The organism is Levilactobacillus parabrevis ATCC 53295, assembly GCF_001434055.1.
Classification (GTDB): domain Bacteria; phylum Bacillota; class Bacilli; order Lactobacillales; family Lactobacillaceae; genus Levilactobacillus; species Levilactobacillus parabrevis.
Genome location: NZ_AZCZ01000010.1, coordinates 1 through 57,671, shown reverse-complemented (window position 1 = coordinate 57,671; position 57,671 = coordinate 1). Strand labels below are relative to the sequence as shown.

Annotated in this window: 49 protein-coding genes; 9 read left to right on the top strand and 40 right to left on the bottom strand. The window is 50.5% G+C overall.

Translation table 11 applies throughout. From position 1 onward, the window contains the following. Nucleotides 1-76: 76 nt before the first annotated feature. The 5 genes from FD07_RS04085 to FD07_RS04065 all read left to right on the top strand — a co-directional run bounded on the left by FD07_RS04085 (nucleotide 77) and on the right by FD07_RS04065 (nucleotide 6,348). Complete coding sequence (locus FD07_RS04085) at nucleotides 77-658, top strand: DUF5067 domain-containing protein (RefSeq protein ID WP_020088270.1); 582 nt, start codon at nucleotides 77-79, stop codon at nucleotides 656-658. A 63-nt stretch (nucleotides 659-721) separates the two neighbouring features. Next, nucleotides 722-1,543, top strand: a complete 822-nt coding sequence (locus tag FD07_RS04080; RefSeq protein ID WP_020088269.1) for a LicD family protein — start codon at nucleotides 722-724, stop codon at nucleotides 1,541-1,543. Between the two features lie 178 nt (nucleotides 1,544-1,721). Next, nucleotides 1,722-3,251, top strand: coding sequence for a Ppx/GppA phosphatase family protein (locus tag FD07_RS04075; protein WP_027825872.1), 1,530 nt, complete (start codon nucleotides 1,722-1,724; stop codon nucleotides 3,249-3,251). A gap of 2 nt (nucleotides 3,252-3,253) precedes the next feature. Next, the gene (locus FD07_RS04070) at nucleotides 3,254-5,413 is read left to right on the top strand and encodes an RNA degradosome polyphosphate kinase (RefSeq protein WP_027825871.1); all 2,160 of its coding nucleotides are present in this window, start codon (nucleotides 3,254-3,256) and stop codon (nucleotides 5,411-5,413) included. Continuing rightward, nucleotides 5,413-6,348 carry a Ppx/GppA family phosphatase gene (locus FD07_RS04065; RefSeq protein ID WP_020088266.1) on the top strand — a complete coding sequence of 312 codons (936 nt, stop codon included), beginning with the start codon at nucleotides 5,413-5,415 and terminating at the stop codon, nucleotides 6,346-6,348. Before FD07_RS04070 ends, FD07_RS04065 begins: the two co-directional genes overlap by 1 nt. Nucleotides 6,349-6,601: 253 nt before the next feature. On the opposite strand, the gene FD07_RS04060 is transcribed toward FD07_RS04065, so the two are convergent. From FD07_RS04060 to cdaA, 20 genes are all read right to left on the bottom strand, one after another. Beyond that, complete coding sequence (locus FD07_RS04060; RefSeq protein WP_162254217.1) at nucleotides 6,602-7,075, bottom strand: flavodoxin; 474 nt, start codon at nucleotides 7,073-7,075, stop codon at nucleotides 6,602-6,604. Nucleotides 7,076-7,298: 223 nt separating this feature from the next. Further along, a complete protein-coding gene (locus tag FD07_RS04055; protein WP_020088264.1) occupies nucleotides 7,299-8,063 on the bottom strand; it encodes an ABC transporter ATP-binding protein in 765 nt (254 codons plus the stop codon). Beyond that, complete coding sequence (locus tag FD07_RS04050) at nucleotides 8,044-9,015, bottom strand: iron ABC transporter permease (protein ID WP_020088263.1); 972 nt, start codon at nucleotides 9,013-9,015, stop codon at nucleotides 8,044-8,046. Before FD07_RS04050 ends, FD07_RS04055 begins: the two co-directional genes overlap by 20 nt. Continuing rightward, entirely contained in the window at nucleotides 9,012-9,908 is an 897-nt protein-coding gene (gene isdE, locus FD07_RS04045) for a heme ABC transporter substrate-binding protein IsdE (protein ID WP_020088262.1), read from the bottom strand. Before isdE ends, FD07_RS04050 begins: the two co-directional genes overlap by 4 nt. A 12-nt stretch (nucleotides 9,909-9,920) precedes the next feature. Next, nucleotides 9,921-10,709, bottom strand: a complete 789-nt coding sequence (locus tag FD07_RS04040) for an NEAT domain-containing protein (RefSeq protein ID WP_020088261.1) — start codon at nucleotides 10,707-10,709, stop codon at nucleotides 9,921-9,923. Continuing rightward, nucleotides 10,696-11,898 (bottom strand): NEAT domain-containing protein, encoded by a 1,203-nt coding sequence (locus FD07_RS04035; protein WP_027825870.1) that lies wholly within the window; start codon nucleotides 11,896-11,898, stop codon nucleotides 10,696-10,698. Before FD07_RS04035 ends, FD07_RS04040 begins: the two co-directional genes overlap by 14 nt. Before the next feature lie 178 nt (nucleotides 11,899-12,076). Further along, a complete protein-coding gene (locus FD07_RS04030; RefSeq protein ID WP_020088259.1) occupies nucleotides 12,077-12,799 on the bottom strand; it encodes an NEAT domain-containing protein in 723 nt (240 codons plus the stop codon). A 640-nt stretch (nucleotides 12,800-13,439) separates the two neighbouring features. After that, on the bottom strand, nucleotides 13,440-13,748 hold the full coding sequence (locus FD07_RS04025; RefSeq protein ID WP_020088258.1) for a hypothetical protein: 309 nt from the start codon (nucleotides 13,746-13,748) through the stop codon (nucleotides 13,440-13,442). Nucleotides 13,749-14,144: 396 nt separating this feature from the next. After that, complete coding sequence (locus FD07_RS04020; RefSeq protein ID WP_020088257.1) at nucleotides 14,145-14,999, bottom strand: AraC family transcriptional regulator; 855 nt, start codon at nucleotides 14,997-14,999, stop codon at nucleotides 14,145-14,147. A 21-nt stretch (nucleotides 15,000-15,020) separates the two neighbouring features. Further along, a complete protein-coding gene (locus FD07_RS04015; protein ID WP_020088256.1) occupies nucleotides 15,021-15,482 on the bottom strand; it encodes a heme-degrading domain-containing protein in 462 nt (153 codons plus the stop codon). Beyond that, complete coding sequence (locus FD07_RS04010) at nucleotides 15,482-15,904, bottom strand: VOC family protein (RefSeq protein WP_020088255.1); 423 nt, start codon at nucleotides 15,902-15,904, stop codon at nucleotides 15,482-15,484. The genes FD07_RS04015 and FD07_RS04010 overlap by 1 nt, the downstream gene beginning before the upstream one ends. A gap of 16 nt (nucleotides 15,905-15,920) precedes the next feature. Continuing rightward, on the bottom strand, nucleotides 15,921-17,057 hold the full coding sequence (locus FD07_RS04005) for a Gfo/Idh/MocA family protein (protein WP_020088254.1): 1,137 nt from the start codon (nucleotides 17,055-17,057) through the stop codon (nucleotides 15,921-15,923). A gap of 960 nt (nucleotides 17,058-18,017) precedes the next feature. After that, nucleotides 18,018-19,100, bottom strand: a complete 1,083-nt coding sequence (locus FD07_RS04000; protein ID WP_020088253.1) for an ABC transporter ATP-binding protein — start codon at nucleotides 19,098-19,100, stop codon at nucleotides 18,018-18,020. 201 nt (nucleotides 19,101-19,301) lie between these two features. After that, nucleotides 19,302-20,723 carry a glycoside hydrolase family 73 protein gene (locus FD07_RS03995; protein WP_020088252.1) on the bottom strand — a complete coding sequence of 474 codons (1,422 nt, stop codon included), beginning with the start codon at nucleotides 20,721-20,723 and terminating at the stop codon, nucleotides 19,302-19,304. 103 nt (nucleotides 20,724-20,826) lie between these two features. Then, complete coding sequence (locus FD07_RS03990; RefSeq protein ID WP_027825869.1) at nucleotides 20,827-21,531, bottom strand: glucosamine-6-phosphate deaminase; 705 nt, start codon at nucleotides 21,529-21,531, stop codon at nucleotides 20,827-20,829. A gap of 249 nt (nucleotides 21,532-21,780) precedes the next feature. After that, nucleotides 21,781-21,903, bottom strand: a complete 123-nt coding sequence (locus FD07_RS12725; RefSeq protein WP_020088250.1) for a hypothetical protein — start codon at nucleotides 21,901-21,903, stop codon at nucleotides 21,781-21,783. 176 nt (nucleotides 21,904-22,079) lie between these two features. Beyond that, nucleotides 22,080-23,897, bottom strand: a complete 1,818-nt coding sequence (gene glmS, locus FD07_RS03985; protein ID WP_020088249.1) for a glutamine--fructose-6-phosphate transaminase (isomerizing) — start codon at nucleotides 23,895-23,897, stop codon at nucleotides 22,080-22,082. 484 nt (nucleotides 23,898-24,381) lie between these two features. Continuing rightward, the gene (gene glmM, locus FD07_RS03980; RefSeq protein WP_020088248.1) at nucleotides 24,382-25,737 is read right to left on the bottom strand and encodes a phosphoglucosamine mutase; all 1,356 of its coding nucleotides are present in this window, start codon (nucleotides 25,735-25,737) and stop codon (nucleotides 24,382-24,384) included. 30 nt (nucleotides 25,738-25,767) lie between these two features. Next, a complete protein-coding gene (locus FD07_RS03975; RefSeq protein WP_020088247.1) occupies nucleotides 25,768-26,736 on the bottom strand; it encodes a CdaR family protein in 969 nt (322 codons plus the stop codon). Continuing rightward, a complete protein-coding gene (gene cdaA, locus FD07_RS03970) occupies nucleotides 26,736-27,584 on the bottom strand; it encodes a diadenylate cyclase CdaA (protein WP_020088246.1) in 849 nt (282 codons plus the stop codon). Before cdaA ends, FD07_RS03975 begins: the two co-directional genes overlap by 1 nt. A 250-nt stretch (nucleotides 27,585-27,834) precedes the next feature. Here cdaA and FD07_RS03965 point away from each other — a divergent pair, with 250 nt between their 5' ends. Further along, entirely contained in the window at nucleotides 27,835-28,506 is a 672-nt protein-coding gene (locus tag FD07_RS03965; RefSeq protein ID WP_020088245.1) for a DUF1361 domain-containing protein, read from the top strand. A gap of 722 nt (nucleotides 28,507-29,228) precedes the next feature. Here FD07_RS03965 and FD07_RS03960 read toward each other — a convergent pair. Together FD07_RS03960 and murB are read right to left on the bottom strand one after the other, a co-directional pair. Beyond that, a complete protein-coding gene (locus tag FD07_RS03960; protein ID WP_020088244.1) occupies nucleotides 29,229-31,367 on the bottom strand; it encodes a cation:proton antiporter in 2,139 nt (712 codons plus the stop codon). Nucleotides 31,368-31,394: 27 nt separating this feature from the next. Then, the gene (murB, locus tag FD07_RS03955) at nucleotides 31,395-32,300 is read right to left on the bottom strand and encodes a UDP-N-acetylmuramate dehydrogenase (protein WP_020088243.1); all 906 of its coding nucleotides are present in this window, start codon (nucleotides 32,298-32,300) and stop codon (nucleotides 31,395-31,397) included. Nucleotides 32,301-33,001: 701 nt separating this feature from the next. Here murB and FD07_RS03950 point away from each other — a divergent pair. Both FD07_RS03950 and FD07_RS03945 read left to right on the top strand, forming a co-directional pair. Continuing rightward, complete coding sequence (locus FD07_RS03950) at nucleotides 33,002-33,766, top strand: exodeoxyribonuclease III (protein WP_020088242.1); 765 nt, start codon at nucleotides 33,002-33,004, stop codon at nucleotides 33,764-33,766. Between the two features lie 26 nt (nucleotides 33,767-33,792). Continuing rightward, nucleotides 33,793-34,329 (top strand): 3'-5' exonuclease, encoded by a 537-nt coding sequence (locus FD07_RS03945; protein WP_020088241.1) that lies wholly within the window; start codon nucleotides 33,793-33,795, stop codon nucleotides 34,327-34,329. Nucleotides 34,330-34,559: 230 nt separating this feature from the next. On the opposite strand, the gene FD07_RS03940 is transcribed toward FD07_RS03945, so the two are convergent. From FD07_RS03940 to FD07_RS03925, 4 genes are all read right to left on the bottom strand, one after another. Then, complete coding sequence (locus FD07_RS03940) at nucleotides 34,560-35,069, bottom strand: GNAT family N-acetyltransferase (RefSeq protein ID WP_020088240.1); 510 nt, start codon at nucleotides 35,067-35,069, stop codon at nucleotides 34,560-34,562. Then, nucleotides 35,062-35,538, bottom strand: coding sequence for a tRNA (adenosine(37)-N6)-threonylcarbamoyltransferase complex ATPase subunit type 1 TsaE (gene tsaE / locus FD07_RS03935; protein WP_020088239.1), 477 nt, complete (start codon nucleotides 35,536-35,538; stop codon nucleotides 35,062-35,064). The genes FD07_RS03940 and tsaE overlap by 8 nt, the downstream gene beginning before the upstream one ends. 149 nt (nucleotides 35,539-35,687) lie before the next feature. After that, entirely contained in the window at nucleotides 35,688-36,665 is a 978-nt protein-coding gene (gene pta / locus FD07_RS03930; protein WP_020088238.1) for a phosphate acetyltransferase, read from the bottom strand. 43 nt (nucleotides 36,666-36,708) lie between these two features. Continuing rightward, nucleotides 36,709-37,431 carry a uracil-DNA glycosylase gene (locus FD07_RS03925; protein WP_020088237.1) on the bottom strand — a complete coding sequence of 241 codons (723 nt, stop codon included), beginning with the start codon at nucleotides 37,429-37,431 and terminating at the stop codon, nucleotides 36,709-36,711. 273 nt (nucleotides 37,432-37,704) lie between these two features. On the opposite strand from FD07_RS03925, the gene FD07_RS03920 reads away from it, so the two are divergent. Next, a complete protein-coding gene (locus tag FD07_RS03920; protein ID WP_020088236.1) occupies nucleotides 37,705-38,292 on the top strand; it encodes an LURP-one-related/scramblase family protein in 588 nt (195 codons plus the stop codon). A gap of 111 nt (nucleotides 38,293-38,403) precedes the next feature. Here the strand turns inward: FD07_RS03920 and FD07_RS03915 are convergent, their stop codons facing one another. The 14 genes from FD07_RS03915 to FD07_RS03850 all read right to left on the bottom strand — a co-directional run bounded on the left by FD07_RS03915 (nucleotide 38,404) and on the right by FD07_RS03850 (nucleotide 57,395). Then, nucleotides 38,404-40,146: a MucBP domain-containing protein gene (locus FD07_RS03915; RefSeq protein ID WP_020088235.1), complete on the bottom strand. Its 1,743-nt coding sequence runs from the start codon at nucleotides 40,144-40,146 to the stop codon at nucleotides 38,404-38,406. Between the two features lie 270 nt (nucleotides 40,147-40,416). Next, nucleotides 40,417-42,222 carry a DUF5776 domain-containing protein gene (locus FD07_RS03910; protein WP_020088234.1) on the bottom strand — a complete coding sequence of 602 codons (1,806 nt, stop codon included), beginning with the start codon at nucleotides 42,220-42,222 and terminating at the stop codon, nucleotides 40,417-40,419. A 166-nt stretch (nucleotides 42,223-42,388) separates the two neighbouring features. Continuing rightward, a complete protein-coding gene (locus FD07_RS03905) occupies nucleotides 42,389-44,179 on the bottom strand; it encodes a MucBP domain-containing protein (protein WP_020088233.1) in 1,791 nt (596 codons plus the stop codon). 345 nt (nucleotides 44,180-44,524) lie between these two features. Continuing rightward, on the bottom strand, nucleotides 44,525-44,998 hold the full coding sequence (smpB, locus tag FD07_RS03900; RefSeq protein WP_020088232.1) for an SsrA-binding protein SmpB: 474 nt from the start codon (nucleotides 44,996-44,998) through the stop codon (nucleotides 44,525-44,527). A 15-nt stretch (nucleotides 44,999-45,013) separates the two neighbouring features. Then, on the bottom strand, nucleotides 45,014-47,422 hold the full coding sequence (gene rnr, locus FD07_RS03895; RefSeq protein ID WP_020088231.1) for a ribonuclease R: 2,409 nt from the start codon (nucleotides 47,420-47,422) through the stop codon (nucleotides 45,014-45,016). Nucleotides 47,423-47,441: 19 nt separating this feature from the next. Then, nucleotides 47,442-48,185, bottom strand: coding sequence for an alpha/beta hydrolase (locus FD07_RS03890; RefSeq protein ID WP_020088230.1), 744 nt, complete (start codon nucleotides 48,183-48,185; stop codon nucleotides 47,442-47,444). Nucleotides 48,186-48,343: 158 nt separating this feature from the next. Next, a complete protein-coding gene (secG, locus tag FD07_RS03885; RefSeq protein WP_020088229.1) occupies nucleotides 48,344-48,580 on the bottom strand; it encodes a preprotein translocase subunit SecG in 237 nt (78 codons plus the stop codon). A gap of 96 nt (nucleotides 48,581-48,676) precedes the next feature. Continuing rightward, a complete protein-coding gene (locus tag FD07_RS03880; RefSeq protein ID WP_020088228.1) occupies nucleotides 48,677-50,233 on the bottom strand; it encodes a ClC family H(+)/Cl(-) exchange transporter in 1,557 nt (518 codons plus the stop codon). 59 nt (nucleotides 50,234-50,292) lie between these two features. Beyond that, nucleotides 50,293-51,447 (bottom strand): LPXTG cell wall anchor domain-containing protein, encoded by a 1,155-nt coding sequence (locus tag FD07_RS03875; protein WP_020088227.1) that lies wholly within the window; start codon nucleotides 51,445-51,447, stop codon nucleotides 50,293-50,295. Nucleotides 51,448-51,566: 119 nt separating this feature from the next. Continuing rightward, nucleotides 51,567-52,886 carry a phosphopyruvate hydratase gene (eno, locus tag FD07_RS03870; protein WP_020088226.1) on the bottom strand — a complete coding sequence of 440 codons (1,320 nt, stop codon included), beginning with the start codon at nucleotides 52,884-52,886 and terminating at the stop codon, nucleotides 51,567-51,569. Nucleotides 52,887-52,994: 108 nt separating this feature from the next. Continuing rightward, nucleotides 52,995-53,753: a triose-phosphate isomerase gene (gene tpiA / locus FD07_RS03865; protein WP_027825864.1), complete on the bottom strand. Its 759-nt coding sequence runs from the start codon at nucleotides 53,751-53,753 to the stop codon at nucleotides 52,995-52,997. Nucleotides 53,754-53,896: 143 nt separating this feature from the next. Next, nucleotides 53,897-55,099 (bottom strand): phosphoglycerate kinase, encoded by a 1,203-nt coding sequence (locus tag FD07_RS03860; RefSeq protein ID WP_020088224.1) that lies wholly within the window; start codon nucleotides 55,097-55,099, stop codon nucleotides 53,897-53,899. 187 nt (nucleotides 55,100-55,286) lie between these two features. After that, nucleotides 55,287-56,297 (bottom strand): type I glyceraldehyde-3-phosphate dehydrogenase, encoded by a 1,011-nt coding sequence (gene gap, locus FD07_RS03855; RefSeq protein ID WP_020088223.1) that lies wholly within the window; start codon nucleotides 56,295-56,297, stop codon nucleotides 55,287-55,289. A gap of 69 nt (nucleotides 56,298-56,366) precedes the next feature. Then, nucleotides 56,367-57,395 carry a sugar-binding transcriptional regulator gene (locus FD07_RS03850; RefSeq protein WP_020088222.1) on the bottom strand — a complete coding sequence of 343 codons (1,029 nt, stop codon included), beginning with the start codon at nucleotides 57,393-57,395 and terminating at the stop codon, nucleotides 56,367-56,369. Between the last annotated feature and the right edge of the window lie 276 nt (nucleotides 57,396-57,671).

Genomic DNA, 57,671 nt, shown 5'->3' with positions numbered 1-57,671 from the left:
CTTTTTTCACCCAAATTAGCAGGTGGTCTGGACCAACCTATGCTAAAATAAAGGGGTAGCATTTGGAGGGGAAAACATGTATCGATCATTAAAAATTGGAACCGCTTTAAGCCTGTTGCTGTTACTTGCTGGTTGCGGGGCTACTGGGACCAAAAACGCCCAGTCAAGCAGCAGTCATCGGACTAGTCAAACGGCTCAGTCCAGTCACAGTCAACACACGCACAGTTCCAGCAGTACCAGTCAGTCGTCGCAAGCCAAGACCGCCACGTTCGCCAACTCACAGTTCACCATTGACCACGTGACCTACAATCTGACGGGAACTGACGTCACAGCCAGTGCCACGGCGAACCGGAATTTATTCGTTATCTATTATACCGTAACTAACCAACAAAGTAAGGCCATCGTGCCTAGCGACCTGTGGGAAAGTTCGGTCACTGCCAAACAGGATGGTAAGAAGTTAGGAACTGGTAACCTGGCATTCACCACCAGCCAGACCAAGGACAACGACCTGTTAAACAACACCGTCATGCCGGTTAAACCCGGAAAAACGGCGAAGGGGCTGGCAATGTTTGAACCCAAGAACACGGACCCCGTTAGTGTCACCTTCAGCGACACCCACGGTCAAGTTGTTCATACGAGTCAGTATAACTTAAACTAGTGGAAACTAAGCGATTAGATTCCTAAATATTTCTAAAATTTGTGTAATTGGAAAGGACCTTTTATGACGCGATTAATCGACCGAATTCACCAAGTTGAGCTTGGCAATCTGGCACAACTGATCAGCTTGTGTGACCAGCTCCAACTGCCCTACTTTATGATGGGCGGCTCGCTACTAGGTACGATTCGCCACCAGGGCTTCATCCCCTGGGACGATGACATGGACGTTGGCCTCCTCAGAGCGGATTACGACCGGCTGCTAGCCGCGGCACCTGCACTGCTGGCTGACACCCACTACTTCTTGCAGACCCCTGCTAGTGATGAAAATTACGGTCTGAGCTATGCCAAACTACTCGATCGGAACACCTACATCGAGGAGAAGAACAATGTCAATGCCGCACGTAAGGGCATCTTCATCGACATTTTCCCCTTGGACCGGATTCCTCTGGATACCGGGCTACAGCGTGAACAACTCACGAAGTTTCAGGTGTTGAACACCCGAATTCTCTTCCAGTTACGCTACCACTTGGTGGACAATCCCCTGCGCAAACTGCAGAGTCCCCTGTCAGCAGAACAACTAGCAGATGTCAGAGCATTGAAGGCCGAACGCCAGGCCCTCATGACGCAGTACCAGGGCGACGAAGCACTCTTACAAGTCAAGAATCTCGCGTCACAATACAGTTACAACAAGGAAGTCTTCACCGTTGCGGAAGTAACCGACCTAACGGCGATGCCATTCGAGCATCTCACGGTCCAGGTGCCTAAAATGTATGCTAGCATTTTAACGAGGATGTATGGCGATTACATGGCACTGCCACCGGAAAGTCAGCGAACTGAGAAGCATCTGGAGAAAGTCATCATGGATAACCAGGTCTTCACGGAATAACCGCTCTCGTGAGCATCCCATTCGCCTGCGGATGCCAAGATTGTTCACACACCAACATTATTTCTAAAGTTATGAGTTACAACACTTTACCCATTATTCGCAGATCTTAAGACTAAGAAAAGTCAGTGCATCCTGTTCCACCCATATGTTGAATAGAAATAGAAAGTAGATGAAGTTTATGGCTGATAATTATTTTGGCGCAATGCTCGTAAATGTTTCCAGTATGGAACTGTCAATCGTGAACCTGAAAACCGGTGCCCAGACCGAGCGGGTCAAGTCGACCGTCGCCATTGGGGAAAATATTTACAACCATGAAGAAATTGATTTTGAAACGGTTGCCGAGGCAGCCGAGGCGTTGCGGGGATTTCTCCAAGTCATTAAGGACTATGGTGTCACCAACTACCAACTCTGGGGCTCACAAGCCCTCTCCACTGCGCCCAACGCCGAGTTCATTCGCGATCAGATCTTCGTGCGGACCGGTCTCAGTATCAAGTGGCTCTCCTTGGGGGAAGAGTCGTTCGTCCGTAACGAAGCCATCGCTTTGAAGTTCGATGGCTATCACCACCTAGTCAAGAAGCACGCGGCCATCATCGGTCTGAACTCCGGAAGTGCGACCCTGTCCTTCTTCGCTCACGATAATCTGGTGGCCTCGCACAACATGAAGCTTGGCCCCGTTCGTATCAAGGAAGTGCTGCAAAGCTTGCGAGCCACCGCTCCCAACCCGGTCGACGTCCTTGACGACTACATTAACAGTAAGGTCGATGACTTTTACCGTTTCTTGCCAGAGCGCCTACAGACGGCGAACAACCAGGTTATTTTGATTGGGGCGGCACCACTGAATAACTACTTCATTCCTAAAGATGAAGTCAGTTTCACCCTACCCCTCAAGCAATTCAACGAGTTTAGCCGCGAGGTCATCGGTGCGTCCGATCAATACCTGATGGAACGCCTACATCTCACGGAAGAAAACGTCGAGCTCGTCTTACCCGAAGTTCTCCTGATTCAGAAGTTGCTCGCCGTGGTTCACGCTGACAAGCTTCATTTGGTCAACCTCAACGTCTTGGACGGATTAACCACTAACCAAGAGATCCTAGCCGGCAATCAGAAGTATCACTTTGAAAATCAGATTCTAGCGGCCGCCAATGATCTCGCGCAACGGTATCGTGTAGAACCACATCACATGGAGTTGGTCCGGCACTTTGCCCTCCACCTCTTCGATCAGCTCAAGACGCTTCACCACCTGACCGCCCGCGACCGTTTACTCCTGCAGGTTGCCGCCATCGTTCACGATATCGGCGGCTTCATCGACACCCACGAACACTATCTGCACTCAGATTACGTACTCAAACAATCCGAGATGCTGGGACTGTCGGCGGAAGAAATTCAGATTATTGCGGCCGTCTCGCGCTATCACAGCACCCGAACCCCCGCGGAAGACATCACCCATTTCCGCCAACTCACGCCCAACAAACGCTTAACTGTGGCCAAGCTGGCGGCGATTCTCCGCTTGGCTGATGCCCTCGATGATGCGCACCAACAGACCATTCAACGCATCTCAGTCTCCGTTCGGACCAACAAGGTCATCATCACCGCATTCAGCGACGACGACCTCTCCCTGATCCGCTGGGCGTTCAACTACAAGGCCCAGTTCTTCACCGACGTATTCGGCCTGCAACCCGTGTTTAAACAAAGGAGATTACACAAATGACAATGGATTATAAAGACGTCAAGTACTATACCAACCGGGAACTCAGCTGGCTAGACTTCAACGACCGCGTCCTGGAAGAAGCCCGCGACAAGGCCAATCCTTTGTTGGAACGTGTGCGGTTTCTCGGCATCACCCAGAGTAACGTGGACGAATTCTTCATGGTCCGGGTGGCTTCGCTCTCGAAACTGGCAGCGGTCAACTATGCCAAGCCCGACGCGTCAGGGATGACGGCCGAAGCTCAACTGCTGGCAGTCAACGCCAAGGCCCACGACCAAGTGGTCAAGCAGTACTCCACGCTGAATCGGATGCTGTTGCCCCTTCTGGCTAACTTAAATATTCACCTTAAGATCGTTAAGGAACTCTCCTCGCAGCAGTTTCGTTTCATTCAGAAATACTTCAACGATGAGATTTCTCCGGCCCTAACGCCCATGGCTGTCGACAGCTCACGGCCTTTCCCATTCATTGGGAATAACACGCTGAATATTGCCCTGCGACTCTTCAAGGACGGTAATAAGAAGGATAAACGTTTTGCCACCGTTCAAGTCCCCGACATTTTCCCTCGAACTGTACGCCTACCGGGTGCCGACAATGATTTCATTCTGCTAGAAGACATCATCAAAGCCTTCATTGGCAACCTGTTCATCGGCTACGAGGTCAAAGAAGCTGCGAACTACCGGGTCATCCGGGATATGGACTTGGATGTGGCTGAAGAAGACACCTCCGATTTACTGAAGGAGGTCGAACAACAGCTGAAGCGCCGGGAACACGGGAGTGCCGTGCGGATGGAAGTGGAAGCCGGCATTTCTGACTCTCTGGAGAAACGCTTGGCAACCGCCATTAAAGTTGCCGATTACGCCGTCTACAGCATTGGTGGGCCGATTGACCTAACCTTCCTGAGCAAATGGACCAAGCAGATCAGCAATCACGACGACCAGCTCTATCCGGCCTTTACCGCCGCTCAGACGCCGGGGGTCACCGCCGACGATGACATCTTCAAGACGATTCGCCACCGTGACGTCCTGGTGCACCACCCCTTTGACTCCTTCTCCGCCGTCACCGAGTTCATTCGCCAGGCAGCCTACGATGACGAGGTGCTGGCTATCAAGATGACCCTGTACCGGGTATCCGCTAACTCGCCAATCATCAAGTACCTGGGCTCCGCCGCACAGAATGGCAAGCAGGTCACCGTGCTGGTCGAAGTTAAGGCCCGTTTCGATGAAGAAAACAACGTCCACTGGGCCCAACAACTGGAAAAGATGGGCTGTCACGTGATCTATGGTTTGATTGGCCTGAAGACCCACTGTAAGTTGGCTCTCGTCGTCCGGCGAGAACCCGATGGGATTCGCCGCTACATGCACATGGGGACCGGGAACTACAACGATGTCACCGCCCACTTCTACACCGACCTCGGACTGATGACGACCAACACCGACATGGGGATTGACGCCTCCAACATCTTTAACATGTTGTCTGGCTACTCCGAACCACCTTACTTCCACCAACTCCACATGTCTCCCGATGGCATCCGGGAATTCATCGTCTCCAAGATTGACCAGGAAATCAGTAATGCCAAGGCTGGGCAACCCGCTTGGATTGAAATGAAGATGAATTCACTGTCCGATTCCGACATGATTGCCAAGCTTTACGAAGCTTCTCACGCCGGCGTCCACATCAAGCTAATTGTCCGAGGGATCTGCTGCTTAAACGTTGGCATCCCCGGAATCAGTGAGAATATCGAGGTTCATTCGATTGTCGGCCGCTTCTTGGAACACAGTCGAATCTACGGTTTCGCCAACAACGGTGACCCCCTGATTTACCTGTCCAGTGCCGACCTGATGACGCGGAACCTGAACCGCCGGGTAGAGCTACTCTTCCCTATTTTGCAATCCAATCTGCGGCAACGGGTCTTCGATATCTTTGCCACCCTCTGGCACGATAACGTTCAGACACGGGTACTCCTCGCCGACCGGACCTTCACCCGAGTCGACCGGCGCGGCCTCGATCCCCTGGATGCGCAAGCGACTTTCATGCAAGAAGCCACGAATAAGCGTAAAATCGGTGACGACCATTCCCCGGAGGCTGTCAACGCTCCGCGGCAATTCAAACCAATGCTTAGTCCCAAGAATCAACCAAAATCCCCCATTGATCGGAGTCCTCAGTAATGGAAAACTTAGTCGTTATCGACTTAGGTTCAAACTCAGTCCGTATGACCATCAGCGAAATTGATGGTGCTGGTAACCATAAGACCATCGAACAGGTCAAGCGCTACGTCCGTCTATCGGAAAACATGGGCGAGGAACGGGTCCTACAGCCCGAATCAATCGCGCGGACCCTCACCGCACTGGGCGAATTTAAAAAGATTTACAGTCAACTCGACAAGCCGGACATTCAAGCCGTGGCAACCGCGGCCGTCCGTCAAGCCAGCAATCAGAAACAATTTCTCAAGTTAGTCAAAGATAAGATTGGTTTATCCTTCAACGTCATCTCTGGCGCCACGGAAGCCCGCTACGATTACCTGGGAGTCGTCAATACCCTCCCCGTGGTCAATGGCTTACTGGTCGATACCGGTGGGGCCTCTTCCGAATTGATTCTGGTTCAGAACCAACAGATGAAGCAGGTCGTCTCGATTCCCCTGGGTTCCGTGACCCTGTCACAGAGCTACTTGGAGAGTGACGTGATTAAAGCCGACTCCCTCTTCGCAGCGATGACCTTCGTCAACAGCGTCTTCAACGACGTCTGGTGGCTCCGCGAAGCAACGAACCTGCCCATCATTGGGTTAGGCGGTGCCAACCGGACACTGGCCAAGATCAACCGACGCAAGAAGAATTTCTTAAATTTCGAAGACGTCCACGGCTACAAGCTATCGGCTGAAGACGTCTACGCCACCCTAATTCAACTGTTGGGTCTAGACCTAGCAGGCCGTAAGAAGGTCCCCGGCTTATCCAAGGACCGGGCAGACATCATCATCGGCGGTCTGATTCCAGTAACCCTACTCATGCGGTTACTGGATTCCCAGCAGATCACGTTCTCCAACGCCGGATTACGGGATGGTATCCTGTTCAACCGGATTAATGAGATTAAGAACGGGGTAGAGTAAAAGAGTGCAGAAAGGAGCGGTTAGCCAGTGAGCATTAACGTCATAAGGAGAAAAATCCCGGGTTTGGATTGTTCTCCTTATGACGTTAAGCGCAGCTGGCTGCTCCTTGGCGCACGTTTCGGCTAGAGATAATTAGAGGAAGCCCTAAGCAAATCTAAATTAGCCCCAAAAAGAGTTCCATCAAAGCTATTTTATTGATAGCTTTGATGGAACTCTTTTAGATTTCAATTAACCTTATCAAGTCACAAACTACTTAACGCTGCGACCAAGCCCGCACATCGTCCCCCGTCATCTGGGTCGTAAACCGCCGGCCAGCATGCCACGCAACCGCCGGATAATCCCGACGCAGTTGTGCCGTTGCCTCATCAATTGGCGATGACCCCGACGTACAGAATGGCCAAATGGCCTTGCCCGTGAAGTTCAGACTATCCAGCAACGTATCAACTGGCCGCGGTGCCGTGGCCCACCACAGTGGGAATCCCAGATAAATCGTCGTGGCCTGTGCAACCACGGCTGCATCGACTGGCTGAATTGCCGGTCGCACCCGCCCAGCGTGCATTTCACGATAACTGCGACTCGTGTGGTCATTCCAGTCTAAATCAGCCGCCGTGTAGGCTTGCTGAGGCGTAATCGCTACGAGTTGGGCCCCCGTTGCAGTCGCAATTTTTTGGGCAACCGCTTTCGTATGCCCCGTATTGGAAAGAAAAAGTACAACTGATTGTCCCATCATTGATTCCACCCTTCATGCTTAATCGTTAGCTAAATGATAACACCTTTCGCCCACTGACGGAGCAAGCGCTTTCAAATAATAGGCAATCGACTTGTATTGTAAAGAACTGTATAGCGGTCCACGCTATCGTCTTAATTTTTTATTAAGTCCAGTTAAAACTTGCGACAAATTCGCCGTTTTTTACATTGGTATAAGTATAGGCGGCTTGCAACAACCAGCACTATGTCGCTTCTGGCACCTGCACAATATACGGTCCCAGCCGCGGCACATTCACAATCTCAATCGGCGTCTGGAAAGTCTCAGCCAACAACGGGGCTCGCCGCAAATCATGAGGCGTCCCCGTGGCCACCAGTCGGCCATCCTGCAAAAGCCACAGCCAGTCGCTGACCGTGAACGCCTGATTGATGTCATGTAGGACCTGAATCACTGTCATCCCCGCTGCGGCGAGTTGCCGCAACTGCGCCATCAACGCTTGCTGGTAGTGCACATCCAGATAAGTTGTGGGTTCATCCAGCAATAAGACTTGTGGTTCCTGGGCCAAGGCCATCGCCAGCCAGACGCGTTGTTGCTGCCCACCCGACAGATCATCCAGATGAGCAGCCGCTAGTGACGTGAGGGCCGTCTGTGCGAGAAAATCGGCCACCTCTTCGTCCGGCACCGTTGCCAGCAGACCATGATAGGGTAACCGCCCCATCTTGACCACGGCGGCAACCGTCATGTCGTCATATAGCTCATGGCGTTGACTAACGACCGCAATCTTCTGCGCCAACGCCTTGGCCGCGTACGCCGTCAGTGGTCGCTCCGCCAGCGTCACGGTTCCTGTACGCGGTGTGACTTGTCGTGACAAAATCTTGAGGAGTGTCGACTTGCCAGCACCATTTGGCCCAATAATCGTAGTGATTTTCCCCGCCGGAAACGTTCCCGATAGGTCGATGACCCCATTCTCCTGCCCAAGGTACTGGTAACTAACGTGTTGTAATTCCATGGAAACCTCGCCCCCGTTGTAAGAGAATAATCACAAATGGCCCACCGATCACAGCCATCATGGTCGCTGCGGAGATCTCACTGGGTACGATAATCGTTCGGCCCAGCGTATCCGCCGCCAGCATCAACCAGGCGCCCGCCAACATGGAGAACGGTATCAGCGTCTGATAGTCGTGTCCCACGAAACGACGGGCTAAGTTGGGGATCACAATGCCGACAAAGGGAATCGTTCCCACAATGGCCGTCACGCTGACAGCCAGGTACATCCCCAGTAGGAGTAAGCTCCACCGGATCACCCTGACAGGCACGCCAATCGTCTGTAACGCCGTATCCGCTAATTTTAAGTAATTGGCCCAGGGGGCTAACAGTAAGGCCACCACGAGCCCTAAAAGGCCCAGAATCAGTAAAGCCACAGTATCACGCCAAGTCACGGCGTTAAAGGTACTCTGCATGACCTGAGCAGCCTGACCGCTGCTAACGAGTCGGGCTAGGCCAACAAACGTAGCATCGAGGGCCACCCCCACAATAATTAAGCGGTACGGGTCTCGCAAGGCTTTACCACTGGTCAAAATCGTCAGGGCCACTAAGCCCCCAATCAGGGCCAGTACCCAGTTACGACCGGGCAACCAGGGCAACAGTAGCGCCCCGCCGAGCTTGAAAAAGTCTGCCGCCGAGCTGATCCCTAAGATGCTGGGATCAGCAATGGGATTTCGAAAAACCGCCTGGAAGAGCGCGCCGGCAACCGCCAGACTTCCCCCGCAAATCAAGCTGCTCACGATTCGGGGCAGCCGGAGGTTAAAGACCGTCACAAAGTCGCGACTGGCTGGTTGACTCGCAATCGTCCACAGCCGTCCCGGGCCGATCCAAGTCGTCCCAGCCATGAGGGCCACCGCGATCGTACCGACGAGGAGTCCCAATACGCCGCCATACCACCAGCCTGCGCGTTTAGTCATGCCCCAGCCCCCTTTGTGGGATAGAGCCAGTGACTGACTTGCTCGAGCGCGGCCGCTGCCTGCATGTTAGCCGTCGCATCAAAGGTCGGTTCCTGAAGGTCGTAAACCCGGTGGTGCTTCACAGCAGACGTTGTCGCCCACATCTTGTTATCCTTAAATTCCTGATTGAACTGACTCGTCACCATTTTAGGCATCGTGTGTTCCAAACGAAGAATCACCTGCGGATTAGCCTTCTGAATGGCCTCATCGTTGGGCTGAATGTACTCCTGATCTTTACTGGTAAAGACATTCTCACCGCCCGCTAAGCGTGTCAAATCACCCACGTAGGCGCAATTGGTGGCAACCATGTAATTTGCGCCAGGTAAGCCCATGATGACCAGTACGCGCGGTGCCGGTTGGTTCTGGGCCCGCTGCTTGGCTGTTCGTTTGGCCGCCTGAATCTTAGCGACCTGCTTAGCCGCCGCGCTCTGCCGCTGATAGCGTTTGCCGAGTTGGGTCAACGTCGTCTCAAGGTGGGCCACACTCGTGAGGTCAAGAAAATGGGGTGCCACGTGCTGCGCCTTAAAAGCCTTGCCAAACTGATCACTGAGCGTGGTCACCGAATAGACTGCCGTGGGCTTCAGTGCCGTAATCTTTTCCACGCTGGGATTCATCGGGCTTCCCACCTTGGTCACGTGTTGATAACGTTTGGGAATTTGGTTCGCCGTCGTGGGAATCCCCACCAATGGCAGATCGAGCTTATCAGCAATCTGAACCACCGCGTAAGTCGTGGCGACAATGCGTGGTTGCCGCTGCTTCTGCTGCTGATGTTGCCACGCAAAGCCACCGCCAATGATGCCCAACACGAGTAGGACCGTCAGTGACCATAGCCCAATTTTCCTTGGATTTTGCATCTGCCAGACCTCCTAGTGCTTACCGAAATACCACCAACTGCCGCCACCAACTAACAGCACGATGGCTGCGACACCGCCGATCAAGCCACCCCAGTGGGTCTTTTGTTGGGGAACCTGATCACTGGCGCTGGCTTGCTGCGAATCACGACTCGTCTTAGACGATTGACTCGCCGGCTGGCTGGACGTGCTGCTCGTCGCAGCTGCGGCCGACTTAGCCTTGGCCTTGCTGCTGGCCTGACTGGAACTAGCCGCCTCCTGACTGGCGGTCGTGGCGGCCGGCTTCACCGACGAGGCACTTGCCGCTTTCCCCTGAGTCGTCCGTTGGGTCCGCGTGGTCTGCGTCGTTGCCTTGCTCCCTAGCGCTGGTAAACTGTTAGTTTTAAAGCGAAAAGTAATGTTGTGCTTAGCCTTGTAGACGTCTGGCACGTTGATCGCCAGTTTGGCGTTGATGTTGCGTTTCAAATTAGTCGTTGTAAAGCTGTAGTAAACGTGAGAATTGCCAGCGCCATCCTTGACCTTCCGGACGTTCTCCGGAGCATGGCCGTCGACCGAGAGCACGCGGACCGGCCAACTCGTCAGCTTCTTCGCCGTCTTCAGGTCCATCGTCACCACGTAAGCGTGATTCTTCACAGCTATCGTCGCGGGATGGACGAAATAGCCACTGGCCATCGAATTTTCCTTCGTGCCGTATTTGAGTGCGCTGTAGTCGATCGTCTGGGCGTGCACCGCAAGCGGTGTCAGCAGAGCCAACCCTCCCAGCACCGCGGCGATAGTTAATACTAATTGTCTAATCCTGCGCATGCCGCTTCGCCTCCCAAACCAGCAGACCGCCACTGACGCTCAACCCAATCAAGCCCAAAATTGCCCATGAACTGGGCTCCTCACCAGTAGCCGGCAACGTTGCCTTGGCAACATGGTGGGTCGTTGGTGTTACGGTCGAATCGTCATTCTGACCACTCGTTTGCTTATTCTTGGTCGTTGGCAAGGCAGCCACTGCAGCGGCCGTTGCTTGATCCGCTGACCCGCTTGTCGCAAACCGGAAACGAATCGGGAAGGTTTCGCTGATGTTCATCGCTGGTACCGTCACGTGAATTTTTCCTGGAATCAGCTTGGCCGTCAGCTCACTGGTATGCTGGATATCGAACCAATACGTCATCGTGTAGTTCTGACCACTCTGACCGTACGTAACCCGGCCGGCGGGTACCGCCACACCATCCACCGTCTTAGGAACGACCGCCTTGGGTCCCAACTTCAGGGACTTTGCATAGCTGACGGTCAGTGTCACCCGGTAGCCATGCTGAGTCGGCGTTACCTTGGCCGTGTGCGTGTAGTATTGATTGGCGTCCGAAGGTGACATGGTATCGGCCTTCAACACTTGATACTTCCAATACTGTGTCGTCGGTGTCGTTGCGGTCGTCTTGGCCGAAGATGGTGCCGTTTTGGCTGCAGTCGTCGACTTCGGGACACTAACAGTGCTGCTTGAACTAGTAGCGGTCGCCGTTAATGCCGTGGCTTGCTTAAGCAAGTCGGCCGTGTTGGTACTCGTATTATCCTTTTCAGCCTTGGCCCAGGTCAGGACCAGTCGTGCGGACTCCTTCATACTGCCGACCGGTGTCGTCAGACTAAACGTTGCCGGCAACGGACTAGCTTGCTTCGTCAGATTAACCTGATAGATTGCCTGACCGTTGACCGTCTTGACCACCGTCGCTTTCTGCCCAGCAATCGTCATGGACTTGATATACTGCGCCCCGTTACTGGTCATCAGCACTGTCGTCTGATCACCCTTGATGCGCACGGCCGCATCGTTCCCGAAGAACTGATTGGCCGTCGAGGTCGCTGTACTATTTGCCTTAATGATCTTTGTTGGCACCACGTAGATACCATCATCTAACGTGGCAGCCTGAGCCTGCTGCCCACCGAAGGCAACCATGGCGAGTAGCCCCACCACGATTAACCCTATAATATGTAAACTCTGTCGCAACTTTCGCATTGCACACTCACCCCAATTCAATTCTTCCCGTGACTGAATCCACGAGAGTTGTACCCGCTTTCATTCTACCAAACCGGTTCGCTGCTACCAAACTTATTGCCCTAAATCCCTTAACTGTTGAATTATCGAATGATAAACAAAAGACCACCGCCCCATTGACGGTGATCTCGGTATCTGCTTACTTAGCGACGGTAATGGTCTTCGTCACTGTCTTGTAGCCGGCTTTAGTAGCCGTCACTTTCAGTTTCCAGTTCTTCTTAACGGCCTTCTTTAACTTGACCTTGTAAGTAGCCTTCTTGGTGGTCGTCTTGCCTAACGTGGTCTTGTTATGCTTAACGGTAACCTTGGCCCCCTTGGTCGTGGTCCCAGCAACCTTCTTAGCCTTGGCCTTGACCTTTTTGGTACTCAACTTGACCTTGGTCGTTGCGGCTAGCGTGCTGGTCTTAAATTTCAGGGTCGCCGCTTCGTTCATCGTAACTTCCTTACCGTTCATAGGCACAGTCAACGCAAAGCCCAACGTGTGACTCTTCTTGAGGTTAACGTTGCGGAAGGTGTAGGTATTGCCGTTGGCTTTCTTCGTTACGGTCCCTGTCTTACCATCCAACGTCATCTGCTTGATAAACTGGTTCCCAGCCTTAGTAACGGTCAACGTTACCGCAGCTTTCTTGCTCTTTACGGAAACAGCTGCCTTGGCATTAAAGTAACTAGCCGCATCAGAAGCGGTAGTCGTCCCCGTCTTATAAATCGCATACTTCACACTATACTTCCCATTAGCCAACTTCGTCGCGTTCAACGCAGCCGCTTGAGCTGTGGGCGCACTCCCCAATTGAACTGCTGGGATACCCGCACCGACACTCGTTAACATCAGTAATGCACTAAACACTGTCAAAGACTTTTTCACAATGTGTCCCTCCCAAAATATGTAAAATCATTTAATTAATGAATCCGATTACATAGTAGCATGATTCACCTGTGAGCTCCACAATAAAGACTCCGCAAACGCCGTCAGAATAGGCTTATCGGGTGATTAGTGACTGTAAAAGTCTGTTATCTTTCGTCAAAAAATCTAACCGACTGCATTTCGTAATCCCAAGTCACCCAAGCCGGATTGCCGGTATCACGCGCAATTAACTTGACCTAAACAAACATTGCTAAAATAATCGATGACGTAAGGTTCTTACTTATCATATGATAACAAAGGCTTTATTAAGCGTAAAAAAATAGTTTGACCGGCAACTTAACTTTCCGGTCAAACTAGATGACTTATAGATTATTGAAGGCCATTAAATTATTGCTCATTTGACTAGCCATCACTTGGCTAATGCATGAAAAACCTTCGCTTAGCTGGAGCCAGCCAGGGGTGGTAACGGCGTTAGACCGGGCGCTTGATTCTTCCCGGCCTTACACCGTGGGACGAGTTTGGAAACTCACCTGAACTTGGTGAGGTTTCAAACCGAGCCGGAAGCCCGTCCTTTGGCTGCAGACGGTCCCCACAGCGGCAGAACCCCTGGCTGGCGCAAGCGGCAAGCGCTGTTTATTCGTTAGCCAATATGGTTTTCGTGGAGGATGGCATCGACTTCCTTTTGCATCTCAGCCGGCTTCTCCCACTCCTGAAAGGTCTTGAAATCTTCGGCGGGCATCTCATAATTCTCGTTTACGTAATCCTCATAGGCCTGAACGTGCGGCGTATGCGCGATGTTGAGCTGGAGGATGCGGACTTGTTTGATCAATCCCCGTTCCACGGCCAACTCGGCACGGCCGTTCTGAACCATGTCACTGATCTCCATGTATTTACTCCCGTCCAAACGGGTAATTTCTTCGATTAAGGTAAACGTTTCATGACTTTTCATCAATTCTCACCTTTCATTGTGAACACTCTTGGTTGCCACCGGCAATTTAACGCACATCGCAGCAACGCTACCGGCCTCAATTATACAGGGTTTTAGACAAAAACAAAACCACTACCAGGGAATGGTAGTGGTCGGCATAAGAGAGAAAGAGAATTGATTAGAAGGTAATTATTAATACCTTACGAGTTATAATATACCGTTCTTTGTAAGCGCTGTCAATGTTTTTCGTGAAATAATTGTTGGGTTTGATGATTATCCTGGCTCACTGCTACGCCCCATCATCGTCATAAGCTTGATATGGCGGGATTTACACGATGTTTACAGAAGGTGGAAATTATTTAACAATTATTTTTAACTTTTGGAAAGTGTTTTCCGTTTAACGCATTTTTGGCCACTTTAGCGGTGCTCTTGCGCATATTCTCGTGGCGACAATCCAAAATGTTTTTTGAATTCTCGACCAAAGTGGCTGGCATCGGCGTAGGCCAACCGCTCCGCGACCTGTTTGACCTGCATCTTGGGTTGGCACAGGAGTTTCTTCCCCACCTCTAGCTTCAGGGTGATCAGATAACTTTGCGGCGACTCCCCGTAATATTTCTTGAACAACTCCAAGGCATAACTTTGGCTAATGTTGTACCGTCTCGCGACCGCAGCAATGGAAATATGAGTCGGATGCTCGCCATAATAAATCTGGTTATCTACCTGCTGTTTCAGGTCACTAGCCAACTTGGTGCACAACAGAAATTGGTCAGGGTTCGTCTCGTCAAAACTGAACTGAGCCTGGGTTTGGACGGCTTCCAAGAGAATCATGATCAAGTTGATCGTGCTCATCTCAATATTCAATTTGTCCGTCAGGCCGTATTTGTTTGAAAATAACGTCATCAGCTGCGTCGTACAAGCCTTCAAGTCATCGTAAACTGCCCAATCCGACCGCACGATTTGATTGGCATACTCCCGCGTCAGCATGTATTTAAAGGACGGATCGTCCAGATTAAAGTGAATGGCAAAGTAGTCCAGCGGCTGGTCCCCCACCACATAGTTGTTGTGCCGAATGCCCGGTGGAATGATGATGAACTCGCCAGCACGGGTGATCAGCTCGCCAATCTCGGAAGTGGTCCGCTGCGTTCCGGAAACGATGTACATCAGCTCAAATGCCAAGTGGGCTTCCGGCTTCCAGTGCCAGCCCGGCGGTACCGTCTCCATGTGCCCGCCAAACAGGGTAAATTGTGTATTGATCAGTGGCAATCTTTTCATGCCGGTTCCCCTCTAACTTTTTTACCGCAAGAACACGCGTAACTCATCGACGATCAGCTGGTGATCTTCCTCTGAGGCCAGTCCCGAGACGGCGATACTGCCCACGAGACCAGTCCCTTTGATGACAACGGGGAAGCCCCCACCCGCGGCCGCGTAGTGTCGCGCATCGAGCGCGGCGGCTTCTTCTAGTGTTTGACCCCGCGCAGTCATTTCCAACTGTTTGTGCAAGCTACTGGTCCCGTACTCATAAACCGTATTGATTTTGCGCTGCAACCACTTATCGTTATCGATTGCCGTCCCCGGCATGGCCGCGTGGAACAGCTGCTGGCGGTTACGCGTGATGTCAATGGTCACGGCGGCCTGGCGTTTCTGAGCCAAGGCCACTAATTGCTGGCCGAGTTGCAAGGCCGTCTCGTTGCTAAAACTCGTAAATTGTAAGTCCGCTTCTTCGGCTTGAACTTCGGCCATCGTCGGCATTTTCATTAATTTCGCCCCACTAACTGGAAGGAATCTGGTGAGTACTGCATGAACTCAATCTGATTGCCATCGGGATCGGCTGACCAAAGTTGATAAGACTTATCCGGCCCGAATTTGATTTCACTATTGACTGGTAACCCCTTTGCTAGCAGTTCACGCTTGGTTGCCTCAATATCAGGGACCTCCAGGCTTAGATGAAGATACCCACACAGGTCATATCCGTGCGTGGCCTTGGGAAGCTGATCGTTATCGTAGAACAACTCAAAAAATTGGCCCGGTTGAATTTCCAAGTATTTAATCCATGGCCGCCCCTGCTCGTCTGGTAGCTCAAACTTGTCGGTGAATCCCAGCCCGTTACAGTAAAAATCAACTGCGGCGGCCATATCTGTGACTTTGAATGAAGCGTGTGCGATACGACTAATTTCCATGATGCTAACTTCCTTTCTAGAATGCTAAGGCACTTTCCTCGGTCGGTCCCCAGAAACCATTATCCAGGTACCCCGTTGGCAAGGGCTGTGGCCGGTCAAACGTGGACTGCATGTGGTAAACCGTCTCCGTCTCGGCGCTCTGATACATGCCGTGAATGAGTTCAAAGACGTGATAAGCCATCTCCATGCTGGCACGGTGCGGCCGATTCTGTTGAATGGCCCAAGCCATGTCGGCAACTCCTAATCCCCGTGAGTTTTCCAAAAAGCCGTGGGTAAACGGGAACTTAACCGGTTCGTTCAACTGTTTAGTCAGATAGTTGGGAGAATCAAAGTTATTGGGATCCCCCATCTTCAGGATGCCATCGGACCCGAACAACGTCATCTGCGGCTGTTCATTTAAAATGTTTTCAGAATTAAAGTGAACCGTTGTCAGCACCCCATCCTGATAGGCCACGGTCGCCGTCAGGATGTTATCGGCCTCGACCGTTGATTTTTCACCAAACCACGGCTTATCGGTCCGTTGACCGATGCGTTCTGGCTGATACCGTCGACCAAAGGCACTCACGCTCTTGGCTGGGCCCAGAATACTGGCCAGCGCGGTGAGGTAGTAGCAACCCGTGTCAAACGGTAACGTACCGCCTCGCTGATTCATGTGGGGAAAAATATCAGCGTAAACGCGGAAGTTCCGATTCAACGAGACCACGACTGACAAGGGATCGCCGATCAATCCGTGGTCCACCATGTACCTAGCCGTTTGAATTCCGCCACCCAGGAAGGTATCTGGCGCCACACCAAGCCGTAAATTCTTCGACTGCGCTAATTCACAAAGTTCCTGACCATCCGACAACTCGACGGCAATCATTTTCTCCGAAAAGACGTGTTTACCGTGTTCCAGGGCTTGTTTGATAATACTGTAGTGGGCCTTAGGCGTCGTTAGATTCACAATCAGTTGAATCGTTGGGTCCGCCAAGATATCTGCGTAATTCATCGCCTTGATGTGGTACTTTTCCGCCTTGGCCTGCATCTTCTCCGGATTCAGGTCGGAGCAAGCAACGACATTGGTCACAGCAAACTTGTCCTGAAGCGACTGCAAGTAAATATCACTGATGACACCACACCCGACGACGGCAACGTTAATTTGCGCAATAGCCATTTAATCCCGCCTCTCATTTTTCTAGTTTCTCATATGTAACCGATTACATTTAAATCATACCAAGTTTTTCGGAATTAAACAGGGGGTAATTCTGATAAAAGTAGCCTAAATTCGCACTGGGGCCGGTTGGGGAGATTATTGCGGGATTTTTTTGACAATTGGGATAGCGAGGTAAGGGCCCTTTGATTGGGGTGATTTCTAGTTTTTATATTGACTTACAGATTTGGACTTGTTTTCGCCCCCATATCAGGAAACTTGCAGCCTCTGAAACGCGTTCCCTCGGGCAGTCCCCTCCGCTTAGAAAAATAAGAGACTCCTGCCCGGCATAGCAGTTGCCGACTACCTTGATTTAGAGCGTTAAACTCACTCTCGCCAGAATACTTGGGAAATATGCAGCCTCTGAAACGAGTTCCGCAAGGCAGGTTCTTCCGCTTAGAAAGCTAAGGCCTCCCGACGCTTCTAATTGTTGTGTTGGCTTAGTGCGTTAGATTTGCTCTCGCCCTGATATTCGGAAACTTGCGGCTTCTGAAACGCGTTCGCCAAGGCAGTCCCCTCCGCTTAGAAAAATAAGAGACTCCTGCCCGGCATAGCAGTTGCCGACTACCTTGATTTAGAGCGTTAAACTCACTCTCGCCAGAATACTTGGGAAATATGCAGCCTCTGAAACGAGTTCCGCAAGGCAGGTTCTTCCGCTTAGAAAGCTAAGGCCTCCTGTCCGGCGAAGCCGAACAGAAGGCCTTACCTCCCTAATGCTCAGAACCTTAGCGCCTTGCTTCACTCTCTTATACAAAAAGAGCACCGTCGCTATCGACCGTGCTCCGCCATTTAGTCTTCACCAAATGAGAGATAAACCTCTATTCAATTCATTGGGAAATTAAATAAAGGGGTAAATAAATGGTAAGTTAAAGATACCATGAAAAATGAAAAAAATCTATCTGTTTTATCATAGTTTTCTAATTTTTATCTGGGGTTACCGGCATCAGTATCGTGGAGGACCGTTTCTGGGTGAATCAGATTGCCTGGATGCTGGACAACATCCCCCACCGAATGGCCGGAAATGTTGACGAGACACGTCAGGACAAAGACGATTGCTACCGCAAAGGCCAGAATTCGTGTGCCCCAGCCCATCTTTTCGCTGATCACAGAACCGTAAAAGTCCTTTTTGACCTTAGCCGCAACGTTGGTGGCGTTGGGGTCTGCCGCCTGTAGCTCGTCTGTGACCTGCTGCTGGTAAGCATCAATATCAAATGACTTTTGGTTTTCCTTCATTTGACGCTGGAAGTGCTTCTTTTCTTTCTTCGTTTGACCCTTGAACCACTTAGTGAATGCGCGGTAGTGCTTAACCACATCCGCCGTAGCACCGATTTCCTTCAATGTACCGTAGTGAATCCAAGCAACTCGGTCACAAAGAATCTCGACCTGCTTCAAAGAGTGACTGACAAAGACGATGGTCTTGCCTTCATCTTTGAACTCAGCAATCTTGTCCACACACTTTTGATAGAAGGTATCATCCCCAACGGACAACGCTTCATCAATGATCAGGATATCTGGGTTAACGTGCACGGCGATGGAGAAGCCCAGCCGTGATTTCATCCCGGAGGAGTAGCTCTTAACGGGTTGGTATAAGAAATCACCAATATCGGCAAAACCAACGATATCATCCATCAAAGCATCGATTTCGGGGTTCGTTAACCCCTGCATCAGCGCCTTCAACCGAATGTTTTCCAATCCCGTCAGGTTTCCCCGCAGTCCGGCACCAATCGCAATGATTGAGGTATCACCACGGACATCCACAACCCCAGTCGTTTGTGGAATGATTCCGGAAATAATATTGGACAACGTGGACTTCCCAGACCCGTTGACCCCAATCAATCCCAGAGTTTCACCTGATTTGACCTCCAGTGAAATGCCCATCAGTGACCAGAAGTGTGGCACCTTTGCCCCTCTCAGGGAAAAGAATGACCGCAATTTTTCAGCCTGACTCTTGTAGAGGTCATATTCCTTCGTGACATTTTGGACCTTAATTTTGTAAGAATTATCCATGAATTAAACTTCCTAACTCAGTTATTAACGTTTTCTAGTAAGGCTCGCTATTAACCGGCGAGCTCAGTCTTGTGTATTATACCAAAAAACGAGCGTCTGTGGGTAATTTCTCGTTGGCCTTACACTTTTCTTATAGCCCACGCTGCCCGCTGCCGTCCAAACGAAAAGAGCCGCGCATGAACCACGACTCTCTCATACCTGTTATTGTAAGGCTCTCGCATCGACCCAGTACTTGGTCTTATTGCCGCTGAACTGAATCCGATACCAGGTCGTCTTGTAGGCTGTCTTGACACCCTTCGAATCGAATGTGACCTTGGCGCCCTTCTTACTGCCACTCGGCCACTTCGATGTCTTTTGGTCAAAATGGGTCTTCTTAATGTGATTGTAAAGGTTATATTTGCTGTACTTATTGCTGAGTTTCTTGGTTCCACTCGTCTTGGTATAAACAACGTAATCATACTGAGGACTTGCCGCAGCTTCCGTCGAGGCGATCCAGTATTTCTTAGAACCAACCTTGATACGGTACCAGATCGTCTTGTAACCGTCCTGCGTCCGCACCGCTTGGTTATCCGCCGTGTATGACTTCGCCGTTAACTTTTTGAGGGGCCCCATCGCCTTAGCGAGGTAGGGCGAATTGAACACGTGATTATAGTAACTACCACTCATCCCACTATTTACCTTGACCGTGGCCAAACCTTTGGTGTATTTCACGGTCGGCAATGTTAAGCCCTCTGTATAAAGCCAATACTTCTTGGCAGTACTCTTGCTGGAGAAGCGAACCCGGTACCACGTCGTCTTCTTGCCCGACTTCGGATCGGTCTTCACCGCACGCATGTCCAAATAGGTCTGTTGGCCCGTGTAATCATTTAACTTACCCCACGATGTCTTGGTAATATTAGCGCGCGTCCCCTTCACGTGATTGTACAACACATAGTGCGTATGCTTGCTGCTCAATCGCGCCGTCTGATTCCCGGCAGCGCCGTAGTACTTTGCCTTGGCATACGTTACCGTGGGTTTCGTCGGCTTCGTTGTGTTGGACCCAGAATCACCAGAACTACCCGTATTCCCGTCCAACAGCGTATTCAAGCCGTACTGATCGATAACCTTGATCAAGCTCGTCCCATAATTGGGTGACGTCGCGTAAACACCTGTCAGTGCATTAGCCGCAGCTGAATAGGATGCGGCGTTTTCCCGCCAAGCACCACTATAGATTGTTGGGTTATAACTCGTCCCGTTGCGTAAGAGCTGCGCATTATCAGTCATCGAGGCCTTAGCGCTCGGATATTTTCGAAAGTTAGCTGTCGTATAGTACAGTTTACCGTTAGCGTCATACTCCGCCGTCTTCATACTGACAGACTGACCATTGTAACTGCCCTTCACACCAAAGTAGTTATTGGCCTGGGTTGTTAGGTCACTGGTTCCCCAGGCGCTTTCTAAGGCCGCCTGAGCCATCATAACGGACGGGTAGAGTTTGTATTGGTTAGCTACAGACACTACCGGACTCTTCAGCTGGTTAATAAACCCTTGAGGATCAGTGGTCGCCGCATGACCCGTGCCCCCAATGCTACTCAGGCCCACACCCACCATGAGTGCGGCCAATAGCCATTTCTTAGTTCGCTTCATCTTACCAATTTCCCCCTTAAAATCGCTTCCAAGTTAAGAATAACATAACTTGCGGAGGTGCTTAAAGAAAAATTGATAAGATTTAGGTGTAATCCCAAGTTGGTTAGTCCAGTTGACTCGCAGCTGCTTCATCCAAGATCACGTGGACGTTTGGATGCGTCTGCAAGTAACTGGCTGGAACGTCGGGCGTTACTGGGCCTTGGATCATGGCGGCAACTGCGGCAGCCTTGGCTTCGCCGTAAGCCACAATCAAGATTTGCTTTGCTTGTAAGATCGACCCGATCCCCATGGAATAGGCGTAACGGGGAACCTCGTCGGCGTCATCAAAGAAGCGGGCGTTGGCGGCGATAGTCGATGGCGTCAACGCTACCTTATGCGTTGTTGATTCGGGATCAGTCCCCGGTTCGTTGAACCCGATGTGACCGTTTTGACCCAGTCCAAGCAATTGTAAGTCAATTGGATTTTCTGCAATGATTTGATCGTATTGGTGAGTTGCTGCCGCAGCGTCCAGGTTAGATCCATCTGGCACGTAAGAGTTGGCAAACGGCTTTTGGTTAAACAAATGATGTTGCATGAAGTAATGGTAGCTTTGCGGATGATCTGCATTCAGCCCCACGTATTCGTCAAGATTAACGGACGTTAACTGACTGAAGTCCAGATCACTCGCCACAAGTTGTTCGTAGATCGTGACGGGCGTACTCCCAGTTGCCAAACCTAATACTTTGGCACCGTTGGCGATGGCTTGTTGGAATACATTGAATCCAGCCTGACCCCCGGCCTGCTTGTCACTGACGATTTGGACGTTCATGTTTGTTAATTGCTTCATTTCATTCAGTCTCCCTCTCCTAATGGTATAGCCCAATTATAAATGCTCTATACCAATTTTTCAAGTAAAATGCTCATCTTTTCCAACTTTTTTTGAAAATTGTGACTAAATCTATGAAACACCCTACAATATAGCGACTTGCTGAATCACTACCGGTCCAGACAGCTAAACCCATCATTCGTCCACCTATCCAACAAAAAAGGATGCTCACTGCTCTTAACAGTGACCACCCTATTTCCGACGAACACCCCGCCGGTTGGCGCTTAACGCATTTTGTTGTTTCTTGAATTTATCAAACGTCGCATCCCGTTGCTTCTGGTTTTTATGAGCATCGACTCGTTTCGTATACTTCATGACTTTCACCTCGCTTTCTCAAAGTTTTCATGAATGTACTATACAACGAAAGCCTATATTGCGCAAGTGAAATGCTTTACCCCCGCCAGCCGGTGCGCCAAAACGACGCGCTACAAAAAAGGGAAATCCCACAACAGCAGGATTCCCCTTGAAATAGTTAAAATTTAACGGTGACTCTATTCGACAGTAACACTCTTTGCCAAGTTCCGTGGCTTGTCCACGTCGAGGCCCTTGTTCAAGCTGGTGTAGTAAGCCAACAGTTGGGCTGGTACCACACTCAGTAATGGCATTAACATTTCGTCAACGTCTGGTAAGATCAGGTCGTCGCCATCAATCGCGAGGCTTTCACGAACAATGGTCAAGGTCTTTGCCCCCCGTGCCATAGTTTCTTGCAGGTTACTCCGCGTCAGGCCGGCCGTCTTGGCTTGCGTGATGAAGCCGATAACTGGCGTGTCCTTTTCAATCAAGGCAATCGTTCCGTGCTTCAGTTCACCAGAAGCGAACCCTTCAGCTTGGACGTAAGAGATTTCCTTCAGCTTCAAAGCTGCTTCCAGAGAAACCGCGTGATCGATCCCCCGGCCAATGTAGAAGGCCCGGTTAGACTGCATCAGGTAGTCATTAGCAATCTTTTCCAACTTGTCCTTTTCGTCGACGATGGCTTGCATCCCAGTAGCGACCAAACCAAGTTGTTGGCGAATGTTGAAGTCTTGGGCCACGATTTGGCCAGTGACTTCACCGAGGGCCTTAGCCAAGATAGCTTCCAACGCAATTTGAGCGGTGTAGGCCTTGGTTGAAGCCACGGCAATTTCTGGACCGGCATGGAGTAACAACGTGTAGGTTGCTTCACGGGATAACGTGGAGTTCTGAACGTTAGTAATCGTTAAGCTTGGATAGCCAGCGTCGTTCACGTTAACCAGAACTTCACGACTGTCGGCCGTTTCACCAGATTGGGTCAGGAAGATAAAGAATGGCTTCTCGGAAAGCATTGGTTGTTCGTAGGCAAATTCAGAAGAAACGTGAACTTCCGTTGGAATGTGCGCCAACTTTTCAAAGAGCCGCTTTCCAACTAACCCGGCATGGTAACTGGTCCCCGCACCCACAATGTACAGGCGGTCGGCTGCTTCCATGGCCTTGATCAACTTGTCATCGATCTGAGGTACACCGTGTTCTGACAGGTAAGTCTGTGCCAACTTACGCATAACGTTAGGTTGTTCGTCGACTTCCTTCAACATGTAGAATGGGTAGGTTCCCTTGTCAGCAGCGTCGGCATTCATGTCAACGTGGAATGGCTTCCGCTCTACAGGATTGCCTTCGGCGTCTTGGATAGCGACCTTACCTGGTGTGATGGTAACCACTTCACCATCCATCAATTCCAAGAAATCATGAGTTTCCGTTAACATGGCCAAGGCATCGGAGCAGACCACATTAAAGCCATCGCCAACACCGATCAACAGTGGACTCTTGTTCTTGGCAACGAATAACGTATCTGGTTGTTCGCGATCCATCATTAAGAAGGCGTATGAGGAACCCTTTAACAGGCTCAACGTCTTCAGAAAGGCGGCCTTAGCGTCCAAGTTGTCTTCAACGGCAAACTTGTCGATCAATTGAACAACAACTTCGGTATCCGTTTGACTCTTGAAAGGAACATCACTCAAGTACTTAGCCTTAAGTTCTTGGAAGTTATCGATCACACCGTTGTGAACCAGGTAGAACCGGTCGTCGTTAGAGAAATGTGGGTGAGCATTGTCCACGCTTACCACGCCATGAGTAGCCCAGCGCGTATGACCAATCCCGGTTGACCCGTGAACGTCAGGGGTCACCTTAGAACGCAATTCGGAGATTCGGCCCTTGGTCTTAACCAAGTAATCCTTACCCTTCTGATCATTTACGTAGATACCGGCTGAATCGTAGCCCCGGTATTCCAGCTTCTCTAGTCCGTTCAGTAAGATTTTAACGGCATTGTCATTACCAGTAACACCAACAATTCCACACATAAGTCGTCTTCCTTTTCTCGACGCCAGTCCCAAAACATTGAGAGGGTCGGTTAATTTAATTGAGAAATGTATCTGTTTTCTTTAAAATTGGTATAGACTGAAACGTCTTGAAAAACATTTCTGAATGACTATACTTTACAGTGTTTCCTAGGGGTTGTCAATTAAAAAACTCGAAACTGGTCTATCATAATATTTATAATCTAATTTTCTGAAAAGGGCGCCCTGCCAACGTGGCAAGGTGCCCTTTTTCAACTGGTTTTACAATTTCAATTTTTAAGCTGTGCTCTTAGGTCACCTTGCCAGGCGCTGAAAATAATCCAGAACGCCTGGGCGGACATCGGGAAGCCACAAAACGTTCTTCCAACTGAGGTTCAAAACAAGCCTAAAGACCGCTTCTTGGCTTTAGGCGTCCGCCCTCCGCGTTCCAGTTCATTTGTGCCACCCGGTAAGGCGTCATTCGTGTCCAAAGGTGATACTTTCAGACCTATTCCACACCGACTTCGGCGCGGACGACATCGGCGATGCGGTCGACGTATCCCGCCACTGCTTCTTCAGTTGGCGCTTCTGCCATGACCCGCAGTAAAGGTTCAGTCCCGGAAGGCCGTACCAAGACCCGACCGTCACCGTTCATTTCCTTTTCAACGGTGGCAATAACGTCTTGAACCTTAGGGTTTTCTTGAGCGGCTTGCTTATCCGCTACCTTAATGTTGACTAACTTTTGTGGGTAAGTCGTGACATCGGCTGCTAATTCAGACAGCTTCTTGCCAGTCACCTTTAAAATGTGAAGCAATTGTAAGCTGGTTAACAGGCCATCCCCGGTCGTGTTGAAGTCCAAGAACACCACGTGACCAGACTGTTCACCACCCAGATTGTACCCGGACTTACGCATTTCCTCAACCACGTATCGGTCCCCAACCTTCGTCTTGACGGACTTCAGATTGTGGGCTTCCATCGCCTTGTACATCCCCAGGTTACTCATCACCGTGGTGACAATCGTATCCTTCTTCAGGCGGCCGTGTTCGGCCATATACTTCCCACAGATATACATGATCTTATCGCCATCAACGATGTTCCCTTTTTCATCGACCGCAATGCAGCGGTCACCATCGCCATCAAAGGCCAACCCAATTTGGGCGCCCTTTTCAACAACGAACTTCTGCAATTGTTCTGGATGAGTCGAACCAACTTGGTCGTTGATGTTCAAGCCGTTGGGCGTCGTGGCGATCGTGTCAAAGTCCAGGTTCAAATCGGCGTATAACCGAGAAACCAAGCCACTCGTGGCTCCATTGGCGGAGTCCACGGCAATGTGCAGGCCTTCCAGGTCGTCAGCGATTGTTTGTTCCAGGAATTGAATGTACTTTTGGCTACCCTCGGAGTAGTCTTCGACCGTGCCTAAGCCGTCCGTTGCCGGCCGCGGCTGGTCGTCACTAGGCGCATCCAACAGGGCTTCGATTTCTTCTTCCATTTCATCGGACAGCTTGTAACCGTCGTTCCCAAAGTACTTGATTCCGTTGTATTCAACGGGGTTGTGGGAAGCCGTGATCATCACCCCAGCAGCGGCACCCTGCGTGCGCACCAAGTAAGCAACGGCTGGCGTTGAGATAACCCCCAACCGTAGGACTTCAATACCGACTGACAGGAGTCCAGAAACCAACGCATTTTCCAGCAATTGGCCAGAGATCCGTGTGTCACGGGCAACGAGAACTTGGGGATGCTTGTTCTCACTATTTGCGTGTTGGGTCAAAACGTAACCACCATACCGGCCAACCTTAAAGGCCAGCTCTGGGGTCAATTCTTGGTTTGCGACGCCCCGGACGCCATCAGTTCCAAAATACTTCATCGTCATATTCCTCATTTCTCAAACAATTTTTTAATTTGCTGTGGCCTTGATCGTCACCTTAATGGTGGAAGGATCGAACGCCGTTACATTATTATCACTCGTGTCGAGTGTGACCGTCTTGGTTGAATTATTCTTGACGTCACTGACATCGACATCGACTGCCACGTTATCTAAATCTTTTAATTGCGAGGCACTCCCATACGCAGTAACTTTGGTCACGTTACTGGTTAGTTTATACGTCGTTCCGGACGAACCATTCTTCGCGTTCAGGTCTAAGCCGACCTTCTTACTCTCACCATCCGAAGTGATCGGCAGGTTCACGGTGGTCGTCGATGGCGTCAAAATGACGTTGACGGTCTTACCGCTACTGTCTAGGGCTTCAATCACGGCCTGACTATTTACGGTCTTCTTCGAGTTCTGCGGCACCGTTAACTGGGCCGTCACCTGCTTGATCCGTGAAATCTCATTAGCCGCTCCGGTCGCCTTGACGCTGGTAACATCGGAAGTTGCCTTGCCAGCAGAATAACCCGCCGCAATGTTTTGACTGTTGTAGCGAACCTTCACGGGGAAGGACACTGTCTTGCGGGGTTCAATATCCACCGTAATCTTAGCCGGTGAAATGCTCGACTCAATCTCGTGGTTCAGCCCCTCTTGGTGCAGTGTGACCCGATGTTTACCGACACCCAGATCGCTCAGGGCCGCATAGACCTTGAAATTCTGCGTGTTGGCCGTCGTTGTCACTAACGCCAGCGGCCCGCGTAAGGTCACTTTGACCTTCTGCGGATACCCCGTAACGAAGTACTTATTGCTGTTGACGTTGAGTTGTAAAGGGACCGACACCGTCATCGTCTTGGTCGCCGTCAATGATGTATTCGTATTAGAACTCGTTGACTGCGAATTATTAGACGACTTGGTGCTGTTCACGTAGAAGAATAACAGGATGGCTAAAATGAGGGCGAGAATGCGGTATAGCCACGTTGTGTAACGCTCGTTTTTCATCAGCGCCGCCCCCCTCTAAAGCGTTCATCAAACCAGTCTAACGCCTTAACTAGGACGTTACCGTTGTTGGCCGCTTCTTCATTGACTAACTCATCACGCAAGAACTTCAGGTAATCAGCCTGCGTTAACCCTCGTAAGAGCTCGTTGTTCTTGGTGATGGAGACTTCACCCGTTTCTTCTGAAATTACGATGGTCAAGGCGTCCGTCACTTCGGAGATCCCGACGGCTGCCCGGTGACGCGTTCCCAACTCCTTAGGAATCAGGTTGCTCTCAGACAGTGGAAGGTAGGCCGCAGCCACGGCAATTCGGTTATCCCGAATAATCACGGCGCCATCATGCAAAGGCGTGTTGGGGATAAAGATGTTGATCAGCAATTCACCGGTCAACTCCGCATCCAAATCGATCCCCGTCTCGATATAATCCTCGAGCCCGGTATCACGCTGAATGGTCATTAACGCCCCAATTCGTCGCTTGGACATGTACTGAATAGCCTTATCCAGGCCTTCGATCATGTGGTTAGCCGCCTCATTTTCATGACGGATTCGCACGAACAAGGAGCCCCGGCCCAAATGTTCCAGTCCGCGTCGAATCTCGGGCTGGAAGATGATAATAATGGCGATAACCCCCCAGTTGATAACCTGATCGACCAACCACGAAACTGTGTTGAGGCCAAGGTAAGCACTGACGAACTTCACCAGTAAAATCAAAATGACGCCCCGGAAGAGCTGAATAGCTTTGGTTCCCCGTAACATCACGATCAATTCATAAATGACAAACCAAACGACAAGAATGTCGAGTAGGTTGACTAGATTCCCTATTGTAAGGAGATTGCCCCAATCCAGGTTCATGACTTTCCCTCCAAATTGAATTCAGATTTCATTATAGCACGGCCCCGCTTACATTTCGCCCCGAATCCTCAGAAACGCCGGAATTAGCCGGTCATTGGTCGCAAAATTTACAGAAACGTTAAGCTCTACTTAAATCGACAATTTCACGAAAATATTTCGCTAATATTCTGGTAAACTAGAAGTCATATTCTGTTCGTTTTTAGCGCAAAGGCTGTAGAATAAGGGTAGATATTTCGTGAAAGGATTGGTGATGGCAATGAATCGGCGGGCCCGGTGGGAAATTCGAATATTCTTCGTGGCATGGCTGATTTTCCTATATTTCCGCGCCAAGGATCCCTTCTCTTTTCTGGTGCTGAACACCTTCCTGGGATACATCCCGATTGAGCTGAGCTTTCACCTGGGGAAGACGCGGCCCAAGAGCGCCTGGCTATTCTGGCCACTCTTGCTCCTGTGGCTCCTCTTCTATCCCAACGCCCCGTACCTGCTGACCGACCTGTTCCACCTGTCGCTCCTGCAGCCATACGCCTTAAGTGGCCTATTGCGGGTCACACCACACTTGTGGATCTACTTCACTTACATGATTATTAGCGCCATGAGCTGTACACTACTGGGCTTCTGGAGCCTTAACTACGTCAGCCAGGTCATCAGTCAACGGATTGCCAAGGGCAACGGCATCGCCCGCGTCGTCATCGTAGTCATCCTGACCTTCTTAACATCGGTGGGCCTCTATATTGGCCGGTTCTTACGGATCCACACCATTTACCTCTTTATCAATCCAGAGCAGTTCATCCGTCCCATCATGGACATGTGGACCAGCAACATGTGGATCTTCGTCGGGCTACTGACATTCATTCAGCTATTCTGTTATTGGATTCTGTACCTCGTTATGCACAACACGGCACAAAGTGAATTACCCGATTAAAGGTTCAGAGAGCGGAGCAAGCCGCTTAGATTCTGAGCATTAGGGAAATAGGAGGCTTCTGTTCGGCTACGCCGGACAGGAGTCTCTTATTTGTCTAAGCGGAAGAATCTGGCTTGCGTAGCTCGTTTCAGAAGCCGAAAGTTTCCGGATATGTTGGCGAAAACAAGTCTAATGCTTCAAATCCACATAGCCAGTAACAACTACGCCGGGCAGGAATCTGGCTAGTGGAACTCGTTTCGGAGGCCGCATATTTCCGGATATCTTGGCGAGCGTAAACCCAACGCTCCAAACCAGACCATCCAAAGTCAGCTTCTCACTACGCCCCTCCCAAAGATACACAAAAGGCCGCGTTCCACCGTGTCAAAGAAACCTGGGAAACGCAGCCTTACTTTTGAACAAAAATTATAGAAGACATAGTCGAACGACTAATTTTGAAATTGAAACTCAATCTAGCCGGAGGAGGTTGGGAATGCAGCCAGCCGTGTCGATGACCTTGGCTGACGTTTTCTGTCAGGTTAGGTCATGGGACGAGCTTGGAGACGTCCGACCCTGACGGCTTCAAGTCGAGGTTCAAGACCGCTTTNATGGGACGAGCTTGGAGACGTCCGACCCTGACGGCTTCAAGTCGAGGTTCAAGACCGCTTTACAGGCTTGGACCGGTCCCCACAGCAGGCGGAATTACTAACAGCCGCAGGCGACAATCTTCAATTCCCAGAATTAGCCTACTCGCCTTCCTCATCACTCAAGGACATCACCAACACATTTTCCGCGTAATTGACGTACTGCCGCAAATGCGTGGCCTTGGTCCAAGTGATGTTTCCAGCCTCTAACAGCGACTGAATCCCCGTCCGCTCGGCCCCTAACGCCCGCACCCGCAACTTATTGATCTGATGTTGATAATCATCGTTGTGATGTGGCAACGTGGCCGCTTTGGCCCGCTCGATACGGTTACGGTACTGGACGATCAGATGGTAAACGGCTTGGTTATCGAACTGGGTCTCATCAATGTCCGTCCGTGATAGGTATTCGGACAGCGCCTTGATGGCCGCCTTAGCCGTCTCACGCTCGATCAGATTATTCTCTGCGTGTAACCGGTCAGTATCTTCGGAGTGGACCCAGTAGGCCGCATCCCGCCAGAGATGTTTGAAGAAACGCCGCCAGTAGTTGATGACTCCGGGCATCGTATGCCCTGAGACCTGTGTCAACCGACCTTCCAGGTTTTCAATCCGCCGCAACGCGCCCACGTAGCTGGTCTGCGTGATTTTCTCACCCTGACGCAGTTCCTTTAACGTGGCCCGTTCACCGTCAATGGCCACCTGCCGTAATTTAATTTCGTCGTCCAACACTTTTTGCATCACCGTGTCGGCCCGATAACTCATTTCTAAGCGCCGAATGATGAACTGGTAGTCGAGAATCAAGTCGTAGGCCGCCCGCTGATTATTGGGCCGCCGCAGCTCCTCAATCTTGGAAATGGCTAAACGCATGATGTACGCGCGCGCCTCTTCCTCACTAATTTGCCGAACCGGATCTTCTGGGAACTCCTCTTCATCCTCGTCGTCTAAATTAATGTCATTAGCAATGTCATCACTGGCACTTGCCCGCGTCTGTAGCGGCTGCTTATCCGTCGAGATCAACGGCAACATGATTGTCGCCGCAATCAGACTGATAATGATCACCCCAGATGCCACGAAGAGCATCAATGCGCGCGCCGGAAAGCCGGCCCCACTGGCGATTACTGCCGGTACAGACAGGACACCGGCCATGGTAACGGCGCCTCGGACCCCGGAAAGCCCCGATAGAATGGCTGTCCGGAAGCCAGGCCGCTCGTCACTATGTTTGTGCGTCAGCCGTTGGAACAGGATATATCCGTACGTCCACAATGTCCGAATCGCGACCAGAATCACCCAAGCCATGAAGGCAAAGAACAGAGCTTGCCAGGTGTTAAATTGGCCACCCTTGATGACCTGCGAAGTCGCCACGGGAAGCTCGATTCCTAGGATCACGAACACGATCCCATTTAATGAATAGATAATAATATCCCAAACCTTTTCGGTCACGAGCTTTAGTTCTGGCGAATCCTCCACGATTCGACTCTCCCGAGCGTGGAAGAGCACCCCAGCCGTCACCACGGCGATAACGCCGGATGCGTGGGTGATCTCTTCGGTCACAAGGTAAATCACAAACGGGGTGGCAATCTGCAACACCGTATTAAAGATTACGTCGTCGATACCTTGGCGCCGCAAGATATCCATCAATAACTGGATAGCCGTCATGAAGATCAACCCGGATAAGAAGCCGACGATACTGATGTAGACGAAGTCGCCCACAGCCGTACCGACTGAGAAGGCCCCGGTCACCGTAGCCGCAATCGCATATTTAAAGGCAATCAGACCACTGGCATCGTTGATCAGACTTTCTCCACTGACCAAGTGCATCAGACTAGCTGGCAGCTTGACCTGCTTCGAAATCGACTGCACAGCCACGGGGTCGGTAGGCGACAAGATGGCTGCCAGCGCAAACGCTACGGTCAACGGCATCTTAGGAATCAGTTCATAGATCAGGAACCCACCCAACAGCGTGGTCAGAAAGACCAGCCAGATGGCATTTCCGAAAATCGGCCCCCGCAACCGCCACAGCTCTCGCTTGGGGAAGCGGCGACCATCGTTATATAGCAACGGCGCAATAAACAGAAGTAAAAACCAATCAGTCTCGAGTGGCACTTCAAATTGCCAGACTAACGCGACCATGAGGCCAAGGGCAATCTGAATCAAACTGACTGGAATAAACGTGAGGTAGTGACTGATAATATTCGAAAATAGGACGAGGACGATTAACAAAATCACTGCTTCAACTATAGGCACATAAGGTTCCCCCTTCTTTTCTTAGACTTATTTCGGTTCTTCACCAATGATCCGCACTTCAGTTTCAAGGTGGACTTGGTCTTCTTTCCAAATAACTTCTTGAATGTGGTGAATCAATTCCAGGTAGTCGGTCGCCGTAGCATGATCAATGTTCACGATAAAACCCGCATGCTTCGTTGAGACCTGAGCGCCGCCCCACTTGAGGCCCTGTAAGCCAGCTTCCTGAATCAATTGGCCCGTGTAGTGTCCCGTAGGCCGCTTGAACACACTCCCACATGAAGGGAGATCCAATGGCTGTTTAGCTGCCCGGCGCGCGTTTAAATCATCCATCGTCGCTTGAATGGCCGCGCCATCCCCAGGCTCCAACGTAAATGTCGCCGTTAAAATAATATCATGGTAATCTTGAACGGAACTGTGCCGGTAGCCAAAATCGAGTTCTTGGGCGTTCAACGTCCGAATCTCACCTTCAGGCGTCAAAACCTCGGCGGATGTCACCACTTCACTGATTTCACCACCGTAAGCGCCGGCGTTCATGAAGACGGCACCACCCACACTACCGGGAATCCCGGCGGCAAATTCAGTTCCCGTCAATGCATGTGCCTGCGCAACCTGGGTCGTCTTGATCATAGCCGCGCCAGATTCAGCGGTGACCGTGTTGTCAGTAACGGTGATGTTTGCCATCTTCGTTAAAATCATAACCAAGCCACGGATACCCCCGTCGCGCACGATGAGGTTGCTGGCATTTCCTACGACCGTCACCGGTAAGTTCTCCTGGTTGGCGTAGGCTAAAAGCGATTTGGTTTCTTGCACGTTGGTTGGAAAGGCCAGGTAATCCGCTGGTCCCCCTGTCTTCGTGTGCGTATAGTGAGCCAAGGGCTCGTTCCGCAAAATTTCAATCGCTGGAAATGCCGCTGTAATCTCTTCCATCATCATCAAATTCCCTTCGTTTCTCAAAAGTTTGTGATCGGTTTGACCTGTCACTGGCCAAACGAACAACAGTCATAGGGTTATTTTACCATGGAACCCCCTATCATCGCACGCCGCGTGCACTGATTCACGGAAAATGGCGTGAAAGATGAGAAGTCTTGGGTTGGCTTACTGAAAATCGCGTCGGCCACAATCCCCCTTTGGCGAGATCCACGTCAAGTCACAATAAGACCAACTGAGAAGCAACTCGCCAGTGACATTTAACATTGAATAACCATGTACAGCTGGAGGCAGACTGGGATGCAGCCGGCCGTGTCGATGGCGTTAGGACAGGCGTTAGCTTCCCCCGCCACTTCAAAATTGTGATGTATGTAGCGCCGTCACAGTAGCGACTACTACGAGCAGACAGTAACGTAGTCGCAGGTGGTCAGGGGCGGAACCGGCCGTGTCGATGGCGTTAGCGCGGGTGCTAGCCCCTTCCCGCGCTTACGGCATGGGATGACCTTGGAGACTCGCTGGGTTTGCGAGGCTTCAAGGCGAGGTGGAAGCCCGCACTTTGGCTGTAGCCGGTTCCCACAGCAGGTGGAGCCCCTGACCGCCGCAGACGAAGGCAACTTCACTGCAATTAATCGTTTCTGCGCGGGCGAAACGACACGATATGGGGATGGCATCTGGTATACTGGAAGGTAGCAGTTGGAGGTGCAGAGATGAAATTTATTTCATGGAACGTCAACGGCCTACGGGCTATTGTTAAAAAAGGATTTGTCGATACATTTAAGGAAATGGACGCCGACTTCTTTGGCATCCAAGAAACCAAGTTGCAGGAGGGCCAGATTGACCTCGACCTGCCCGGTTACTACCAATACTGGAACTATGCTGAACGTAAAGGCTATTCCGGAACGGCCTTATTTACCAAACACAAGCCGTTAAATGTCATCTACGGTATCGAATCACCAGACTTCGATCACGAGGGCCGAACGATTACCCTAGAATACCCCGACTTTTACGTGCTGACCTGCTACACACCGAATTCTGGAAGTGGCCTCAAACGACTCGACTTTCGAATGGGCTGGGAAAAGGCTTTTCTCGAATTCGTTAACCAATTGAACGCCAAGAAACCCGTCATCTTCTGTGGTGACCTGAACGTGGCTCACACGGAAATCGACCTGAAGAATCCTAAAACGAATCACAAGAACGCCGGCTTTACCGATGACGAACGGGAGAAATTCACGGCCCTCCTCGCCGCCGGTTACACCGATACCTTCCGCTACTTCAATCCGGACGCCACTGAACGCTACTCCTGGTGGAGCTACCGGTTCCACGCCCGTGACAACAACGCCGGGTGGCGGATCGATTATTTTGTCACCAGCGAGCGCTTGCAAGACCACTTAAAAGACGCTAAAATACTAGACCAAGTCATGGGTTCCGACCATTGTCCGGTGGAACTCGACGTTGACGGCCTGACCGTCTAAATTCACTCTGAAGGGATGATGCACTTTTGAATTTCGTTGCAATGGACTTTGAAACGGCCAGCGGTAAACGCTATAGCGCCTGTTCACTTGCGCTAACCATCGTACGTAACAGCCAGGTCGTCGATGAATTCTACTCACTGATCAAACCCGATACCGACTTTTTCTGGCGGAATGTTCAGATTCACGGGATTCACGAACGTGACGTTGCCAACGCCCCCGCTTTTCCAGAAGTCTGGGAACACGTGGCCCCCTTCTTCCAACGCGATCGGTTGGTAATCGCCCACAACGCTCCGTTTGACAACGGTGTGCTGCGTAGCACTCTGGAACACTACAGCTTACAGACCCCACGTTACCTGACGTTGGACACGGTCAAGACCAGTCGGAAGTTCTTCCCAGAATTTCCCAATCACAAGCTGAACACAGTCTGTGATGAACTGGGCATCGACCTCCATCACCACCACAATGCGTTGGACGATAGCTTGGCTTGCGCCAACATTCTGTTGTACGAGGCCAATCACTTCGGTACACAGCCGTTGAAGAATTTCGTGACGGTAAACGCCTAGCACTTGGGTGTTGTCCAACTCGTAGCCCATTTCGGGTTAAATTTACCCGATACTATTACTAATGTAAAGAAACAGGACTTTTGTCTCATTTTTTTGATAAAACATTTTTTCGCTAACTCTATAGTTCGCCAAAAGCCTTATGAACATTGACTTTGGCAGTTCGTAAAGAAATAATCTAACCAACACGAAAAGACACTGACCAGGATTCTGATCGGTGCCTTTTTTACTGATTAATTTAACTGGTACACCATCTCAACGGCTTGAACGTGCTCGCCGTCATCGTCGGTCACCGTCTCCGGTGGCGTCTGCGTGCGGGTAAAGCCCATCTTTTCGTAGAGCTTCACTGCAGGGACGTTTCGTGTCTGCACGATCAGCCCAATTGCCTGCAAGTCACTCGCCGTATCCGCCCAGTAGAGAGCCTCATCGACCAGTGCCGTGCCGATACCCAGGTGCCAATACTTTTTCTCAACGGCGATACCCAACTCACCCACATTACCTTGCGGCGTGGGTGAGATTGATAGCACACCCAGCAACTGGTCGCCCAGACTCGCCACTAGCAACAAGTGCACCGGACTCTCCTTGATCTGTTCCAACTGGTCAGCTTCCTGCGCCGCACTGATGGGATCATCAGCATCGGCCAAACTAAAGGTGTCACTCTCTCGTTGCAAACGTCCCAGCAATGCCAGCAAAGCCTTTGCGTCAGTTGCATTCGGCAAGCGAATGGCCACTTCATCACTCATTGGTGCCGTCCTCCAGTTGTTTCACTAATTTTTCAAAATGGGCCCCACGGGGTTCAAACCGCAACGTCCGCTGATTTTCGCCAGCTTCATCATCACGCTTAAACACGATGCGTAGGTAATCTTCGGGGAGTTCATCCGCAATAAATTTCGACCACTCGACCACGTTAACCCCGTCACCATTGAAATATTCATCGAGGCCCAGTTCATCGCCACCGCCCTCTTCCAAGCGGTAGACATCCATATGGTAGAGCGGAATCCGCCCACCCTGATACTCACGAATGATGGTAAACGTTGGACTCTTCACGTTACGTGTGATGCCCAAGCCAGCCGCCAGCCCCTTGGTAAAGGTCGTTTTGCCGGCACCGAGGTCCCCATCGAGTAAAATGACATCGCGCGGTTGTAAGTCCGGTGCCAGTTGTTGCCCAAGCGCCATCGTGGCTTCGGGACTTGTGACCGTTACTTCATACATTGTCTCTTTCCCCTTTTACTTTAAACTAAATTTGAACTGTCTTAAACCATAGTCGCCCCCGAATGCTCCGGAACGACTCACATTACAAATAATACCCGGACTGCTTAAAAATAGCAATCCGGGTACCTTATTGTCGATTTAATTGATGTTTAGTCCAGTGATTGTGCGGCCGTGATGATGGCTACCTTGTAGACATCCTCTTCGTTACAACCCCGTGATAAGTCAGAAACTGGCTTGTTCAAGCCTTGCAGGATTGGTCCAATGGCTTCAAAACCACCGAAACGTTGCGCAATCTTGTAGCCAATGTTCCCGGATTGTAATTCTGGGAAGACAAAGACGTTGGCGTGACCCGCAACCTTGGAGTCTGGTGCCTTCTGTGCAGCCACACTTGGTACGAAGGATGCATCGAATTGCAATTCCCCGTCGACGGCCAAATCTGGTGCCGTTTCGTGAGCAATCTTCGTGGCCTCTTGTACCTTGGTAACCATGTCACCCTTGGCAGAGCCCTTGGTGGAGAAGCTTAACAAGGCAACCTTAGGATCGATGTCGAAGACTTTGGCGGTATGGGCACTTTCGATAGCCACTTCGGCCATTCCCGGTGCATCAAGCTCGATGTTGATGGCACAGTCAGCGAAGACGTAACGTTCTTCACCCTTTTGCATGATGAAGGCCCCACTGATCCGCTTAACACCTGGCTTCGTCTTAATAATTTGTAAGGCAGGCCGAACGGTATCACCGGTGGCGTGAATAGCACCAGAAACCATCCCATCTGCTTGGCCCATGTAAACCATCATGGTCCCGATGTAGTTTGGATCTTCCAACATCTTAGCGGCTTGTTCCGGCGTGTTCTTGCCCTTACGCCGGTCGACTAAGGCGTCGAGCATGGCCTTGTGTTGGTCTGCTGGAATCGCTGCTGGGTCTAAAATTGTCAAAGGTTCTAAATCAATGGCATTGTTAATCGCCGTATTTTGAATTTCACTCTGATTACCTAAGACAACGGCTTTAATCAGACCATCAGCGGCCAAACGACTCGCTGCGCCTAATACCCGAACGTCTGCGCCTTCTGGAAATACAATGGTTTTGTTTTGTCCGTTGATCTTTTGTTTAAGACTATCAAAAAGTTCCATAGATGATGACCTCCATAAAATATCCCACGAATCAATTCTGTGCCTATGCTTGTTGGTTGGTTGCGGTGTTGGGCCCGTCGTCAGCGGCCACGTGTTCCGGTAACTGCCAATCGATGGGCGTCTCACCCAATGATGTTAATGCGATGTTGGTCTTGGAAAATGGCTTGGACCCGAAGAATCCACGGTAAGCCGACAAGGGACTGGGATGCGGTGCTTGCAAGACAATGTTGGTCTTGGTATCGATCAACTTGATCTTAGAGCGCGCCGCCCCACCCCACAGGATGAAGACGACCGGTTCCGGTCGCGCGGACAGCTTGGAAATCGCCGCATCAGTCAGCCGTTCCCAGCCGTGTCCCTGGTGCGAGAAAGCTTTACCATACCGCACGGTCAACACGGAGTTCAAGAGGAGCACACCTTGCTTGGCCCACTTCTCCAGGTACCCGTGATTTACCGGCTGAATACCCAAATCATCCTGCAGTTCCTTATAAATATTCTGTAACGATGGTGGTAACGGCGTCCCCGGTAAGACCGAGAAGCTACAACCGTGAGCCTGCCCAGGGTTATGGTAAGGGTCTTGCCCCAAGATAACCACTTTGACCTTGCTAAACGGCGTCCACTCGAACGCGGTAAATATATGGTACATGTCCGGATAGATCTCGTAATGCTGGTACTCCGAGACTAAGAACTGGCGTAATTGTTGATAATATTCCTGTTCAAACTCGGGCTCCAGAACCGGCCACCAATCATTATGAATAAACGGTTTCATTCCCAACACCTCACGCTTTTATTCTATCATAACCGCGCGGTAAATGATATTGTCGAACGTGACCGGCAAAACATGTTAGAATGAGAATAACTAAAATTGGAGAACTTGGCTGGCATTGGACAGCGCCTTGCCAATTTGTGTCTCGATTTTATTCAGTTTGGGATTTCGTAACCCCCTATCTTAAATCGGTGCCCATTTCAGATACAACTATCGCTCTTCAATTATTTCCATTCGCCCGCTAAAGTCGCTATACTTTTGCCAAAGGAGGTTCCTATGCGTAAACTTTATCTTAATCAAGCCGCTCTGTCGGCTAAAGCTACCACGGTCATTCGTGACGCGGATAATGAGTCACGCTACCTCCTTGTTGGGAAGTGGGGACTGCGCGCAGATGTACTATCCGTGTACACGATTAGTGGGGCACTGGAAGCCGAGGTCAAACAAGAAACCTTAGGCTTGCTGCCTAAATTCCGGTTGCTCTATCACCGACAGATGGTTGGCCGGGTCAGTAAAACCTTGGGCGTCATACGCGAGGTACTCTTCGTCCGTGGCCTGAACTGGGTCATCATGGGCAACATCAACAGTGGCCACTTCAGCATCACCCACGGTCGTGAGAGTGTCGCCAGCATCGACCGAGTCAACCAATCCGGTGGCGGAACAATCGAACTAACGGTGGATCAAGAAGATCACGAAGCGCTGGTCATCTGCCTGGCATCGATCCTCGACCGCTGGGGTAAGAAGTCCCAAGGGTCCGCAATCCCGGCTAAACCAATCTGGGCCCCGCACGCCTTGCCAACTGGTGGTGTAACGCCCTTCATCGACGAATCGAAGAAGTCTAACTTGGAAGACCATTCACAAGACTAATTGCTAAAAAGAGTCTGGAGAATTTTCCAGACTCTTTTTTTCACGCCAATGTAACTAGTCACGTTGCACGCCACAAACTAGCTTGCTGACTATCAACATTAGGCGCTTCTTCTATTCTGCAATAACCAATTTTTTATTGGCGGTCACGTATTTACCATTGGTCAACACGAAGCGGGTGGTCTGCCGGTATTTCACGATTTTTTTCACCTTCAGGACCTGGCCCCTTCGGTAATGCACTGCTTTGCCAGTTAAGGCAGCCTTGCTGTAACCGTTAATCCCCTTCGCGTTAATCACCCTGATCTGCGTTTGTTTCTTAGCATAGTAGACCGAACTCACATAGTTCTTCTTGGCTGTGATGTAGCCGGTCTTCCCCGCCGTCTTACTGTGATGGTTCACATCCCGGACCTTGTAGCGCTTGTTGCCGGCCTTGGAGGTTGCATAGCCCGTCACCACGAACATGGGGCGCTGGGTCCGTGATTTCTTGGTGTAATACATTTGCCGAGAGCTGTCGCTAAAGTTCTTGGTCCGATACAGGCCAATCTTCTTGGTGGCATAAACGACACCTCTCACGGGAACGACCGTTGCGCCACCTCCACCAGTCACCAGATCTGGCTCATAGTGGAAGGTCACCGTCTGTGCGAACTTGGAGAACGTCCCACTAACCTGCCCCTCGGCCTTAGCTAACTTATAGCCGTCAAAGGCCAGCTGCTCAACCGTATACGCTGCCCCTAGCTTGCCAGTCAAGGTCTGCTCCGCGGCGAGTGGCTTGCCTCGCTCGTCTAAGTAGCGCACGGTAACCGGCGCAGCCGTATCATCCGGTGTCACTGGCGGCAAGATAACCCGCTCAACCGGCTCCCAGACGTAGGTTTCGACCGTCGTTGGTCGGTCGGCACCTGCCATATATTGTGCGGTGACGTCATCTCCCTTGGCAAATTTTTCACCCCAAGGATTCTGGGTCGTACCATCCGCAACCGCCTGCCACAGCCCCGTGTACCGCTCGTCGGCCTTAGCATCTCTCAAATAAGGACTCCCTCTAAAAAACGTGGCCGGCCCCAGCGTTAGCTCCGATAAATTGCTGGCGTTGGAGAACATATAGCTCGAACTAGAGCTAATTGGCGGCGCAAATTTCGGTAGCTTTATGGTCTGTACGCCAGATGAACCGAAGACAAACATCGCGCTCACAAGATTAGCGAAAGTGCCCGCCGCAAAATCAACAGTCTTAAGCGCTTGGTCCCCATTGAACATTGACGTCATCGTCCGCACTTGCCCCGTATCGAAGTGGCTAACGTCGACCTGGCTTAGCTGCGGTTGCCCGTAGAATAGCCAATCCAGACTGGTCACTTGAGAGGTGTCAAACCCACTCACATCAATCGACGTCACCTGACCATCAAAACCACTTACCGCAAACATCCCCGAGAGGTTCGTGGTCTGACTGGTATCGAGTTGATTCAAGCCCTTGTAAGCGGTAACATTTCTAAACTGCCGAAATAACCCGGTGGCGTCCTTGGGCGCGCTCACCTTACCATCCAAAACGACGGTGGTCACCAGGTCAGCAGCTGCTTGCGTCGTGGCCATCGTTGGTGTGCCACCCTGCGCAAGCACAATTTGCGTTGCCATTTGCCCGGTATTGGTAATCAGATTATCCGGCTCTCCCAGCTGACCAGCGCCTAAATGAAGGGTTCCATCGGCAGTCAACGCCCAGGCCACTTCACCATACTGACCACTAGCTAGGCTGTCTGCCTTTACCGCTGCGGCCTGAGCCACGGGAGCGCCAGTTCCTGTTGCTAAGAGACTGAGCGGCTGGCCAACGCCTAAAGCAAGGGCTACTAATAGAATACTAACTGACTTTTTCACGATAGTTCCTCCTCCCCGTTGGCTAGAAAGTGGTGCACTGTCGACTCAAAGCTGTAAAATGTTTATTCATTCAATCATTTCACCAATCATATGATAACACGGCCATTAAGTTATTCAAACGATTAGGTCTCACTATTTTTCACTTGTGAAATTCATTCAACTAGCTAGCATCAACCACCACGTCCACAGGCCCTACACCATCCCCCAACAATTCACAACTCATGGCGTTTAAAAGAGGCCACTCACCGGCGGCCTCCACGTAAACTTAATCTATTGTGAAATAACTAATTTCTTGTTAGCGGTTACATATTGGCCGTTCGTCAGTACAAATCGGGTCGTCTTACGATACTTGACGATTTTTTTGACCCGCAACCGTTGGCCTTGACGATAGTGTTGCTGCTTACCCTTCAGGGATTTTTGCCGATAGCCGTTCACACCTTTCGGATTGATCACCCGTACCTTAACCTGCTTCGTCGCATAGTAAACAGGAACCGTATAGTGGCGATTAGCCGTAAGGTATCCCATCTTACCAGCCGTCTTGGACTGGTGATTAACATCGCGGACCTTATAGCGGAGTTGACCGGTCTTGCTAGTCGCGTATCCGGTGACCACAAACATCGGGCGAGCATGCCGTTTCTGTTTAGGATACCAGTGGTGCCGAGTTGGCGTGCTGAAGTTCTTGGTGCGATACAGGCCAACTTTCTTGGTTGCGTATACCACAGTGGCCAGTGGCGCAATGCCATCCCCATCCCCGCCAGTGACGAGATCAGGCACATAGTGGAAAACGACACGCTGCGCCGTTGCTTTAAACGTCCCCGTTGGCTGGCCAACAGTCCGCTTCAACTTGTATCCCGAGAAGCTTCGCGTTGCTGCCTGATAGGTCGCGCCGAGTGCCCCCGTTAAGGTCACGTCATCCGCTAGGCGTTGTCCACGCTCATCCAAATACTGAACGGTCACCGGCTGAGATGTTTCAACCGGCGGCGTTATTGGCGGCGGTGTCACGGGTGGCGGCGTGACCGGTGGCAGCACCCGATCGACTGGCTCCCAGACGTACGTGTCTGGTTCCGTTAACACCAGTGTGGAATCCCGCCTGCCAATTTGAGAACCCGTATCGAACTTTTCGCCGAGTGGATTCACCACGGTTCCCTCACCAACAATTTGCCATTTGCCGGTATAGGTCTCGTTCTTGGGTGGATCGGTCACGTTATAGAACTTTCCTTGTTGCGCACGAGGTCCCAAGGTTAACTGCCGCAGACTTTTCGAACCATACAAGACGGACCCAGCGTTACTCAGTGGATCAAACACAGGCAGGTTCAGAACCTCAACACCTGAATCCGAAATCATCTGCGCCGCACTGGTCGTCGCCGCGAACGTTGCCTTTTCCAGATTAATGACCTTTAACGCATGGGTACTCGCCAGCATCACGTTAGCCGCCGTCACCTTGTCCGTAATGAAGTTCGACACATCCAGCTCCTGTAGCCGGGAATTGGAGGCAAACATACCGACCATGTTCGTTGCCTGACGCGTATCGAGCTGAGAAACATCCATTGTGGTCACATAAAAGTTTTCCGTAAACATATAGCTCATATTAGTCGTACGACTGGTATTGAGACGCGTTAACCCCACGTATTCCGTGACTCTTTTCAAACGAGCAAACGTGTGACTCGCATCCACGGCTGCCACAACATCGCCGTCAAAAATAACGCGCGTAATCTTTTCTGTCACTTTACTGAGCTCATTCAGTGATAAATTGGGGTCGTTGTAATAGGCGCGGGCGACGGCTTGTAAGAGTTGTCCCCGCCCTGAATCTCCGGGCGTTACCTCGTGTTCCGGAAACTGCCCAGCGCCTAAATGTAAATCACCTTGGTCAGTCAAGTAAAAATTGACCGTACCAAATTTTCCTTGCGTCACAATCGCGGCGTTGGCGACCTTTTCATCATTATCCTTGTTTGTAGTGGGCGTGCGCCCCATGTTAGACTCGGCAAACGCTGTCTGATTGGGAACTGCGGCGGTCACGACTGGCGCGCCCATTCCCAATAATAATCCCGTCACTAATAACATCGTTAGGCTCCGCATCATTGTTCCCCCTTAACTTTTACCTGATGGTGGCGGTCTTGCTAAATTATCTAATCACAGGATAGCATGGTTGATCTCCACCGGACAAGCAACGACCACCGGGGAACGCAAATCTCGAAGAAAGCCATAAAAAAGCTGCAGAACCAAGTCCTGCAGCCGTTTTCCCTTACTCAGCGATAACCAATTTTTTGTTGGCAGTAACATACTTGCCGTTGGTTAACTGGAACCGCGTCGTTTTATTAAATTTCACAATCTTTCGAATTTTGAGTTTTTGACCAGACTTGTAGTGATTCTTTTTAGTCTTTAAGGATTTCTGCTGATAAGCATTAATCCCCTTCGCGTTGATCACCTTAATTGCCTTGGCCTTCGAGGCATAGTAAACGGGCGAGACATAGGCGTGCTTGGCCGTCATGTAGCCGGTCTTCCCCGCTGTCTTGGAATTGTGATTGACGTCCTTGACCTTGTACCGCAAATTTCCCTTCTTAGAGGTTGCAAACCCGGTTACCACAAACATCGGTCGGTTCGTCCGCTTGGTCTTAGCATACCAATGCTTGAGCGACTGCTTCGAAAAGTTTTTGGTCTTATACAGCCCAACCTTCTTCGTCGCGTAGACCACGCCGGCCATAGGAGCAATTGCCGCAGCGTCCCCACCGGAGACTACGTTCGGTGCATAGTGGAAGGTCACCGTTTGGGCCTGCTGACTAAAGGTCCCATTGGCTTGACCGACCGTCTTGACCAACTTGTAGCCGCTAAAGGCCCGTTGATCAGCTGTGTAGGTTGCTCCCAATTGGCCAGTCAACGTCACGTCATCCGCTAGTCGCTGCCCATTCTCGTCCACATATTGAACGGTGACGGGTTGAACATTTTCGCTCGGCGTAACTGGCGGCGTGACCGGTGGTGTCGTTGGTTCGATGACCCGGTTGATCGGCTCCCAAACGTAGGTTTCCACGCTCTTAGGGTTGTCCGTCCCGTTGTAGAGGTTTGTGATATCATCTCCAGTCGCGTACTTGGCTCCCAGCGGATTGCCGATTGTGCCATCGCCAACGGCTTCCCAGACGCCGGTAAAGTCGTCTGGCATGTTCTGCCGCGGCGTGTTCAGGCTAATGGTCCCCTTGAAGTGCGCACCCGGACCTAACGTCAGTGTTGTGACGATTGTCGTCCCGTAGAACATACTGCCTCCAGTAAATTTAGCGGCCGGTGCGAACTGTGGCAATTTAACCACTTGCGCCCCACTACTGAGAAACATATACATCGCACTAGTCAAACTATTAAAGCTTCCTTTAGCGAAGTTAACCTCTTGCAAGCTTCTCGTCTGGTAAAACATGTCCGTAGTCGTTGTAACTTTATCCATGTTAAAATTCGACACATCCAGATTCTCGACGGATTTCTGGCCATAAAACATGAACTGCATTGCGGTCACGTTTGCTGTATCGAAGTGGGAAACATCAATGTCGGTCGTCACAGAATCTACATTACTAGCCTGAAACATCCCGTTCATCGTAGTTGCTTGACTCGTATCCAATCGGCCCAAATGTTCATAGGCAGTCACGTCACGTAACTGGGCAAAGAGGTAACTGGCATCTGCAGGTGTCTTCACCGCACCATCCAAAACGACCTTGGTGACTTGGTCGGCTGCCGCCTGTGCCTGAGCACTTGTGGGTGTCGTAACACCGTCCTCGGCCGTTGCAATTTGCGCGGCCAATTGACCAACTTGGACCGGTAAACTAGTGTCTTCACCCAATGTTCCAGCGCCCAAGTGCAGTTCACCACTCGCAGTCAAATACCAGTCAACTGACCCGTAACGACCGGCTGCCAAGTTATCCGCCTTAGTCGCGTCGGCCGCCTTAGCCGTTGCCGGAGTGGCTACTACTGTCGACCCATCTGCCAGGGCCGTGACCGGCGCCGCGGCGATACCCAAGGCCAAACTTAGCAATAGCAGATTAACTTTCAGATTCATTTTAAACTCCCCCTTGATGTGCTCCCCCTAGTCAAGTACACGGGTGCTTTCTTGCTTTTTATCATACCATCGTCAACTATCTAATGAAACATATTTTTGTAACAGTTAACGTTTTATGTCCGAATGTATCCGTAGCTTACTATTTTTACTAGTGTTTGCGTTTGTTGTTTAAATAGACAAAGTCACTGCTACTCTGCGAGTTGATCCACTCTGAGCATCGGGCATGGCTAGCAAGTATTTGTCTCCAAGACTTAATTCACATAATGTCTCTATTTAACGATAAGCCACTAATTATTCACAAAAAAAGCCACCTAAACTTTTTCAAGTTCAGGTGGCTCACAACTATTAGTAACGCTTCATGACCCGGGCAATCTGCCGGTCCTGTTCACGCCGCTTAATCGTTTCTCGTTTATCAAATTCCCTTTTCCCATGGGCGACCCCGATGAGAACCTTCGCAAACCCATGTTTCAGGTAGACTTTAAGCGGAATCAGGGTGACCCCTTTATCCTGAGCAGCCAACCCGAGGCGATGAATCTGCTTCTTATGCAACAACAACTTACGATTCCGCAATGGATCGTGATTGAATCGGTTACCGGCCACGTATTCATTGATGTGGACGTTCATCAACCACGCTTCACTATTGCGAATCTGCGCAAAGCCATCCTGCAAATTGATACGCCGTTCCCGAATCGATTTGATTTCGGTCCCGGTAAGGACAAGTCCTGCTTCAACGGTTTCCGTCACAAAATAATCATGCCGGGCTTTCCGATTTTGGGCAAGCAAGTCGTCCGGATTCTTTTTAGATTTTTGTTTAGCCAAGTGCTGTCACCTCGCTTAGTGCCGATCACCCTGCGAGTTATTACGGTGTTGCCCACCATTACCGTTGCTCCGGTGGTTACTCCCGTTATTCCCGTGTTGGTTGGTTGATCGTTGGTTCCCATTACGGTGATTACCGTTGTGGTTACCACCGTGTTGGTTTCCGTTGTTATTATGATTATTGTTCCGGTTATGGAAATTGCCATTGCCGTTGCGACCACCGCGTGAACGGTGTTCTCTCTTTGGCAATAAGTCACTAACCGGTGCGGACTCTGGGTTCAGTAACTCAAAGTCAATTTCGCTTTGTTCCTTATCAACGTGGATGACTTTGACCCGAATCTCTTGGCCAATCTTGTACGTCCGTCGCGTGTTCCGACCAACTAAGGCCAGGTACTTTTCGACGTATTCGTAGTAGTCATCCTGCATCCGACTGATATGAATCAAACCTTCGATGGTGTTTGGCAGTTCGACGAACATCCCAAACTTCATGACGGAACTTACGACGGCGTCAAATTCTTCACCGACGTGATCAGCCATGTATTCAGCCATCTTCATGTCATTCGTATCGCGTTCAGCGTCAATTGAGCGCCGTTCGGCTTCGGAAGTGTGTACCCCGATTTCTTCCAAAATCGGTGCAAACTTTTCCTTGCTGGCATCATTGATCCCGTGGTCTTCGTAGTAATGAATCATCCGATGAACCATGGTATCAGGGTACCGCCGGATTGGCGACGTAAAGTGGGTGTAGAACTCTGCACCCAACCCAAAGTGACCTAAGGATTGGTCAGCGTAACGGGCCTGCTTCAGACTCCGTAACATCATGACCGAAACCATGGCTTCTTCAGGCTTCCCAGCAACCTGCTTCAGAATACCTTGCAGCATCTTAGGACGTAAGTGGTTAGGATCACCCTTAACGTTGATTCCAAAGGCCGTCAAGAATTCGAAGAAGTTCCGGACCCGATCGCCATCTGGCGTTTCGTGAACCCGGTACAGGAATGGCACTTTGGCACGGAAGTAGTGTTCCGCAACCGTTTCGTTGGCAGCCAACATGAAGGATTCAATCATCCGTTCAGCCATCCCACGCGTCCGCAACTTAACATCGATGGCGTGACCCTTGTCATCCACGATGATTTCTGCTTCGCGGTCGTCAAAGTCAATGGCCCCACGACGCTTCCGTTGCTTGACCAGGATCTTGTGAAGTTCGCCCATGTCTTCAAACATTGGGACGAGTTCCTTGTAACGATCCATGGTAACGGCATCGTGTGATTCCAAGATGTTGTTAACGGCCGTATAGGTCATCCGCGCCTTAGAACGCATTACGGATGGGTGAATCCGGTGCTTAACCACGTGACCTTCAGGGTTGATTTCCATGTCACAGCTCATGCACAACCGCAATTCGCCCTCGTTAAGCGAGCAAATACCGTTAGAGAGACGCCGTGGCAACATTGGAATAACCCGGTCAGTCAGGTAGACACTGGTCCCCCGCTTGTAGGCTTCCTTGTCCAGAATGGAGTCTTCTTTAACGTAATGGGAAACATCGGCGATATGAACCCCTAAGTGGTAGTTCCCGTTATCGAGCTTCCAGACCGTCACGGCATCATCCAAGTCTTTAGAAGACTCACCATCAATGGTGACTAAGTCTTGGTTCGTAATGTCTTCACGGCCCTTCATTTCTTCAGGGAGCACATGATCTGGAATCTCGTCAGCGGCCTGCATGACCTCTTCGGGGAATTCTGATGGGATGTTGTGTTGGTAGACAATTTGTAGGATGTCGATACCAGGATCGTCCACGCTACCGATAACTTGCTTGGCAATCCCAACCATGGCATCTGGATGCGCATCGCTCGGGTATTCGGTAATTTCTGCCGTAACCACTTCACCGGGCGTTGGGTTCAAGCCCACGTCCGTCACGTAGAACTTGTACTTCATAACCTTCTTGTCCGTCAAACGAACTTGGCCCAAGTAGCCTGCATCATCGTCGGTCTTCATAAACTCACCGACAACTTGTTCGTAGTGGTGTTCCACAATTTCCGTGACTTTACCTTCGGGACCCTTACCGCTACGGGGATCGCCGGCTCGAACGATTTCAATCTTAACCGTATCACCATTCAAAGCGCGTAACGTATTGTTAGGCGCAATGTAGGCGTCTGGTTCGATCTTATTCTCGTCGTAAGCCACGAACCCAAAGCCCTTGTCATTGCCGTGGAAAATCCCGGTCAATGTCCGTTGGCTTGGATCGAGCTGAAAATGGCCGTGTTCAGTCACTTGAACTAAGCCGTCCCGTTCCAGTTGCGCTAACTCCTGCACGATCAGTTTGAAAGCAGCTGAACCGTGGTAATGGAGTGCATCTGAAATATCTTCTACTGTGTAGTTCTGGTCCGAGTGTGCCCGGAAGAACGCTGTTAAATCACTCTTTAAATTATCTTGCACTATCGATTCCTCGTTATTTTTAAAAGATTGTGTGTAAATACGTCAATATATCTGCCTCAAGGGCGTGATGCGCCGTGTTGACCGTCAAAACGTGGTCCGCACCGGCATACTCATGAAAATCAATTTGTTTGCTAGGATACGCTTCCGCCAGCCACTGCCCCGAACGCGGATCAATCATCTGATCGGCCGTGCCCTGCGCAATAAAGACGGGTTGTTTAACCTGGTCTAAATGCGTGGCCGTGGTGTCTGTAAACGCCTGAATTGCCGTCAACTGCGCCGGTAAGTGTTCCTGAATCCAAGCCATCCGGTTGGCGATCTCTGGGGCATCCAGGTGTTGTTGCTGATACGTGGCCCGGGCCATTTGGATGAAGGCCTCAGGAACGTGCGTCTGCCCCCGAAAAACAACGGGAGAGGCAATCGTTCCGCCCCCCACAAGTTGCGGGTCTGCCTGCAACGCACGCGTCGCAAACAATCCGCCGAGCGACAGACCGAAGATGGCAATCTGCTGATACCCACGCCGCCGGAGTGATGCAATTGCATCACGCGTGTCCTGCCACCACTTCTGTGGTGACCCCTCGCGTAAAATATCGGCGGGATCACCAGTCGCGTGCCCGGTGAAGATTGGTGCAAGCACGGTGTAATTTTCACTTTCTAGCCGACGAGCCAGCAAGCGCATATCGTTAGAACTACCCGAATAGGCGTGCAGTAAAATAACTGCGTGAGGCCCCTGCTCAAAGAAGAGCGGGGTTGGTTTTCGAATCATGTAAAACCACCACTTTCCGCTATTGCTGAGATAGTCTTCGTGAACATCGTCGATTGCGACGATTCAGGAACGCCGTTGTGGGCATTCCTAGGCAGGTTCTCTGCCTGCTGCTAGGTGGAAAAAAGCCCCCTGTAGCGAATAAACAGGAGGCTTAATGTCTAGTGTGAAGAAAGGTAAACTAACCCCAATGCCAGTCCAAAGAAAAGAGCTCCTAAGACGACCGTAACTTTTTGCATGAACGCTTCAAACCCACGGGGCTTAGACTTAGAGAATAAGTCATCAGCACCACCGGATAAAGCGGACAAAGCATCATTAGTCTTAGCAGGTTGCATCATTACCGCAATAATGATCAAAACACTGACAATCAAAATACAAGTCATTAAAAAATTATACACAAATTTGCCTCCTACCTATCGAATAGGTCTAATAGGTCTAACTATACTCTTCCTAATTTATCATAGTCGGGCCGGTTTTACCAGTCCCGCGCTCACTTAATCCAGCAGCCGGTGGGGAGAATTATTCAGTTTTGCCAACTGTTGCCGGACATAAGCCCGGTTGTGCCGGTACGTGAAAATAATTAAGGTGTCTCCGGATTTAAGGATGGTATCCCCGTTCGGAATGACTTCCCGTTCTCCTCGGCGCACCGCCACTAGTAGTGAGCCATCAGGCCAGGTTAAATCACGCACCTGTTGGCTGTCAAACCCAGAATTCTCGCCAATCGGATACTCCACACGATCTGCCACGCCATCAGCGTTGGCCTCGGCAGGCTTAACCAGCTGCCGGAGCATTGCTTCGTAGATTGGCGCGCCACCTAAGACGTCCACGGTAATGTACGCCACAATGGCGACTACTGCTAACGGCATCAAGTGATGCAACGTCCCCACCATTTCGGTAATCAGTAAGATCGCCGTGAAAGGCGCCTTGGAAATTCCGGCAAAGTATCCCGCCATGGCATAGATAATGAAGTTTGCCACAAAAATCGAAGGCAACCATCCTAACAGGACGAAAGACCGGGCGCCAATTGCACCTAACAATGCCCCTAAGGTGAGAATCGGTAAGAAGATACCACCCGGTAACCCCGCGCCATAACTCACCGTGGAGAAGCAGAATCGTAGAATGAAGTACCCAATCAAAGGAATCAGAAGTGGCGTTTGCTTGGCAAAGGTCACGATCATCTGATTACCACCACCTAAAGCTAGTGGCCACATCAATCCGATTGGGATCACCAAGAGAAACGGGACAACACCATCTAGGTGCCGTGGTAACCAAGTCAATTTCGCATACCACTTACCAACACGAAGCGTCACCCACTGATAACCGAACCCTAGTAAGCCCAGACCAATCCCCAAAACCAGCAGTAGCCAGTAATATTTCAACGGCAACGCCTGCTGGTAATTGATATGAAGGACGGGCGTCAAACCAAAGACACCATTGGATACAAAGTTGGCAACGACAGCACTGGTCAGCGCCGTCAACCAGACCAACGTAGAAAAACTGTGATAGACCTCTTCTAGAATAAACAATGTCGACGCGATGGGCGCATTAAATGCCGCAGACAGCCCGGCAGCGGCACCACCGGCAATCACCAGCCGCCGCTGCGTTCCGGTAAATCCTAAGCGGTAGGCCAGTCCCTGAGCAACGGTCCCGCCAAGTTGAATCGACGGTCCCTCCCGCCCCAGAAAAAGCCCGGAACCAATCCCCAGGACCCCGCTGATGAACTTCTTCCACAGCACCGGCCACCAAGCATAGTCAAGTTCCCCCGCTAACTGCCCTTCAACCTGTGGAATCCCAGAACCCTTGATCATCGGCGTCTGTTTGACCCAATGCCCGATTAGAAATGCGATGGCTGCCAGCAAGATGGCCCAGGGAATTAGCCACCACGGATGCTGACCCAACCAGCCATAAATTCCTTGTACCAGAATCAACATGTGTTCGATCAATAAGCGAAAAACGCTGACGACCGCACCAGCAAATAGCCCGACAATGGCCCCAAAGAAAATGGCCTTTAATCGTGTTAGATCGGGTTGTATTTGACGTTTCTCCTGCATGATTGATTCCTCCGTTGTGTTATAGTCCAAGAACTAGTCTATCACAGTTTTAGCGGATATCAGTGGAGAAATCGTCGGAAGCGAACAATGCTCAATCCTGCTAGCGCTATCATTCCCAGCAGACTCCCCTTTGAGGTTTGTTCATCAGTTTGCGGTAATCTTCGGCCTGACGACGAGATATGCTGCAAGGGGGTAGCGGTCCGGTGTGACTTCGGCTGAGAGGCCGCTGCCGGTCGCTTAGTTGCCTTGGACGGACCCGCCGCATCAGTTACTGCTGCACTGCCATCAACGGCCGTGACTGGATGCTCAGCGAGTTCTGAGGTGTGGTCTAGATTTGTCGCATTGATGGGACCCTCAGGGGTATAAATGACGTTTGGTTTAGGCACGGTAACTGGATACTCATCGACTGGAACGACCAATTCTGGATGCGTAACGGGTAAGGTCTCGTGCGGCTGCGAGGGCTTAAGCGGAAATACAGGTGACGTCGGCAACTCTGGTTGGCCAGAATGTGTTGGCAGGCCTGGATTGGTTCCCGTCGGCAACGTTGGCTTAACCCCCATTCCCGGCTGACCAGAATTGGGCTTGTCAGCAGTATCTGGTTCAGGTGCTGGTTCCTTATCCGGTAACGGTTGCGGCCTACCTTCATTGGGATTGCCATCAGGCTTAGTTGCGCCGTCTGGCGTTGGCTTAGCTGCCGATTCTAGCGGCACCACCTTAATGTTCCAGGTTCCATCCCCAGTGGCCAACCGATTTTTATCCTCAGGGGTAACCAACTGATACCCAGTCGGTGCCTCAATAATCATTTTACCGCCCTTGGTAAACTTGGCCGAAGACGTATGCGGTTGTCCAATAACCTTATTATTGAGATCTGTATACTTAACCGTTACTTTTATCGGCTTGCCAGAACCGTTATAAGTCCATTTCAAGGGATAGCTAGACGCCGTAAGTGGCGCCGATTTGGCCGGTGCGTTCAAGAATTTGAGATCCGGGTGATAAGCGAACTCCTCTTTCGGAGTGACCCATTTCTTTTCGGTCGCATACAACCATTTACTGGCTACTTGATCACCATCGTTAATGGCCGTTACGTAATATTCAAGCGTCACTTCAAACTTTTGACCTTCATCTGCCAGTCCCACAACCTGCCCGCTACCGACCAACAGCCCGCCAACGAATAAGCCCACCATTACACCGTGTTGCCAGTTCATCTTCATCATTTGAATTCCCCCTTATACTCCTTAACTACGTAAAAAGTCACGAAATAAATTTAGGAAATCAAAAAAAGTGGTACTTACCCACAAATGAGTAAATACCACTTTCAGATTAAACTTTTGAATTACTTGTTGACGATGGCCAAACGTGCGTCTTCGTCCAAGTTGTAGAAGGAGTGAATCCCCTTGTATTCGGAAGTCTTACCTAATTGGTCTTCGATCCGCATTAATTGGTTGTACTTAGCGATACGTTCGCCACGGCTCATTGAACCAGTCTTGATTTGGCCGGCGTTCAAAGCAACAACTAAGTCAGCGATAGTCGTGTCTTCAGTTTCACCAGAACGGTGAGAGATAACGGCCGTGTAACCAGCTTGCTTAGCCATTTCAACGGCTTCAACAGTTTCAGTCAAAGTACCGATTTGGTTCAGCTTGATCAGGATAGAGTTACCAACACCCATCTTGATACCCTTAGCCAAGTAGTCCGTGTTCGTAACGAACAAGTCATCACCAACGATTTGGACCTTCTTGCCTAAGCGCTTCGTAGCCATTTGCCAGTCTTCCCATTCGTTTTCGTCCAAAGGATCTTCGATGGAAACAACTGGGTACTTGTCAACGATACCTTCAAGTAAGGTAACGAATTCTTCAGCAGTGTATTCCTTACCGTCACCCTTAAGTTCGTACTTCTTGGTGTCGGCATTGTAGAATTCTGATGAGGCACAGTCAAAGGCGATAGCAACGTCCTTACCAGGTACATAGCCGGCGTTCTTGATAGCTTCGACTAAGATTTCGAATGGTTCTTCGTTGTTCTTCAAGTCAGGAGCAAACCCACCTTCGTCACCAACGGCAGTGGAGTAACCCTTTTGGTTCAACAGGTTCTTCAAGTTGTGGAACGTTTCGGAACCCATCCGGATTGCTTCAGTAACACTCTTGGCACCAACAGGCATGATCATGAATTCTTGGAAGTCAACCTTGTTGTTAGCGTGCTTCCCACCGTTGATAACGTTCATCATTGGCGTAGGCAATACGTGACCATTGAAACCACCAAGGTAGTTGTATAATGGTTGGCCTAATTCATCAGCGGCAGCCCGTGCAGCAGCTAAGGAGACACCTAAGATAGCGTTAGCACCCAGCTTACCCTTGTTTGGCGTACCATCAAGGTCGATCATGGCTTGGTCGATAGCACGTTGGTCAGTTACATCGTAACCAACGATTTCCTTGGCAATAAGGTTGTTAACGTTGTCAACGGCCTTAGTAACACCCTTACCCATGAAACGACTCTTGTCGCCATCACGAAGTTCAACGGCTTCGTGTTCACCAGTTGAGGCACCAGAAGGAACGATCCCCCGGCCCATAGCACCGGCTTCGGTGTAGAGTTCAACTTCAACAGTTGGGTTACCACGAGAATCTAAGACTTCGCGTGCGTAAATATCAGAAATAATAGACATTTTTTGTATTCTCTCCTTATGAAAGTTTGGCTTCACGGGAACAAGACAACCATCCCATGCTTTATTCTATAAGTTTAACTTTGAACTTTCAATCACAATTTTACCGTTTTACAAATTTTGGTAGTTTGCGAGTTGGATAAATGACTGTTCTTCGAGGCTAGAACCCCCGGCTAACACGCCATCTACGTTGCCTCGCGTCATTAATCCTGCAATGTTATCAGGTCTAACACTACCGCCATATAAAACGCGAACCCCGTTAGCGACTTCATCGGAATAAATATCGGCTAACGTTTGGCGAATCAGGTAACAACCATCTTCGGCCTGGTCGGATGATGCCGAATTGCCACTGCCAATCGCCCAACTGGGTTCATAAGCAATCACGATCTTAGCAGCATCTTCAGCGCTGACCCCTTTCAGGGCGGCGGAGACTTGGTTAACGACCCAGTGGATCTTTTCCCCAGTTTCCCGGCGACCCATGGTTTCGTCACAACACACGATTGGTGTCATCCCGTTGCGCAACACGGCGAGAACTTTACGGTTGATGACATCATCCGTTTCGTTAAAGTAGCGCCGCCGTTCGGAATGACCCACGATGGTATAAGGAATCCCCATCTCGTGAAGGGCCTTGGGACTGGTTTCACCCGTGTAGGCCCCCTCGTCTTCGTAGTAACACGCTTCCGCAGCAATCTTCAGCACATCGTCCTGATTGGCATCCAGCATCGTCTGTAAGAACAATGCCGGTGCCGCAATCGCCGTTTCCACGGTATCAGCTGTCGGTAATTTACCCTGAACCGCTTCAATAAAGTGGCGCGCTTCAGTGACCGACTTATTCATTTTCCAGTTACCTGCAATCAGGGGTATCCGCAACCTAATCCACCCTCTCCAAAAATAAATTGACTACGCCCATCATCTTACCGAATTCGCCACTGATTAGCCAGTGAAGCGTCTTCGTGATTGACGACTGTCACAATAAAAAGCCGTGATGACCGGCACCACAGCTCTTTATGAATTTACTTATCAGAAATTGCGGCAATTCCTGGTAACGTCTTACCTTCAAGGTATTCCAGAGAAGCACCACCACCGGTAGAAATGTGGGATAACTTGTCAGCAACACCGAGTTGTTGAACGGCCGCAGTGGAGTCCCCACCACCAACGATGGTCTTGGCTTCAGTCAAAGTTCCTAAGAACTTACCGATTTCCAAGGTACCTTCTGCATAATTACTCATTTCGAAGACACCCATTGGGCCATTCCAAACAACCGTCTTAGCTGACTTCAAAACATCTTCGAATTCAGCAACGGACTTAGGTCCGATATCCAAGGCCATGTAGCCATCAGGAATATCGCCATCAACCGTCTTGTGAGCGGCATCATTATCGAACTTTTCAGCAACCACGGAATCAGAAGGCAGAACCAACTTGTCGCCGGCCTTGTCTAAGATTTCCTTAGCTAAATCGATCTTATCCTTTTCAACCAATGAGTTCCCAATCTTCATACCCTTTGCAGCATAGAAGGTGTAGGTCATCCCACCACCGATAAGGATCTTGTCAGCCTTAGCTAACAAGTTGTCGATAACACCGATCTTGTCGGAAACCTTGGCACCACCCAAGATAGCAACGAATGGGTGTTCAGGGTTGTCCACGGCACCACCGATAAAGGTGATTTCCTTTTCCATTAAGAAACCAGCAGCGGTTTGGGCCATGTTAGAAGCGATACCAACGTTGGAAGCGTGGGAACGGTGAGCCGTACCGAACGCATCGTTAACGAAGACGTCACCCAATGAAGCCCAGTACTTGCCCAATTCAGGGTCGTTACCGGATTCACGCTTAACGTTTTCGCCATTCTTAACGTCTTCGTAACGGGTGTTTTCCATAACTAAAACATCGCCGTTGCTCAAACCGTCAATAGCGTCTTCAAGCTGCTTGCCTTCAGTCGTTGGGACAAAGGTAACTGGCTTGTTCAACAAGTTTGACAACCGTTCTGCGACTGGACGCATGGACAGTGCTGGCTTGTCTTCTTCCTTCTTGATCCGACCTAAGTGGGATAAGAGAATCGCCTTGCCACCATGTTCGATGACGTACTTGATAGTTGGTAATGCAGCAACGATACGGTTATCGTTACCGATCACACCGTCTTTGATTGGGACGTTAAAGTCGACCCGCATCAGGACTTTTTTGCCCTCTAAGTCTAAATCAGAAACTGTTAATTTAGCCAATTTAGAAAACCCTCCTTGATTGCTTATCAAAATAAAAGATTACTTTCACAATATACAGCACTTACCTTCAGATTTCAAAGGACTTGTGTGATTTTTTAGGCCCAATGAAAAACGCGTCGGAGAATTCCCTCCTCCGCCGCGTCTCATTGAATATTTAAAATTTTAAACGACTTGCGCCGCTAGCTGATTAAAGCGTAGCGAAGTGCAATAAAGTACGAACCATGTTGCAAGTGAAGCCCCATTCGTTGTCGTACCAAGCAACAGTCTTAACTAATTGCGTGTCACCGGCAGTCGTAACTTCCGTTTGAGTTGGGTCAAATACGGAACCATGAGGGTCATCGATGATGTCAGTTGAAACAATTTCGTCACCGTTGTAACCAAAGGCGTCGTTACCTTCAGTGTGCTTCTTGATAGCATCGTTGATTTCGTCAGCAGTAACCTTCTTGTCCAGAACAGCTACTAATTCAGTCAATGAGCCGTCAACAACACCAACACGTTGTGCGTGGCCTTGTAACTTACCCTTTAAGTCAGGGATAACTAAACCGATAGCCTTAGCAGCACCAGTAGAGTGAGGAATGGTGTTGATGCTTGCGGTACGGTTGTTACGCATCTTCTTGCCACGAGGGCCATCCAAGATCATTTGAGTAGAAGTGAAGGCATGGATAGTCGTCATAGTCCCAGCCTTAATGCCAAATTCTTCGTTTAAGAAGTATGCCATTGGGGCCAAGCAGTTGGTCGTGCAAGAACCAGCAGAAACGATAACATCGTCTTTGCTCAATACGTCCAAGTTAACACCTGGAACAACAGTCGTAACAGCACCGGCTGGAGCGGAGATCAATACCCGCTTAACACCAGCATCGAGGTGAGCTTGTGACTTTTCTTCGGAAGTGTAGAAACCGGTACATTCGAGGACGAAGTCAACACCGTCGTTCTTAACCCAAGGAATGTCTTGAGCCTTTGGTTCAGCGTATACAGGGTATTCCTTGCCGTCAACCACGATACCTTTGTCCGTAGCTGAAACTTCGCCAGGGAAACGACCATGAGTTGAGTCATACTTCAACAAGTAAGCTAACATTGAAGGTGTCGTCAAATCGTTGATGGCAACAACTTCGATGTCACTTGAGTGGAGTTCGTGAATCCGCTTGAAAGCCAAACGGCCGATACGTCCGAAACCATTAATACCAATCTTTACAGTCATACTGTGATTTCCTCCTTCAGGAAGCAAATAAAGAATAATTTTTTTAAAAAGCAGTACGTGTTAAGTGTATCACTTTTTTAAAACAAAGTCAGCAGCTCCTTCATCAGTTATTAACCAAGTCGAAGCTGGCGCTAAATGCATGTAGGCCGCAATAGCAGCACCCTTTTCGGCACCGCCGGCAACAGCGATTACTAATTCTTTAGCGGCTAAATCGGCGATATCGACGCCGATGCGAGGAAATTTACTTACCACGTGACCTTCAGCATCAAAGAAATGGCCAAAGGCTTCCCCTACCGCATGGGCCGCCGTTAAGTCGGCAATCACATGCGGTGAAATCTTTCGACGCTTGGCCATCACGAATGCCTGGCCAATGCCGTGAATCACAACGTTACTCTGAGCAATCAACTGCAAAACCTCGTGAATGGCTGGTTCCGCAAACAACGGCTTATAAGTAGCGATTGTCAGTTGCTCGGGGACAAACAGTGAGCGAAACTCACCATTAGTCTGCTGCGCCATCTGGGCGCTGACCGCGTTGGCTTGAATGGCTGGTGATTCACCGACCCCGCCACGCGCCGGCACAAACAGCAACTGCCGATTAACCGACAATGCTGGCGTCAGTGCTGACGCGACGGCAGCCATAGTGTGTCCCCCCATCACCGCAACGGTACTCTTTCCCAGAGGTAACTGATCCGTTAAGACTTGACCAGCAGCCTGCCCCATCCCCATCAGGGACCCGGTAGGCGCCGTGCTATCTCCCGGAACGATTGTACAGTGTGCAATGTTTAGCTTCTCAGCTAGCTGGACTTCACGCTCCCGCCAGCCAGATAAGTCATCCATGACGGGCTCTAACCCTCGTAAGAGTTGTTGCCCGGCAGTCGTGATCTGCATACCCTTCACTGACATCTGAATGAAACCCAGTTCAGCGAGGGCATCTGTCGTCGTCCGAATCGTCCGCTCGGAGCAGGCCAAGCTAGTCGCTAAGGTTCGCCGACCAACCGGTTGAGTATTCGCAATACCTTGCAGGACACGGAACCGATTGGTTAGCTTGGTCACCATTTGGGGGACGATTGCTTCGACCCACTGCCAATCTTCACGCATCCAACTTACCTCCTAGTGGGACGATTACCGACCAGCGGTGGCAGATAAACGCCCACCCCGGTCAAAAAAATTCAGGCCAACCAGAGCTAACCTTACGTTTGTAAGTATATCCTCTCAACTACGAGATTGCAAGGCAATCCTCCCGAAGATTTTCGACCCATTTTCTCGGAAAATAAAAATATTTACACGAGCCCTTGAATTTATATTCAGCTTCGGGTATAGTAATTAGGTGCTCAAAAAAGCATGCGTGTTATGCGCCCGTAGTGTAATGGATCG

Bases quoted from the DNA above. Each gene is read 5' to 3' on its own strand.
- FD07_RS04085 (WP_020088270.1), top strand. From the start codon at position 77: ATGTATCGATCATTAAAAATTGGAACCGCTTTAAGCCTGTTGCTGTTA.
- FD07_RS04080 (WP_020088269.1), top strand. From the start codon at position 722: ATGACGCGATTAATCGACCGAATTCACCAAGTTGAGCTTGGCAATCTG.
- FD07_RS04075 (WP_027825872.1), top strand. From the start codon at position 1,722: ATGGCTGATAATTATTTTGGCGCAATGCTCGTAAATGTTTCCAGTATG.
- FD07_RS04070 (WP_027825871.1), top strand. From the start codon at position 3,254: ATGGATTATAAAGACGTCAAGTACTATACCAACCGGGAACTCAGCTGG.
- FD07_RS04065 (WP_020088266.1), top strand. From the start codon at position 5,413: ATGGAAAACTTAGTCGTTATCGACTTAGGTTCAAACTCAGTCCGTATG.
- FD07_RS04060 (WP_162254217.1), bottom strand. From the start codon at position 7,075: ATGGGACAATCAGTTGTACTTTTTCTTTCCAATACGGGGCATACGAAA.
- FD07_RS04055 (WP_020088264.1), bottom strand. From the start codon at position 8,063: ATGGAATTACAACACGTTAGTTACCAGTACCTTGGGCAGGAGAATGGG.
- FD07_RS04050 (WP_020088263.1), bottom strand. From the start codon at position 9,015: ATGACTAAACGCGCAGGCTGGTGGTATGGCGGCGTATTGGGACTCCTC.
- isdE (WP_020088262.1), bottom strand. From the start codon at position 9,908: ATGCAAAATCCAAGGAAAATTGGGCTATGGTCACTGACGGTCCTACTC.
- FD07_RS04040 (WP_020088261.1), bottom strand. From the start codon at position 10,709: ATGCGCAGGATTAGACAATTAGTATTAACTATCGCCGCGGTGCTGGGA.
- FD07_RS04035 (WP_027825870.1), bottom strand. From the start codon at position 11,898: ATGCGAAAGTTGCGACAGAGTTTACATATTATAGGGTTAATCGTGGTG.
- FD07_RS04025 (WP_020088258.1), bottom strand. From the start codon at position 13,748: ATGAAAAGTCATGAAACGTTTACCTTAATCGAAGAAATTACCCGTTTG.
- FD07_RS04020 (WP_020088257.1), bottom strand. From the start codon at position 14,999: ATGAAAAGATTGCCACTGATCAATACACAATTTACCCTGTTTGGCGGG.
- FD07_RS04015 (WP_020088256.1), bottom strand. From the start codon at position 15,482: ATGAAAATGCCGACGATGGCCGAAGTTCAAGCCGAAGAAGCGGACTTA.
- FD07_RS04010 (WP_020088255.1), bottom strand. From the start codon at position 15,904: ATGGAAATTAGTCGTATCGCACACGCTTCATTCAAAGTCACAGATATG.
- FD07_RS04005 (WP_020088254.1), bottom strand. From the start codon at position 17,057: ATGGCTATTGCGCAAATTAACGTTGCCGTCGTCGGGTGTGGTGTCATC.
- FD07_RS04000 (WP_020088253.1), bottom strand. From the start codon at position 19,100: ATGGATAATTCTTACAAAATTAAGGTCCAAAATGTCACGAAGGAATAT.
- FD07_RS03995 (WP_020088252.1), bottom strand. From the start codon at position 20,723: ATGAAGCGAACTAAGAAATGGCTATTGGCCGCACTCATGGTGGGTGTG.
- FD07_RS03990 (WP_027825869.1), bottom strand. From the start codon at position 21,531: ATGAACGTCCAAATCGTCAGTGACAAGCAGGCCGGGGGTCAGGCTGGA.
- FD07_RS12725 (WP_020088250.1), bottom strand. From the start codon at position 21,903: ATGAAGTATACGAAACGAGTCGATGCTCATAAAAACCAGAAGCAACGG.
- glmS (WP_020088249.1), bottom strand. From the start codon at position 23,897: ATGTGTGGAATTGTTGGTGTTACTGGTAATGACAATGCCGTTAAAATC.
- glmM (WP_020088248.1), bottom strand. From the start codon at position 25,737: ATGAAGTATTTTGGAACTGATGGCGTCCGGGGCGTCGCAAACCAAGAA.
- FD07_RS03975 (WP_020088247.1), bottom strand. From the start codon at position 26,736: ATGAAAAACGAGCGTTACACAACGTGGCTATACCGCATTCTCGCCCTC.
- cdaA (WP_020088246.1), bottom strand. From the start codon at position 27,584: ATGAACCTGGATTGGGGCAATCTCCTTACAATAGGGAATCTAGTCAAC.
- FD07_RS03965 (WP_020088245.1), top strand. From the start codon at position 27,835: ATGGCAATGAATCGGCGGGCCCGGTGGGAAATTCGAATATTCTTCGTG.
- murB (WP_020088243.1), bottom strand. From the start codon at position 32,300: ATGATGATGGAAGAGATTACAGCGGCATTTCCAGCGATTGAAATTTTG.
- FD07_RS03950 (WP_020088242.1), top strand. From the start codon at position 33,002: ATGAAATTTATTTCATGGAACGTCAACGGCCTACGGGCTATTGTTAAA.
- FD07_RS03940 (WP_020088240.1), bottom strand. From the start codon at position 35,069: ATGAGTGATGAAGTGGCCATTCGCTTGCCGAATGCAACTGACGCAAAG.
- tsaE (WP_020088239.1), bottom strand. From the start codon at position 35,538: ATGTATGAAGTAACGGTCACAAGTCCCGAAGCCACGATGGCGCTTGGG.
- pta (WP_020088238.1), bottom strand. From the start codon at position 36,665: ATGGAACTTTTTGATAGTCTTAAACAAAAGATCAACGGACAAAACAAA.
- FD07_RS03925 (WP_020088237.1), bottom strand. From the start codon at position 37,431: ATGAAACCGTTTATTCATAATGATTGGTGGCCGGTTCTGGAGCCCGAG.
- FD07_RS03920 (WP_020088236.1), top strand. From the start codon at position 37,705: ATGCGTAAACTTTATCTTAATCAAGCCGCTCTGTCGGCTAAAGCTACC.
- FD07_RS03910 (WP_020088234.1), bottom strand. From the start codon at position 42,222: ATGCGGAGCCTAACGATGTTATTAGTGACGGGATTATTATTGGGAATG.
- FD07_RS03905 (WP_020088233.1), bottom strand. From the start codon at position 44,179: ATGAATCTGAAAGTTAATCTGCTATTGCTAAGTTTGGCCTTGGGTATC.
- FD07_RS03890 (WP_020088230.1), bottom strand. From the start codon at position 48,185: ATGATTCGAAAACCAACCCCGCTCTTCTTTGAGCAGGGGCCTCACGCA.
- FD07_RS03880 (WP_020088228.1), bottom strand. From the start codon at position 50,233: ATGCAGGAGAAACGTCAAATACAACCCGATCTAACACGATTAAAGGCC.
- FD07_RS03875 (WP_020088227.1), bottom strand. From the start codon at position 51,447: ATGATGAAGATGAACTGGCAACACGGTGTAATGGTGGGCTTATTCGTT.
- eno (WP_020088226.1), bottom strand. From the start codon at position 52,886: ATGTCTATTATTTCTGATATTTACGCACGCGAAGTCTTAGATTCTCGT.
- gap (WP_020088223.1), bottom strand. From the start codon at position 56,297: ATGACTGTAAAGATTGGTATTAATGGTTTCGGACGTATCGGCCGTTTG.
- FD07_RS03850 (WP_020088222.1), bottom strand. From the start codon at position 57,395: ATGCGTGAAGATTGGCAGTGGGTCGAAGCAATCGTCCCCCAAATGGTG.